The sequence below is a fragment of the Patiriisocius hiemis genome (assembly GCF_031846325.1).
GTDB lineage: Bacteria > Bacteroidota > Bacteroidia > Flavobacteriales > Flavobacteriaceae > Patiriisocius_A > Patiriisocius_A hiemis.
Map to the genome: position 1 here is coordinate 807399 of NZ_JAVRHZ010000001.1, position 57671 is coordinate 865069.

The 57671-nt window shown below is 33.0% G+C and carries 59 protein-coding genes (2 of these 59 cut by a window edge); 20 read left to right on the plus strand and 39 right to left on the minus strand.

Going from position 1 to position 57671, the window contains the following annotated elements:
- The 4 genes from RM538_RS03830 to RM538_RS03845 form a co-directional block, all read left to right on the plus strand.
- A protein-coding gene (locus tag RM538_RS03830; RefSeq protein WP_311332070.1) for an ABC transporter ATP-binding protein crosses the window boundary here: on the plus strand, positions 1-75 show its 3' portion. The gene continues 1677 nt to the left of window position 1, outside the view; 75 of the gene's 1752 nt are visible here — the last part of the coding sequence; its start codon lies beyond the left edge, outside the window; its stop codon occupies positions 73-75.
- Between the two features lie 64 nt (positions 76-139).
- A complete protein-coding gene (locus tag RM538_RS03835; protein WP_311332071.1) occupies positions 140-529 on the plus strand; it encodes a PUR family DNA/RNA-binding protein in 390 nt (129 codons plus the stop codon).
- 220 nt (positions 530-749) lie between these two features.
- Positions 750-3272, plus strand: a complete 2523-nt coding sequence (locus tag RM538_RS03840) for a M14 family metallopeptidase (protein WP_311332072.1) — start codon at positions 750-752, stop codon at positions 3270-3272.
- Entirely contained in the window at positions 3269-3631 is a 363-nt protein-coding gene (locus RM538_RS03845; RefSeq protein ID WP_311332073.1) for a hypothetical protein, read from the plus strand. The genes RM538_RS03840 and RM538_RS03845 overlap by 4 nt, the downstream gene beginning before the upstream one ends.
- Before the next feature lie 8 nt (positions 3632-3639).
- On the opposite strand, the gene RM538_RS03850 is transcribed toward RM538_RS03845, so the two are convergent.
- From RM538_RS03850 to RM538_RS03915, 14 genes are all read right to left on the minus strand, one after another.
- Positions 3640-5967, minus strand: coding sequence for a choice-of-anchor L domain-containing protein (locus RM538_RS03850; protein ID WP_311332074.1), 2328 nt, complete (start codon positions 5965-5967; stop codon positions 3640-3642).
- A 95-nt stretch (positions 5968-6062) separates the two neighbouring features.
- Positions 6063-6371: a hypothetical protein gene (locus tag RM538_RS03855; RefSeq protein ID WP_311332075.1), complete on the minus strand. Its 309-nt coding sequence runs from the start codon at positions 6369-6371 to the stop codon at positions 6063-6065.
- Between the two features lie 52 nt (positions 6372-6423).
- Positions 6424-8847, minus strand: coding sequence for a T9SS type B sorting domain-containing protein (locus RM538_RS03860; protein WP_311332076.1), 2424 nt, complete (start codon positions 8845-8847; stop codon positions 6424-6426).
- Positions 8848-8910: 63 nt separating this feature from the next.
- A complete protein-coding gene (locus RM538_RS03865; protein WP_311332077.1) occupies positions 8911-9750 on the minus strand; it encodes an ABC transporter permease in 840 nt (279 codons plus the stop codon).
- A gap of 5 nt (positions 9751-9755) precedes the next feature.
- Positions 9756-10652 carry an ABC transporter ATP-binding protein gene (locus RM538_RS03870; RefSeq protein ID WP_311332078.1) on the minus strand — a complete coding sequence of 299 codons (897 nt, stop codon included), beginning with the start codon at positions 10650-10652 and terminating at the stop codon, positions 9756-9758.
- A gap of 124 nt (positions 10653-10776) precedes the next feature.
- Positions 10777-11835 carry a nucleoid-associated protein gene (locus tag RM538_RS03875; RefSeq protein ID WP_311332079.1) on the minus strand — a complete coding sequence of 353 codons (1059 nt, stop codon included), beginning with the start codon at positions 11833-11835 and terminating at the stop codon, positions 10777-10779.
- A 55-nt stretch (positions 11836-11890) separates the two neighbouring features.
- The gene (locus RM538_RS03880; protein ID WP_311332159.1) at positions 11891-12403 is read right to left on the minus strand and encodes an IS1096 element passenger TnpR family protein; all 513 of its coding nucleotides are present in this window, start codon (positions 12401-12403) and stop codon (positions 11891-11893) included.
- 55 nt (positions 12404-12458) lie between these two features.
- Complete coding sequence (locus RM538_RS03885) at positions 12459-13490, minus strand: COX15/CtaA family protein (RefSeq protein WP_311332080.1); 1032 nt, start codon at positions 13488-13490, stop codon at positions 12459-12461.
- Entirely contained in the window at positions 13491-14921 is a 1431-nt protein-coding gene (locus RM538_RS03890; RefSeq protein WP_311332081.1) for a CCA tRNA nucleotidyltransferase, read from the minus strand.
- 46 nt (positions 14922-14967) lie between these two features.
- Entirely contained in the window at positions 14968-15528 is a 561-nt protein-coding gene (locus RM538_RS03895; protein WP_311332160.1) for an L-threonylcarbamoyladenylate synthase, read from the minus strand.
- Positions 15528-16751 (minus strand): POT-type proton-dependent oligopeptide transporter, encoded by a 1224-nt coding sequence (locus tag RM538_RS03900; protein ID WP_311332082.1) that lies wholly within the window; start codon positions 16749-16751, stop codon positions 15528-15530. Before RM538_RS03900 ends, RM538_RS03895 begins: the two co-directional genes overlap by 1 nt.
- Positions 16752-16755: 4 nt before the next feature.
- Entirely contained in the window at positions 16756-17679 is a 924-nt protein-coding gene (locus tag RM538_RS03905; protein ID WP_311332083.1) for a glycosyltransferase family 2 protein, read from the minus strand.
- Between the two features lie 4 nt (positions 17680-17683).
- A complete protein-coding gene (locus tag RM538_RS03910) occupies positions 17684-18493 on the minus strand; it encodes a glycosyltransferase family 2 protein (protein WP_311332084.1) in 810 nt (269 codons plus the stop codon).
- Positions 18486-19325 (minus strand): glycosyltransferase, encoded by an 840-nt coding sequence (locus tag RM538_RS03915; RefSeq protein ID WP_311332085.1) that lies wholly within the window; start codon positions 19323-19325, stop codon positions 18486-18488. The genes RM538_RS03910 and RM538_RS03915 overlap by 8 nt, the downstream gene beginning before the upstream one ends.
- A gap of 68 nt (positions 19326-19393) precedes the next feature.
- Between RM538_RS03915 and RM538_RS03920 the strand changes: the two genes are divergently transcribed.
- Both RM538_RS03920 and RM538_RS03925 read left to right on the plus strand, forming a co-directional pair.
- A complete protein-coding gene (locus RM538_RS03920) occupies positions 19394-20173 on the plus strand; it encodes a lipopolysaccharide kinase InaA family protein (protein WP_311332086.1) in 780 nt (259 codons plus the stop codon).
- Positions 20174-20236: 63 nt separating this feature from the next.
- Positions 20237-22708, plus strand: a complete 2472-nt coding sequence (locus RM538_RS03925) for a DUF5686 and carboxypeptidase regulatory-like domain-containing protein (RefSeq protein WP_311332087.1) — start codon at positions 20237-20239, stop codon at positions 22706-22708.
- Here RM538_RS03925 and RM538_RS03930 read toward each other — a convergent pair.
- Genes RM538_RS03930 through RM538_RS03940 form a run of 3 tightly spaced genes read right to left on the minus strand, consistent with a single transcriptional unit; the run spans position 22705 to position 24653 of the window.
- The gene (locus RM538_RS03930; RefSeq protein WP_311332088.1) at positions 22705-23394 is read right to left on the minus strand and encodes a DUF2490 domain-containing protein; all 690 of its coding nucleotides are present in this window, start codon (positions 23392-23394) and stop codon (positions 22705-22707) included. The two genes, RM538_RS03925 and RM538_RS03930, sit on opposite strands and share 4 nt — an antisense overlap.
- A complete protein-coding gene (locus tag RM538_RS03935; RefSeq protein ID WP_311332089.1) occupies positions 23384-23953 on the minus strand; it encodes a hypothetical protein in 570 nt (189 codons plus the stop codon). Before RM538_RS03935 ends, RM538_RS03930 begins: the two co-directional genes overlap by 11 nt.
- Positions 23954-24011: 58 nt before the next feature.
- On the minus strand, positions 24012-24653 hold the full coding sequence (locus tag RM538_RS03940) for a protein-L-isoaspartate(D-aspartate) O-methyltransferase (RefSeq protein ID WP_311332090.1): 642 nt from the start codon (positions 24651-24653) through the stop codon (positions 24012-24014).
- 151 nt (positions 24654-24804) lie between these two features.
- Between RM538_RS03940 and RM538_RS03945 the strand changes: the two genes are divergently transcribed.
- From RM538_RS03945 to miaA, 7 genes are all read left to right on the plus strand, one after another.
- A complete protein-coding gene (locus RM538_RS03945; RefSeq protein ID WP_311332091.1) occupies positions 24805-25779 on the plus strand; it encodes a Gfo/Idh/MocA family protein in 975 nt (324 codons plus the stop codon).
- Positions 25780-25822: 43 nt separating this feature from the next.
- Positions 25823-26710, plus strand: a complete 888-nt coding sequence (locus tag RM538_RS03950) for a 3-hydroxybutyryl-CoA dehydrogenase (protein WP_311332092.1) — start codon at positions 25823-25825, stop codon at positions 26708-26710.
- 67 nt (positions 26711-26777) lie between these two features.
- On the plus strand, positions 26778-28016 hold the full coding sequence (locus tag RM538_RS03955) for a DUF1015 domain-containing protein (protein ID WP_311332093.1): 1239 nt from the start codon (positions 26778-26780) through the stop codon (positions 28014-28016).
- 11 nt (positions 28017-28027) lie between these two features.
- Positions 28028-28681, plus strand: a complete 654-nt coding sequence (locus RM538_RS03960) for a YggS family pyridoxal phosphate-dependent enzyme (RefSeq protein WP_311332094.1) — start codon at positions 28028-28030, stop codon at positions 28679-28681.
- A gap of 22 nt (positions 28682-28703) precedes the next feature.
- Complete coding sequence (locus RM538_RS03965) at positions 28704-30083, plus strand: exonuclease domain-containing protein (RefSeq protein WP_311332095.1); 1380 nt, start codon at positions 28704-28706, stop codon at positions 30081-30083.
- Positions 30084-30118: 35 nt separating this feature from the next.
- Complete coding sequence (locus tag RM538_RS03970; protein ID WP_311332096.1) at positions 30119-30982, plus strand: ion transporter; 864 nt, start codon at positions 30119-30121, stop codon at positions 30980-30982.
- A complete protein-coding gene (gene miaA, locus RM538_RS03975) occupies positions 30982-31878 on the plus strand; it encodes a tRNA (adenosine(37)-N6)-dimethylallyltransferase MiaA (protein WP_311332097.1) in 897 nt (298 codons plus the stop codon). Before RM538_RS03970 ends, miaA begins: the two co-directional genes overlap by 1 nt.
- Here miaA and RM538_RS03980 read toward each other — a convergent pair.
- From RM538_RS03980 to RM538_RS04075, 20 genes are all read right to left on the minus strand, one after another.
- On the minus strand, positions 31875-32459 hold the full coding sequence (locus RM538_RS03980; RefSeq protein WP_311332098.1) for an acyloxyacyl hydrolase: 585 nt from the start codon (positions 32457-32459) through the stop codon (positions 31875-31877). The genes miaA and RM538_RS03980 overlap by 4 nt on opposite strands.
- A gap of 77 nt (positions 32460-32536) precedes the next feature.
- Complete coding sequence (locus tag RM538_RS03985) at positions 32537-33253, minus strand: response regulator transcription factor (RefSeq protein ID WP_311332099.1); 717 nt, start codon at positions 33251-33253, stop codon at positions 32537-32539.
- Between the two features lie 4 nt (positions 33254-33257).
- A complete protein-coding gene (locus RM538_RS03990) occupies positions 33258-34820 on the minus strand; it encodes a sensor histidine kinase (RefSeq protein ID WP_311332100.1) in 1563 nt (520 codons plus the stop codon).
- A 78-nt stretch (positions 34821-34898) separates the two neighbouring features.
- The gene (gene coaE, locus RM538_RS03995; RefSeq protein WP_311332101.1) at positions 34899-35483 is read right to left on the minus strand and encodes a dephospho-CoA kinase; all 585 of its coding nucleotides are present in this window, start codon (positions 35481-35483) and stop codon (positions 34899-34901) included.
- Complete coding sequence (locus tag RM538_RS04000) at positions 35480-36424, minus strand: CdaR family protein (RefSeq protein ID WP_311332102.1); 945 nt, start codon at positions 36422-36424, stop codon at positions 35480-35482. Before RM538_RS04000 ends, coaE begins: the two co-directional genes overlap by 4 nt.
- An 11-nt stretch (positions 36425-36435) precedes the next feature.
- The gene (locus tag RM538_RS04005; RefSeq protein WP_311332103.1) at positions 36436-37437 is read right to left on the minus strand and encodes a glycosyltransferase family 2 protein; all 1002 of its coding nucleotides are present in this window, start codon (positions 37435-37437) and stop codon (positions 36436-36438) included.
- 75 nt (positions 37438-37512) lie between these two features.
- Complete coding sequence (locus RM538_RS04010; RefSeq protein WP_311332104.1) at positions 37513-38331, minus strand: enoyl-ACP reductase FabI; 819 nt, start codon at positions 38329-38331, stop codon at positions 37513-37515.
- Between the two features lie 40 nt (positions 38332-38371).
- Positions 38372-40024: a DNA repair protein RecN gene (gene recN / locus RM538_RS04015; RefSeq protein WP_311332105.1), complete on the minus strand. Its 1653-nt coding sequence runs from the start codon at positions 40022-40024 to the stop codon at positions 38372-38374.
- 68 nt (positions 40025-40092) lie between these two features.
- Positions 40093-40986 (minus strand): type IX secretion system protein PorD, encoded by an 894-nt coding sequence (gene porD, locus RM538_RS04020; protein WP_311332106.1) that lies wholly within the window; start codon positions 40984-40986, stop codon positions 40093-40095.
- Complete coding sequence (gene coaBC, locus RM538_RS04025) at positions 40979-42190, minus strand: bifunctional phosphopantothenoylcysteine decarboxylase/phosphopantothenate--cysteine ligase CoaBC (RefSeq protein WP_311332107.1); 1212 nt, start codon at positions 42188-42190, stop codon at positions 40979-40981. Before coaBC ends, porD begins: the two co-directional genes overlap by 8 nt.
- 4 nt (positions 42191-42194) lie before the next feature.
- Positions 42195-42536, minus strand: a complete 342-nt coding sequence (locus tag RM538_RS04030; RefSeq protein WP_311332108.1) for a DNA-directed RNA polymerase subunit omega — start codon at positions 42534-42536, stop codon at positions 42195-42197.
- A gap of 14 nt (positions 42537-42550) precedes the next feature.
- Positions 42551-43366, minus strand: coding sequence for an outer membrane protein assembly factor BamD (locus RM538_RS04035; RefSeq protein ID WP_311332109.1), 816 nt, complete (start codon positions 43364-43366; stop codon positions 42551-42553).
- A 108-nt stretch (positions 43367-43474) separates the two neighbouring features.
- Positions 43475-44350 (minus strand): 4-hydroxy-tetrahydrodipicolinate synthase, encoded by an 876-nt coding sequence (gene dapA, locus RM538_RS04040; protein WP_311332110.1) that lies wholly within the window; start codon positions 44348-44350, stop codon positions 43475-43477.
- Positions 44350-44865 carry a DUF6913 domain-containing protein gene (locus RM538_RS04045; protein ID WP_311332111.1) on the minus strand — a complete coding sequence of 172 codons (516 nt, stop codon included), beginning with the start codon at positions 44863-44865 and terminating at the stop codon, positions 44350-44352. The genes dapA and RM538_RS04045 overlap by 1 nt, the downstream gene beginning before the upstream one ends.
- Before the next feature lie 53 nt (positions 44866-44918).
- Complete coding sequence (gene ligA / locus RM538_RS04050; RefSeq protein WP_311332112.1) at positions 44919-46913, minus strand: NAD-dependent DNA ligase LigA; 1995 nt, start codon at positions 46911-46913, stop codon at positions 44919-44921.
- 36 nt (positions 46914-46949) lie between these two features.
- Complete coding sequence (locus tag RM538_RS04055; RefSeq protein ID WP_311332113.1) at positions 46950-47408, minus strand: DUF2314 domain-containing protein; 459 nt, start codon at positions 47406-47408, stop codon at positions 46950-46952.
- A 69-nt stretch (positions 47409-47477) separates the two neighbouring features.
- Positions 47478-48179 (minus strand): aquaporin Z, encoded by a 702-nt coding sequence (aqpZ, locus tag RM538_RS04060; protein ID WP_311332114.1) that lies wholly within the window; start codon positions 48177-48179, stop codon positions 47478-47480.
- A gap of 102 nt (positions 48180-48281) precedes the next feature.
- The gene (locus RM538_RS04065) at positions 48282-48875 is read right to left on the minus strand and encodes an LOG family protein (RefSeq protein ID WP_311332115.1); all 594 of its coding nucleotides are present in this window, start codon (positions 48873-48875) and stop codon (positions 48282-48284) included.
- Position 48876: 1 nt separating this feature from the next.
- On the minus strand, positions 48877-49731 hold the full coding sequence (gene prmC / locus RM538_RS04070) for a peptide chain release factor N(5)-glutamine methyltransferase (RefSeq protein WP_311332116.1): 855 nt from the start codon (positions 49729-49731) through the stop codon (positions 48877-48879).
- A 1-nt stretch (position 49732) separates the two neighbouring features.
- Positions 49733-50218, minus strand: coding sequence for a GNAT family N-acetyltransferase (locus tag RM538_RS04075; protein ID WP_311332117.1), 486 nt, complete (start codon positions 50216-50218; stop codon positions 49733-49735).
- A gap of 40 nt (positions 50219-50258) precedes the next feature.
- On the opposite strand from RM538_RS04075, the gene ribD reads away from it, so the two are divergent.
- Genes ribD through RM538_RS04090 form a run of 3 tightly spaced genes read left to right on the plus strand, consistent with a single transcriptional unit; the run spans position 50259 to position 52788 of the window.
- Complete coding sequence (ribD, locus tag RM538_RS04080) at positions 50259-51308, plus strand: bifunctional diaminohydroxyphosphoribosylaminopyrimidine deaminase/5-amino-6-(5-phosphoribosylamino)uracil reductase RibD (protein WP_311332118.1); 1050 nt, start codon at positions 50259-50261, stop codon at positions 51306-51308.
- The gene (locus tag RM538_RS04085; RefSeq protein WP_311332119.1) at positions 51305-52180 is read left to right on the plus strand and encodes an EamA/RhaT family transporter; all 876 of its coding nucleotides are present in this window, start codon (positions 51305-51307) and stop codon (positions 52178-52180) included. Before ribD ends, RM538_RS04085 begins: the two co-directional genes overlap by 4 nt.
- On the plus strand, positions 52177-52788 hold the full coding sequence (locus RM538_RS04090; protein ID WP_311332120.1) for an IMPACT family protein: 612 nt from the start codon (positions 52177-52179) through the stop codon (positions 52786-52788). The genes RM538_RS04085 and RM538_RS04090 overlap by 4 nt, the downstream gene beginning before the upstream one ends.
- Positions 52789-52801: 13 nt before the next feature.
- On the opposite strand, the gene RM538_RS04095 is transcribed toward RM538_RS04090, so the two are convergent.
- Positions 52802-53200, minus strand: coding sequence for an acyl-CoA thioesterase (locus RM538_RS04095; RefSeq protein ID WP_311332121.1), 399 nt, complete (start codon positions 53198-53200; stop codon positions 52802-52804).
- 207 nt (positions 53201-53407) lie between these two features.
- On the opposite strand from RM538_RS04095, the gene dnaA reads away from it, so the two are divergent.
- The 4 genes from dnaA to RM538_RS04115 are packed head-to-tail and all read left to right on the plus strand — an operon-like array spanning position 53408 to position 57467.
- Positions 53408-54835, plus strand: coding sequence for a chromosomal replication initiator protein DnaA (gene dnaA / locus RM538_RS04100; RefSeq protein ID WP_311332122.1), 1428 nt, complete (start codon positions 53408-53410; stop codon positions 54833-54835).
- Between the two features lie 37 nt (positions 54836-54872).
- Complete coding sequence (locus tag RM538_RS04105) at positions 54873-55325, plus strand: low molecular weight protein-tyrosine-phosphatase (protein WP_311332123.1); 453 nt, start codon at positions 54873-54875, stop codon at positions 55323-55325.
- A gap of 44 nt (positions 55326-55369) precedes the next feature.
- Positions 55370-56752, plus strand: coding sequence for a PQQ-dependent sugar dehydrogenase (locus RM538_RS04110; RefSeq protein WP_311332124.1), 1383 nt, complete (start codon positions 55370-55372; stop codon positions 56750-56752).
- Position 56753: 1 nt separating this feature from the next.
- Entirely contained in the window at positions 56754-57467 is a 714-nt protein-coding gene (locus RM538_RS04115; RefSeq protein WP_311332125.1) for an SAM-dependent methyltransferase, read from the plus strand.
- A gap of 8 nt (positions 57468-57475) precedes the next feature.
- Here the strand turns inward: RM538_RS04115 and RM538_RS04120 are convergent, their stop codons facing one another.
- Positions 57476-57671 carry the 3' end of a peptidoglycan-binding protein LysM gene (locus tag RM538_RS04120; RefSeq protein ID WP_311332126.1) on the minus strand. Its footprint extends 455 nt past the window's final position, so only the last 196 of its 651 coding nucleotides appear in the window; its start codon lies off the right edge, out of view; its stop codon occupies positions 57476-57478.

Below are 57671 nucleotides of genomic sequence, written 5' to 3' on the forward strand. Positions count from 1 at the left end.
CATAATGAGCTAGTAAACCTAGAGGGGTATTATAAGGAATTATATGCAAAACAACTCTCCGAAAAAGAAATGTAAATTAATGTTGCCATATTTATATTTTTTTTAGATTTTTGGCTAAACGTAAATAAAATTATAGAACATGGGCGATCAATACGCAATGGAGAAAGAAGAAATACATAGTAAAGTAATGCGTGCGGGAAGACGCACCTATTTTTTTGATGTTAGAGCTACAAAAGCTGGAGATTATTACCTAACAATTACTGAAAGTAAGAAGTTCACAAACGATGATGGTTCTTTCCATTATAAAAAACATAAAATCTACTTGTACAAAGAAGATTTTATGGAGTTTAAAGACAACTTAGCTGAAATGATAGACTTTATTATTTCTGAAAAAGGTGAAGAAGTAATAAGCGAACGTCACCAAAAAGACTACCAAAAAGAAGATCATTCTAAAACTAATGAAACTGAAGCAAATACAGAAAGTACAGATACTTCAAATTTCACAGATGTAGAATTTGATGATATTTAGAATTATTCTTAAAAATTACATAGAAACGCCTTCAACTTTTGAAGGCGTTTTTTTTATGGCTATCTTTAGTTTCTAAAAAAGAACATACATACAAACTATCATCAAAAGACATATAAAATTAGTTTGCTTGGATGAATGCAGTCTAAACTTTCTTTAAGAAATAACTTTAAGTGTTAATCTGAAAATTCTGAACAGCTATTATATTATTTTACATTTTACTATGAAAAAAATCACTACCGCACTCCTTTTAATTACTATTGTTTTTACTACCTACGCGCAAGATTATCAAGTAAATCTTGATTATTACTTACCAAGTAATGTAACTTACAACGCAGCTATCCCTACTCCAGAAAGTGTTATTGGTCACGAAGTGGGTGATTGGCATATTACGCACGATAAATTAGTGCAATACATGCACGTACTAGCCGAAAGTAGCAATCGCATTACCATAGAAGATAGAGGAACTACATTTGAAGGAAGACCTCTTTCATTACTAACTATTACTTCGCCTTCTAATCACAATCAAATTGAAACTATAAAAAAGAATCATGTTGCACTTACTGAAAATGGTTCAGGAAGTTTAAACACTTCAAACATGCCCATTGTAGTTTATCAAGGATTCTCTATACATGGTAATGAATCAAGTGGTTCTAACGCTGCTTTAGTAACAGCATACTATCTTGCAGCAGCTCAAGGGTCTAAAGTAGATGAGTTATTGGCTAATACTGTTATTTTATTAGATCCCTCTCTTAATCCAGACGGCTTACAGCGTTTTGCCTATTGGGCTAACACCAATAAAGCAAAAAATATAAACCCAGATCCTAACGATAGAGAATATCGCGAGGTATGGCCAGGTGGTCGTACTAATCATTATTGGTTTGATATGAATAGAGACTGGTTACCAGTACAACTCCCAGAAAGTCGTGCTCGTATTGCAACTTTTCACGATTGGTATCCTAATATCTTAACAGATCATCACGAAATGGGAACCAATGCAAGTTTCTTTTTTCAACCGGGAATACCTTCAAGAACACACCCACTCACTCCACAAAAAAATCAAGACCTAACTGGTGATATTGCTAAGTTTCATGCAAAAGCATTTGACAAGTTAGGAAGCTTCTATTATACTGAAGAGAGTTTTGATGATTTTTACTATGGAAAAGGATCTACTTTTCCAGATATTAATGGGTCTATAGGTATTTTATTTGAGCAAGCATCCTCAAGAGGGCATGCACAAGAAAGTGCTAACGGAATATTAACGTTCCCGTTTACAATTCGCAATCAATTTACAGCTGCACTTTCAACTTTGGAGGCTGCTGCAAATATGCGTACACAGCTTTTAGATTATCAGCGTGATTTTTTTAGAAATGCAGCAAAAGAAGGAGCAAGCGGTGGTGCTATTGTTTTTGGAGACTCAAAAGATGCAGGAAAGGTGTATCACCTTGCCGAAATCTTACAACGACACAAAATTAAATTCCATGAGCTAAAACAAGATGTTACTCGCAATGGAAAAACCTACAAAAAAGGCTATAGTTATGTAGTACCAAAAAATCAAAAACAACACCGCCTTATTAATGCGATGTTTGAGAAGCGCACAAAATTTCAAGATAGCTTGTTTTATGATATTAGCGCTTGGTCATTCCCTCTAGCATTTAATATGGACCATGAAGAAAATGCAACACTTAGTATTGCCGGAAATGAAGTTACAGAGCTTACTCCAAACAAACCAGCAACAGTAGCTACCTCTAACTACGCTTATTTAATGGAATGGCATGAATATTATGCTCCAAAAGCTTTAAATGAAATATTACAAAAAGGACTTCGTGCAAAAGTAGGTATGAAACCGTTTACACTCAATGGTAAAAAATATGACTACGGAACAATTTTAATCCCAGTTCAGAATCAATCGTTAGATGCAACAGAACTTGCTACGTTTATAAATAAAGTTTCAAAAAACGCAAATATTCCAATAGATGCTGTAAATACTGGTTTAACAGAAGGTATTGATTTAGGTAGCAATCAATTTAGAGCTTTAGAAGCGCCTAAAGTAGCTATAGTAGTTGGTGATGGAATAACACCTTATGATGCTGGAGAGATTTGGCATGTATTTGACCAACGTTATGACATGCATTTAACCAAGTTAGATACACGAAGTTTTAGCCGTACGGATTTAAGTAAGTACACCGCGCTTATCTTACCAAATAGTTGGGGAAGCGCGCTAGATAAAAATGATGCTAAAAAAATTAAAACTTGGGTTCGTAATGGAGGCACACTTATAGGGTATAAAAATGCTGGACGTTGGTTTAATAGTAATGAGTTACTCAAAATGAAATTTAAAACCCGAAAAGATACTGCAACCAATATATCATTTGAGCAAGCTGGAAACTATAGAGGTGCTCAGGTAATAGGTGGAGCTATTTTTGAAACCAAGTTAGACCGCTCCCATCCTATTGCTTTTGGTTATAAAAACAAAACGCTCCCCGTTTTTAGAAACTCTACCATCTTTTTAGAACCAGACGTAAATAGCTATAATAACCCTATACTTTATTCCGAAAACCCTTTACTAAGTGGTTATATCTCTAAGCCTAACTTAAAAGACTTGGCAAATACTTCTGCATTTAAAGTTGGTGGACAAGGTAGGGGTACCGTTATTTACTTTACAGATAACCATAACTTTAGGGCCTTTTGGTATGGTACAAATAAACTATTAATGAATGCTATCTTTTTCGGGGATAAAATGTGATAAATACTAAAAAAATAAATATTAGCATTCAAAATGAACTTATAGAGTTAGAAGAAGGTACTTACAATATTCTTATAATTGGTGGCTGGAGAGTAAAATTAAATAGCTTTTTAATAACTCTTAGGAATATTGAAACTGGAAAAATAATATACCCGAGAAATACCATATGGAAATATCAAACTTATTTATTTAAAAAAAGAGCAAAAAGAATTAGAATACTTGATATAAAGGAATATGGAACTTATGAAATTAAGTTCAAAAATTCAGAAAGTGTTTTATTAAAAAAATCTAATTTATTTCTGTCTAGTTTTTTTCAGAAACCTGTTTCAGTAAGTGAAATTGAAATAGTCATTAAATAGAATGATATTTATCGCTTCAAAGTAAAATGACTTCTATATTCTCTACCTTCGAAAAAATGAGCAACAAACCAATAGTCATTTGAGGGTAAAGGATTTCCATTATATGTACCATTCCAACCAGAAGATGTTGGGCTTAATACTTTGAGTAATTTTCCATTACGATTAAAAATCTCTATACGTTGCACTTGTTGAGAAACTTCATTAAGACCACGTAGTTGCCAACGATCATTAAACCCATCTTGGTTAGGTGTAAAAAACTGCGGAAAATCTAATACATATACAGTTTCTGAAACTATGCCACAGCCATTTTTATCACGTACATATACAGTATAAACACCACCCAATACATTGGTAAATTCATTACTGTTTTGAAAACCTGTGTTTTCATATAACGAATATTCATAAGCACCTTGTCCGGTTGCTGTAACAACAATATTCTGACTCCCAAAAGTACCAGTTACCTCAACTTCAATAGTTGCTATTTCTGAGGGTAAAACTGATATAGTATTAGTTGCTGTACATGCGTATTCTATACCATTAATCTCTTGTGTAAAAGTAACATCTACACTATAGTCTCCAGGTTCGTTTAAATCTAGATAAGGTGTCGTATCTAACGTAGACCATTCATAGGTGTAGTCTTCTTCATTACCAAGAACTCCAGAAGTTATTCTAATATCTTCTGGAAAAGTATTTAAACAATAAAAAATAGGAGATGTTTCTTCAAACTGCGGTGTAGGGACAACAAAAAGATGTACCTGTGCAATACCTAAGCATCCTTCAACACCTTCGGCTCGTGCAAAAATAGTCTGATTTCTAGGTATAGTATTTTCAAAGGTTTCTAGTAATGGATTTTGCTCTAAGATAGCTTCAGTATAACTGTTATAATATGTAATGTTTGTTTCAAAACCAATATCTGTAGTAATCTGCGAGGTAACTTCAGAAGTATTAAACAAACCAAAATTTTCGTCAGCTTCAAAGGAGCAAACTACCAAATCATAAGGACCTAAAACTGTTGTTGTGGTTAGCAAAGTAACTTCTGAAATGCCAAAGCACCCAAAAGGATCTACTACTCGTGCAAATACAATTTCACTAGGTATATTATTAGTATAATTTGTAGGGTTAGGAATAGGACTCATTCCATTTTCGGCATCTGTTTCAGAAAAATAAAACCCTTGAACTTGTCTATCTGTATTACCATCTAGAATAGCTTCTGAAGCATCAAATAGGTTATAGGTTGCAATTCCTGTTTGATTCTCTTCACATTGAAATAAATTTACATCTGGCGGGGTAATTGGATTATTATACTCAATTACAACTTCGCCATTTGCAATACAACCTCCTCCATAATCTACAGCAACACTATATGTCCCTGCACTTAAAACAGTTAATGTTGCATTGGTTTGACCTTGGATAGGACTCCCATTTAAAAACCATCTATATCCATCTGGTACTACTCCACTAGGTGGTGTAGCATCAAGTATGTATTGTTCTCCGTCACAAACCGGGTTATTTGTTGCTAGTAAACGGTCTGGTCCTAAATCTGCCGAAATATTAAAACTATTTGCTTCTAAAAAAACAGCAGAGTCAAACCTAAAGTTTTCTTCGTCTGCCAATACTAATTTAATCTCATAAACTTGGTTAGGGATTACAGTAGTTTGTGCGGTAAGCACCTTAGTTTGTCCATTAAAATTAATAGGAGCATCTACACCGTTAAAGGTGTCAAAAAATTCTTCGTTAATAGCAGGACATCCACCAGGAATTTCTGGATGAACGGTTGTTACTAAAACTGGAGTTTGGGTTCCAGGAATTAAGGCAAGGTTAGTATATTGCCCACCTTGTGGCCTAATTAAAAATGCGAATGCATCACTAAATCTACAAGTATTGGGGTCGCCTTCCTGGTATTCTTCACTTGCAAATAGGTACCTAAACTCTATAGCATCTGCAACCGGAGTAAACTCAAACTCTATTATTGTAGCATTTATGGTATTTGTTATTCCAAGAGCAGCTTCTAGGTCGGCATCGCCAGCCCAGCCTGGAGCATCATCATCACTTAATGTATTATTGGGTCCAGGAACATTACTTAATTTACCTGTACTCAAAACAAGACCACTACTTAGCGGAAAATCACTTCCATTTGCGTTAAAAAAGCCATAACTAAGGCTTCCATCGGTAAAGTTTCCGCTTACAGTATTGGTAACTTGTATGTTTTGGATACAGCCGTTATTAATTAATACATCTTCAATAAGTTGTTGTGGTGTAAATGCAGTTTCTGAAACTTGGATATTTTGTCCAAATACAAAGGTTTGTACTAAAATAAAGGCAATAAGTAATTTCAATTTCAACACTTGAAAATTCTTAATTTAAAGACGTGCAAAAATACCCAAAAGTTATGGTGTTTTGAGTAGGTTTAACATTTTGAAAAGAAAAATTTTTAGAAGAGCTTTATTCCGAAGAAAACTACTATAACAAAGAGGAACCCAAGTACGGGGCCTAAAAAAGCACTTACCCATATCTTACCTGAAAAACTTACTTTTTTAAATAGTAACCAAAAACAAATATTCTGAAAAATAAACATGAAAACTGCATATATCCCTAAGGCAATCCATGCTCCCGGGTCTCTTAGAAATTGAAAGTTATAATAACCTTCGTCTATAAATCCTAAAAACAAAGTGATTAGAATAGAAATCACACCAAAAATTAAATATATTTTAGTTTCTGAAGATGTATGTATTGCTGTCATATTATAGAGATGCTATTTCTAAGACTGCGTTGCTTTTTTAATAAATAATTGGCTAATAGTTTATGTACACAAAACCAAGAAAGGGTTCTGGAAATTCTGGATCATTTAAGAAAAGTGCATAATAATACGTCCCTACCGGAACAACTCCTTCAATAATAGCAGCACCTCTATTTGGAATTGCATTCCAAAAACCATCCTCATTACCTCCTTCATAAATAAGATTTCCATTTCGACTAAAGATTTTTAGTTCAAAATCTTCAAAAATGTTTAGCAATCCCGTAATCTCAAATTCATCATTTACCCCATCATTATTAGGAGAAAATCCTTCTGGGATAAAAGGCTTACAATTTTCAGTAGCTATTGTAAATAAAGTAGTATCAAAACATATTTCATTTTCCAGACGTACCCATATAGTTTGTGGGTCTTGAGAGTTTTCATACCGTTCTGGGTCTAATATGGGGTCTATATTTTCTAAAGCATCTATCTCAGTTAAGAAATAGGTAACTGTCCCTTGTGTAGCAACCAAAATTAAATCATCCTGCTGCGTTAAATCAAAAAATGCAGTATCAAAGCCTTGGTCACATTCTACTAATTCTGGTAGGGCTCCAACGGGTGGTATAACCATAAAATGAACAGTTTCTTTAAACTCGTTATTAAACTCATTTAATTCTTGTACACTTTCCATTCCTGTCCCATCATCATCTACAACTAAAAGCAATGTAAAATTATCTGGAACCGAATCTGGAATAAAAAAAGAAACACTACCAGTCTCACTCCCTCCTTGTGGAATAATATTTTGGGTTTGTGATTGTGCTATTAAACTTCCATCAATATAAAATGCAATGGGTGTATTTGATGGTAATGGGGCTGTTCCATCTGTATTAAACACAGTATAGTTTATTACAAATGCTCTCCCTCTACAAGCATTTAGATTGTTGGTAATAGCAGTTGTAGCATCTGGAAGAGGACATATAATTACTTCTACAGAAAAAGATGTTATAACAAAACAGTCTGGGTTAGCAACACGAATCCATATAGATTGAGGGTTTTCAGTATTCTCAAAAGCTTCAGGGTTGGTAATTGGGTTTACTTGATTGTTTGCATCTGCCTCGGAGGTATAATATTCAATAATATTTTCAGAAGAAACACCCGAAGTGGCTTCGGTTAAATCGAACAACTCTGTTCCAAAAACATCACATAACTCTAAATCTTGTAAATTAGAAACATCTGGAAATACTAAAAGGTGTATCTCAACAATAAAATCGTTATTAGTCTCATTTATTTCATTAACAATTCCATTACCGTTACCAGTATCATCTACAACAGCACGTAGTTGAAAATCTGGTGGAACTGACTCTGGAATAGTAAGCTCAATGCTATTTGTTTCGGTAGCATCAATTGGTAAATCTTGTTGTGTTTCTGCTTGTCCAATAAGGGTATTATCTGCATAAAATGCTATTGGAGTTCCTTCTGGTAACGTATCGGTACTGTTTACATTAGATACGGTGTATTCAATTTCTAGTTCTCTATCCCCACACTCTGCACTACCATTGGTAACTAAAAAACCTATTGTAGCATCTGGTAATTCAATATTTAAAACCGTTATCACGTTATTTATCATAATAAAATCCTGGCCAGAAGTAAGTTTTATTTCAGCCTGTTGATCTCCAGGTTGGATATTATTTTCAATGCTATAAAAATCGATATCCATATTAAATAACTCGGTGGAGTTTGTAAAGGTATTTGTGCTGTTAAATGCGTTCTCTGGTGGATTTAATGGAGAATTGCTAATTATATTTCCGTTTACTTGTAAGGTTTCATCTACAGCTAGAGTGCTATCACCTTCCCATGCTAAAAAACCAATCTTTGCACCGGTGTTATCTAGTACATTTAAGTTATCAAGGTTAATAACAATTTCAGTATTAACTGCTGAAACACCTTCTAGACCATCAAAAACATTAAGTTGATTAAGGTTTAAATCTGCATCTTCAAAAATTACTGTAACAGCCCATCCACCAAAGTTGGTTGTATTTTGACAAAATGGAGCAATATCATTAGTAAGGTCTAAGTCTGAAAGTGTATAGAGTCCATTACCATTAGATTGTAAAATAGATGTTACGTCTGCAAATGCTGAAAAATAGAAAAGCTGATTATTAAGGGTTTCAATAAAAGTTCGTTCTGCAGCTACTGGAACTCCTTGAAGTGTCACATCAAAATCTCCATCTCCAGAGCCAGCCCAATATAAAAAAGCGGCTACAAGTGTTTGATCTGTGTTTAACTGGAAACTAGCACTACTTTCAGTAAGAATATCGCAAAGACCTGAACCCCCTGTATTTTCTTCTATGTTAAGTGTATTTCCAAAGGATAAATAATCGTATCTACCATTAAACTGCTGAAACAACTCAATTTCCTGTGCCTCTAAAAAAAATGGGCATAGCGTAACTAACAGAAGTAAAAACTGTGTGAGGTATTTCATTATGAGGAGTTAGAATTTAAATATAGGAATTATTTAATTGCTCCTCTTAAATTTAACGTATTACTACAAGTCTCTCTTTTTTAATAAAGCATAGGACCAGTATACAAATAGACAAGTCCAACCTATTACTATAAGAACAGTAGTTAACTCTACATCATAGTTTTTGTCAAAGTTCTCTCCTAATTGACTTGCTGCACTTTGTACTGCTCCAAAACGTGTAAAAGGTTCTACTATTAAATCTGACATAGCGTTGAGCGGTAGAAAATTATATACGCTATCAAATAAATCTATATCCCTTTTTACTTTAAGCCATTGAAATACAACTGCAATAAGTCCCTCAATAACTTGCCACAACCCTAAAAATCCAAGAGCAAAAGCAGAACGTTTTACCCAAATAGCAAGAAACATACAAAAGCTAAAGAAGCATATAAGCTTTAAAAAGTAAGCAAATAAATACTCCATATCACTAAAAATGATACCTATCTCAGTATAATCTGAGAAAAATAAGCCTAGTATTAAACTTACAAGAAATAGAAAAATGGTTGAGACTATAGAGAAAAGTATAACAGTAAGAAACTTAGACGCTAAAAACTCCCTTTTACTCAAGCCGTCAATTAAATTTTGTTTTAAAGTTTTGTAGCTATACTCGTTAGAGACAATAGATACAATAACAACTGCCAAAAATAATTTTAACCAAGCAGCAACCCATGTATTAAAGTGCCAAATAAAAGGAAAATTAAAAATCCCTTGATCTGCAACTCTAAACTTTACACCACCAAAATTAAACTCAATGGATACTATTAATGCGATAAAGCAAATAAGTGAGAAATAAACAATTGATATTATTTTTACAGACTTACTGTACTTAAGTTTATGAAGTTCTATATTAAGTAATCGTAGCATGGCGGTTAGTTATTTTTGGTAAGTTCAAGGAATTGTTCTTCTAAGCTCTCTTTACGTTTAACAAGGTGTGAAACAGAAATACCTTTTTCAAAAAGTAATCTATTTACCTCACTTGCATCCATAGGCTTATTTAGATAAGCAACTACCGTATCTACTTCTCTTTTTACAGTACCAAAAGAAGGGTTGTTTTGTAGTGCTTCTTCTAACGTCTCTAGATTATCACTCTTAAGTGTAATAAATCCATGACTAGCATTCATTGCATCCACACTACCACTATATAAGCTTACGCCCTTACGCAATATTACTACATGAGAACATACTTTTTCTACTTCGTCTAGTAAGTGTGATGCTAGTAAAATAGTAGTCCCTTCCGAGGCAATTTTTTTAATTATTTCTCGAATTTGATGAATCCCTTGTGGGTCTAGCCCGTTAGTTGGTTCATCAAGTATTAAAATTTCTGGATCATTAAGCAATGCAGATGCAATAGCCAATCGTTGTTTCATTCCTAAAGAATAGGTTTTAAACTTACTATTCTTTCGGTCTAACAATCCTACAATTTCAAGTTTTTCATCAATTTTATCTGTTGATACACCTTTAATTTTACAAACTAAAGCAAGGTTTTGCACCGCAGACATATATGGGTAAAAGTTAGGTCGTTCTATAATAGCACCTACCTTTTTGAGGGCATTATGTGTAGATTCTGTACCATTAAACCAACTAAACTCTCCAGAAGTTTTATTTACAACATTAAGTACAATACCTAGTGTTGTAGATTTCCCACTTCCATTAGGTCCAAGGATGCCATACACATTACCTTTTTCTATGGTAAATGACAAATCGTTGACTGCGGTAAGAGAACCAAATTTTTTTGTTAGATTAGTAATAGAGAGGATTTTTTCCACAATTGTAGTTTTGGTGATTAGCTAAAAGTAAGACGAACTAGATTAAAATATGTTACATAACAAAATAATCACAGCCTATGTTGCTGTTATCAGTCTTTGTTAGTACTGAAGCTGAGACTAGTATCTAACTTTTTTGTTCTTTATTAAAATATACTAGATAGTAGTACATCTGTTTTTCTTCATCCCAGCCTTTTTCTACAAAACGCTCTGCACTTTCTGGGTTGATGAAGTCCATTTTAATCTGAATATTAGTGTCGAGATTAATAGTGTTTTTAATCTTTTTTCTAGCAGCGGTAACCGCAGTATTGGCAATAGGAAAACTTGTTAAGTCTTCTATACTATACTTGGGTGCCTTTTCTACTTTGTAATGATTAAACTCTGGAATAAGGTCTGGATTATCTATTACTTCGTTTACAAAAGAAGACTCTTCAAATGTATCATTTTTGGCAAAATGATTTACAGCCCTATTCATAAACAATACTTCTTCTTTTTTATCTTCGGCGGGTAATACTACGTCTTTAGCAAAATCTTGACAGAACTTTAAATATTTTTTTGTGTAGAAGTTATCGTCTTCAAACGCATCTACTCCCAAGAAGTTTTCTAACCAATACTTTGTATCATACCTATTGCTATCTACTGAAAGTATTTTATATCCTTCTTCTTTTTTTGTATTAAAAATTAAAGCGCCTTTATCCAACTTGTTTAGATTTACACCTTGTTGAAGTAATGCTTCTAACTGATTTTCTTTTTCTGAAAATTGTAAAAAATCTTGTTTTAATTCTGATTTAAAAATACCTACTCCATCTACTTTCTCCCCATCAATCTGAAGGTTCTCTAAAAAAGCTATATAAACCTCACCACTTTTAATATGAGGATGCTGAGATTGATCAAAAAGATATTTGGTTATTTGTTTACTTACCTCGTGGGTATTTTCTGGAGATTCAAAAATTTTGGTAACAGCAGTAAATAATTCATGAAACTCTAAATCTGCCTCATGACTAAATTGGAAATAATTTTCTTCTTTATCTCTAAAGGGTTTCAGAAAAAATTCTTTCAGCAACGTACGTAACTCATCATCCATTTTAAAGGGCGTCTCAGAAAGCAACATACTTTCATTTCGGCTTTTATTACCTACTCTATGAATTGATAATGAAGCTATTTGAGTGCTGTATAGATTAATCATGGGCTGTTTTGTAAAAAATGTATGGTTTTATAAGTTAGGCTGTAGTATTTTTGAGCTAATTCCAGTTTTCATTAAAGTCTAAACTGTCGTAATCTTCTGGGTCAAGATCTACGTCATCATCGTTAGTTACACCTTCTTTATCTTCAATAATAAACTCTTTTTCTGGAGCTTCTTCTGGAATTTCACCATGGGCAAACATTAAGTTTGGATATGAAAAGCCATCTTGGGGTTCTGTAATTTCTGCTAATTCAACCATAAAAGTCCACATTGATAAAAAATCGTAGATGTATAGCAAGCGTGTTTGTTTTTCCCAAACAGTATCTTCAAGTATAGTCTCACTCATAACGCGTACAGGAGTGTCACCTTCACTCATATCAAACAAGGCTATTTCTTCTCCCTGCTCCCAGAGTTCATTGCTTACATAAAAAGATGCCATCTCTTGTCCACCAAAACCAAATGCCTGTGTAATAGCATTATGGAAGTCTTCTAAAGTGCTTGTTGCAGCAATTTCTATGTCTCTAAAAACATCCTCATGGGTATCTAGTATAACTCTAAATCTATAAATCATCATCAAAAAAAATTGGAAGGCAAAGGTACAAAAATTCTAGGCTTCATTTGCTATTTTATTGTCTTGCTACAAACTTTGGGCTATGCCTTTTCCAAGCTTCTAAAAGGATATAAAATTGAAATCCAAATAGTAAAGTAGCTATCACTAGATGTAAAGGTTGTGATAGGTACGGAAAATCAAAATAATACATAGCTATGCCTGTAAAAACCTCTAAAATAATAAGCCCAAAAACTATATTAATTTTTGAAAGCCAGAAGTTGTTCTTTCGGTTAAAATACCAAAGTGCAGCATTCACAATAAAAACAAGAATAGAAAAAGAACGATGTATATAAAAACTTAAGTCTGGGTTTTCTAACCATTGTGATTTTGCCTCATACCCTACAGCAGATACCTGTTCATCAACAAATTGACGTACTTGAGTCCCAATAACAACTTGAATTAAGGTTAGTATTAAGGCAAAAGCTAATAAGTTAATATACCCCTTTGTTACGGCATACGTTTTAGGAGTCTCTTTTGATGCATAAAGTAAATACAATAATACAGCTACAATGACTAGTGCCATCACCATATGTATTGTAATTTTAACTGGTGCTAATACAGAATATACAACTGTGGCACCCAACCAAGCTTGAAAAACAATAAACACTACACTTAACCAAGATAGATATACCAGTCGCTTTTTGAACTTCCATTTCCAGAAAGACAAGATTGCCATAATTAAAATAGCCAACCCAGATAACGCTCCTATTAACCTATTAATATATTCAATCCAGGTGTGCCAAACATTAAAAATAGCATAATCATGCTCTGTATATGATTCCCAGTTAGAAGGATTGTAATTTAAAGTGGTTGTAAAGTCGCTAGTAGCAACTTTTAAAGTTTCGTCTACGATTATAACATTTCCTTTTTCAAAAGCTGAATTTGGTTGCCATTCTAATTGCTCAGCTTCGGTAGGCGGGATGTAGTAACCAAAGCACTTGGGCCAGTCTGGGCAGCCCATACCAGAACCCGTCATACGTACCATAGCTCCTGCTATAATCACAAGATAGACAAGTATTAATGCTATTTTAACCCACTTTCTATACACCTAAATTTTGTTTTTAAGTTCTAAACCAATTTCTTTTCCTTTTTGAAGCATAAAATCCTTAGCCGCATCATATTCGTTAGGGATTTCACCTTCTAAAATTGCTTCTTTTATAGCATCTTTAATGATACCTATTTCTCTTGAAGGTTTTAATCCAAAGGTTTTCATAATTTCTTCCCCAGAAACTGGTGGTTGAAAATTACGAACGTGATCTCGTTCTTCTACCTCAACAATTTTCTCTCTAACTAATTGAAAATTATTATGGTATTTTTTAAACTTTTTGGGGTTTTTAGTAGTAATATCAGCTTCACAAAGTGTCATTAAATCTTCAACATAATCACCAGCATCAAAAATAAGTCTACGAACAGCACTATCTGTCACATCTTGAGCCAAAACAATAGGGCGCGACGACATTAATACCATTTTTTGGACAAACTTCATCTTGTCATTTAAGGGCATTTTTAATCGTTTAAAAAGCTTATAGACCATCTTTGCTCCAACAAACTCGTGTGCATGAAATGTCCAGCCTGCTTTTTTGTCAAATCGTTTTGTAGGCGCCTTACCAATGTCGTGTAACAATGCAGCCCAACGAAGCCAAAGATTATTAGTTGTTTTTGTAATATTATCTACCACTTCTAGCGTATGCCAGAAGTTATCTTTGTGACGTTGTCCTTCTTTTTCATCAATTCCTTGTAATGCGACTAATTCTGGAAATATAAATGGTAACAGTCCCGTCTTATGTAAAAGAGCAAACCCTTTTGATGGTTTGCTTGAGGCTAGTATTTTATGAATTTCATCCACAATGCGTTCTTTTGAAATAATCTTAATTCTAGAAGCATTCTCTGATATGGCAGCAAGTGAGTTTTCTTCTATTGTGAAATCTAATTGCGTAGCAAATCTAATAGCACGTAGCATGCGTAAGGGATCATCACTATAGGTTATAGAGGGATCTAATGGAGTTCTTATTACTTTGTTTTCTAGGTCTTCTACTCCATTAAAAGGGTCTAAAAGCACCCCAAAGGTTTCTTCATTTAGACTAAGAGCCAATGCATTTATTGTAAAATCCCTTCGGTTTTGGTCATCTTCAAGTGTACCATTTTCAACAGCAGGGTTTCTACTATCTTCAGTATAAGATTCTTTTCTAGCTCCTACAAACTCTAGCTCAATACCATTTGTTTTTAGCATGGCTGTACCGTAGTTTTTAAAAATTGAAACTTTTGGTTTTGCAGGGAGTAGGTTTGATACTTCTTTAGCTAAAGCTATACCACTACCAACCGCAACAACATCTATATCTTTAGCTTGACCTCTTTTTAATAAATAATCTCTTACGTATCCACCAATAACATAACTATCTAGTTCTAGGTTTGAAGCTGCTTTTGCTATCACCCTAAAAATAGATGGGTCTAATGCAGATGGATATGATTTAGTATTCAAAATATTTGAAAGAATAGATTGCTTATTAAAGAAAACAAAAACCGAATTACTTTCGTATTACAGTTACTTTACCATCTTTGGTTAGCTTAATAATAGCCGAAGGTTTTTCTGCTTTTTTTGACTGATGCAAATTTACGACATAGTCTACCCCTTCCAAAATTTGAGTACTTATTTCTTTAAAGCTTTTTGGGGTGGGTGCACCACTAATATTTGCGGATGTAGAAATAATAGGGCGACGAAATTTCCTTATAAGCTGTTTACAAAAGTCGTCTTTAGCAACTCTAATGGCTAAGGTATTATCTTTTGCTACTAGATTCTCTGCTACACGTATAGGATCGTCGTAGATTATAGTAGTAGGTTTTGCAGCATATTTTAATATATCGTAAGCAACCTCAGGAACTTCTTCTACAAACTCATTAAGCATTTTAAAATCATTTACCAGGCATAACAATGCTTTGCTATCATCACGCTGTTTTAATTTAAAAACGGCATCAATAGCCTCAGGGTTTGTAGCATCACAGCCTATACCCCATACTGTGTCTGTTGGGTATAATATAAGCCCTCCTTTTTTTAATGTTTCTAGTGCTTTAGTTATTTCGTTATGCATCATAATAAAAGTTTCTTCTTTTTAAGTATTAAAGCAATTAACATTGTAAGTGCAAAAAAAGCAAAAACAATAACACCTATAATTAAACTAAGAGAATCATTTTTATACATTATTTCGTCAAAAAACAAGGTGAAAATATAATTTAAAATCTTTGTTGGAATTAAAATAAGACTTATAACAATAGCCAGATATTTAGGGTTTGTATATTTAGTTATAATAGAATAAACAATTGGAGCAATAAAAAGTTCGGCTAATCCCAAAGAAAGCATTGAAGTTACTATAATTAAAAATAAAAATGGAGAATTAGCCTCAGGAATAAAAACAAGAAGAAGCAAGGAAACAACCCCAAAAAAGAACCCTAATGCAATTTTTAAAAAACTTGAATTATAAATATAGCTCCAAACAAAACAAAAAGTGATTCCTACAGCTATCGCAATGTAAGAAGAGAGTGAATTCCATAACCAAGAAGATAATACTTGGTTATTATGTTGTATATAACTTTGATTTATTTCATATATTGAATACGATGTAAATTCAAAAACTCCCCAAAAGAAAGCACTTAAAATTATTCCACCGAAAATATAAAGTGGATATTTAAAATTTGAGTAATCCAATTTTTTACTATTTTCTAGTTGGAAATTAAATTTATTGTTTAGCAATGAAAAAGCTAAAGCCACTAACATAAAACAACCAGCAAAAATAAATCCAACTGGATAGCCAAATTCTTCACCTATTAAACCCAAAAATAAAATTCCAAGAAATGCTCCCAAATTAATAACTACATAAAAAACTGTAAAACCTGCATCTAGTAGTTTTCTCTTTGACAAGTATGTTTTTCCAAATTGTGCAGTTAGATTAGGGCTAAAAAAACCATTCCCAAGAACTATTAAACCTAGACCTAAATAAAGCCCTAACTCAGAAGGAATACAAACTAAAAAAGTCCCAATCGCTTGAATTGCTGCACCAAGAACAATACTTTTCTGATTACCAATCAGTAAATCACCCAAAAGTCCACCCACTATATGACCAAATAAAAATAAACCGATAAAAATTCCATATACTCGAATAGCCTCTGTCCTATCCATACCAATAGTTTCGCTAATCATGTATAAAATTATTAAAGTTCTCAAACCATAATAAGACATCCTTTCAAACATTTTAGAGAAAAGGTACAAGATTGAGGATCTAGAGTGCTTAAACATACTTTTTGCAATTAATTCCATAGCGTTAATCAATTATCTTTTGATTGTGTTTAATAGATTTTGTTAGAGGAGCCTGTAACAATAATACCCAAAAAAGTGGCCAGTACTTTGGTTTAAAAATACTACTGAAAAAATAGCGGATTTGTAAATACGTTAGAAGAATGTAAAAAGAAACCACCCCATAGTGCTTCTTTATAACGTATAATAATGAGATTTTTAATTCGGTTTTAATTTTTATTGACTTTTCTGTACTAGCGCCATGGTAATGAATAAACTTCCCTTCTGGAACAAGATATGCTTCTTTATTTATGTTTAAAAGCCTTTTACAGATATCGGTTTCTTCATAATACAAGAATATATTAGTATCAAAACCACCTATTGTATTAAAGTATTCTGCTTTAAAGAACATAAAACTACCAGCAACAAATTGAGCTCGAATTGGTGTGTTGTATTCTTTTTTTCGTTTTGGATACTTATTAGCATTTATTTTTTCCAAAAGTTTTCTCCCAAAAAATTCCCTTGGTAAACTTGCAAAATGGTCTATAGTAGGCAGTAATTTATTATTCCTATTAAATGCTTGCGGGCCACACACACCCGCTTGTGGAGTTTTCTCCATAAACCTATAGAGTGAAGTAAAACAATCATTCTCTAACTCGACATCATTATTTACAAAAGCTATGTATTTACCTTTTGCCTTTTGCACTCCTAACATATTACCGCCTCCAAAACCTGTGTTAATCTTACTTCTTATTAAACAAATATCTATTTCATCCTGTAAAGTTTTTATATAAGCAGAAACCCTATCGTAACTATCTTGACTTGAAGCATTATCAACAATTATATATTGAAAACTTAAATTTTCTGGAGCATGTTGCAAAAGAGAATTAATACACTTCACAGTAAAATCTGCTGTATTATAATTTATAATTACAACGCTAATAGCAATCATAGAATTAATTTAAGTATTGGTCAACCCCTTTTTTAATATAGGTAAGTTTCTTACTCGTTGTTTCTTCTTCAATCAACTTATTTACCTCAATATGGCTCTTGTCTTGTTCTTTATGATAGATATGATACACAATCCCTTTATGTTTTAAACGCTTGCCTTTAATTCCATTATTAATGAGTCTTTGTATCATTTCACTATCATCTATGCCCCAACCTGTAAGTCCTTCGTTAAAGCCATTTACAGCTATAAAATCTTCTCTCCAAAAGGACATATTACAACCTCTTAACTTAGATGACCGCTCACTTTCTTTGCCATATCTATTGGCTAAAAAAGGGATTCTTAATGTTCTACCCCTTTTTTTAATTCCTTTTGAAAAAAAATGAAAATGGGTTTTCTTTTTTCTGAAAAGTTCAGGCAAATAATCTTTTTGAATATTTACTCTACTACCATATAAAAACGTTTTTTCCTCAGCTAAAGAAAGGTGGTCTTTAATAAAATCTTTATGCATGATGATATCACCGTCAATTTCAACTATATATGGATATTTTGCTTTGGCAATTGCCTTATTCATTATAGCCGGTTTCTGGTTTTTATTATCTGGATGCCAAATATGGTACAAGGGAACAGGGAAGTCTTTTTGAAATCTTTTTATTAGTTGTGCTGTTTCGTTACCAGAGCCATCGTCTGCTATAATAACCTCGTCTGGTAACTGTGTTTGACTTTTTACACTAAGTAATAACAATTCTAGTGCCTCAGGCCAATTATAGGTAGGCGTTACAAGTGAGCATTTTATTTTTGATTTTAAATTACCCATAAAACCCAAGTTTCTTTTTTAGTTGTTTACTATAAAATATAAAATAAGAAGACACTCTATTCATTAAGTTTCTATACCTCCATTTCGTAGTGTCTATAATTTCATTAGTTATCCAGTCTTCTTTTGTAGAAGTTATAGAGAAGTATTTAAAAAACATTTTTGCTGTAACATCTCCATAGCCAGTAAATTCATTTATTTTATTTTCATGATGTATTACCGAAGACCAAATACGTTTCCCTCTTATTTGTAAAACCCGTTTTTCTTTCTTCCACTTTCTATGTGCGACTGCATAGAAAGTTTTAGGTGTATCATTTTTTTCAATTAAAGACATAAACGGATTGTACAAATGCAGTTTTTTTCCGAGTAACACTTTAGGGGCTACTTGGAGCGTATATCCATCTACATAGTCTACAGCCAGAAAATCTTGACTATCAAAATTAGACTGTACTTCACCTACATATTCATTAGCTATACAATCATCATTATCTAGACCGCTTGTAATTATATAGTCTACATTATATTTTGCTATTTCGTTATGAATTCCTGGTAAAAAGGCATCCATCCCGTCCACAAATACTGGTTTAAAATTAGACAGTTGTTGCTCCAATTCCTGTATAACAAGCCTATACTTTTCTGATGTTGTAGTGTCAAAAAAAACAAGCCAAACAAAATTCTTGTTTGTTTGTGCAGCCACACTAGCAAAACAGTAATCTTTAAAAAGTTTAAATCTGTTTTCGTGCCACTCTTCTGTTAATACTGCAACATTTTGTTTATTGGTAGTCCAAGTTTCCTTTCTAAGATTAAATCTTGTGATTAAAAAATGTTGAAACATGAGTAGCGTTACTTTTGTAGCCTTATATTTGCTATAGCAAAGGTATTGTTTTTTAGCAAGTAAATTTTATGAGCAAAACACTCGTTGTACATCCGCAACAAGATACAATTACAAAAGCAGACGTTGAGAACCTCATAGCGTCTTTTCATACCCTAGAAGGTGGCATTAATAAACGTAATGTTATCAAGGTTACGCAAGTTAAAAACATACCTTTAAATATTAAATCTTTTAAAGTTCCGCACCTAATCAATAAAATAGCGTATGGTTTTTTTAGAGATTCAAAAGCTAAACGATCTTTTTACTATGCTCAAAAATTACTTGATAAAGATGTAAAGACTCCAGAGCCTATTGCCTTTATAGAAAACAGAAAAGGGGGACTGCTATACGATAGTTATTATGTAAGTAAGCATCTTAGTTATGATTTTACCATAAGAGAATTAGTAGATGATAATAACTTCCCAAATTATGAAGCTATCATGCGAGAATTTACTCGCTTTACGTTTTCACTTCATGAAAAAGGAATAAACTTCCTTGATCATTCGCCAGGAAATACACTTATTATAAAAAAAGACGTAGGACACGATTTTTATTTGGTTGATTTAAACCGAATGAATTTTGAAACTATGGGTTTTCACAAACGAATGAAAAACTTTGCAAGACTATCACCTAAAAATGCTATGCTAGAGTTATTATGTGACGAATATGCAAAACACTATACCTCACAATCAAAAGAAAAAATAAAACAAGTGATGTATTATTACTCGCATAAATTTTCTTCGAGTTTTAAAAGGCGTGAGCGTTTTAAGGAAAAATACTTTTTTTGGAGGAAGAAAAGGAAGAAAGCTTAATCTTTAAAATCCAAAAGAAACATTTTAACCCCTATCTTCGTCTTTAGTTGAAAACAACTACCAATGCAAAAAATTATTCTCTACTTTTTTCTCCTTTTTTCTAGCATACTAACTGCTCAAATTACGGGAACCGTTACAGACACAAAAGGCTCCCCACTACCCTATGTAAACATCTATTTAGAAGGAAGTTATCAAGGAACTACTTCTAATGAAGAAGGGAATTACACTTTAGAAATTGATACGTCAAATGAACAAACTGTTGTATTTCAGTTTTTAGGATACAAGACTGTTTCAAAAAAAATAAATAGTGAAACTACTGTTCTTAATGTTACTCTTAGAGAAGAACAAGTAAGCCTAGATGAAGTTGTTATAAATACTTCTGAAGACCCTGCGTATCGCATTATTCGTGAAACCATAGCAAAGCGTAAGGAAAATTTAGAGCGTATTTCTGCTTTTGAAGCCGATTTTTATTCCCGTGGTATTTGGCGTGTTAAAGATGCACCAGAAAAAATACTAGGTCAAGAAGTAGGAGATTTTGATGGCGCTTTAGACTCTACTAGAACAGGAATTGTCTACCTAAGTGAAACTATTAGTAAAATTGCGTATCAAGAACCTGATAATTTTAACGAGACTATTCTAGCAAGTAAAGTAAGTGGTGATGATAATGGCTTTAGTTTTAATAGCGCACTAGATGCAAACTTTTCGTTTTATGAAAATACTGTAGACCTCAATGCAGCTATTGTATCACCTATTGCCAGTAATGCGTTTAATTATTACAAGTACAAGCTAGATGGTGTTTTTTATGAAGGAAGTAAACTCATAAACAAAATAAACGTTCTACCTAAAAGACCTAACGATAGGGTCTGGAGTGGAACCATTTATATTGTTGAGGACGACTGGCAGTTATACGGAATAGAATTAACTACTAACGGAGACGCAATACAGGTTCCTTTTGTAAAAGATTTACTCTTTAAACAGAATTTCAGTTATGACAAAGAGTATAATTCTTGGGTAAAGATTTCACAAACTATCGACTTTGGTTTCGGCTTTCTAGGATTCAAAGGTGACGGAAGGTTTATTGCAGTCTATAGCAATTATAATTTTGAGCCAAGTTTCAGTAAAAACTCTTTTAGTAATGCAGTATTAACCTTTGCTGAGGAAGCCAATAAAAAAGATAGCCTATTTTGGAAAGATACACGCCCTGTTCCACTTACTACTGAAGAAATAAAAGATTACGTAAAGAAGGATAGTTTACAAACCCTTCGGAAATCTAAAAAATACTTAGACTCTATTGATGGGAAGAATAACAAGTTTAAACTATTGGACCCTATCACAGGATACACTTACGCAAACACTTATAAAAAATGGCGTATAAGCTATGACGGTCCTTTTCCAGCAATTAATTTTAATACAGTACAGGGGTGGAATGGCGGTGCTGGTTTAAACTATTTTAAGTGGTATGATGAAAATTCGACAAAATGGCTTTCTGTATATGCAAATGCAACCTACGGAATAGCAGAAGATAGACTACGTTTAACTGGAGGAATCACAAAAAACTTTAATAGAACCAATAGACTTAGACTTTCATTATATGGGGGTAGTAGTGTACAGCAGTTTAATGGTAGTCAGCCAATCTCTCCATTAATTAATAGTGTTTCTACACTTTTTTTTGAACGTAATTATGCTAAGTTTTATGAGCTAAATTATCTTAAAGCCAATTATAGTCAGGAATTGTTTAATGGCTTACGTTTGTTTGTAAATACTGGTTATGAAGAACGCAACCCACTTTTTAACAACACAGATTATGTTACCATCCCTAACGATGATGTAACTTATTCATCTAATAATCCGTTAAATCCTTTGGATACGGAGAATACAGCTTTACAAAAGCATTCAATTTTTAAAACAAGTGTAACAGCTGCTATCACTTTTGGACAAAAATATTATCTATATCCAGACGGAAAGTTTAATATTGGTAATGACGATTTCCCATCACTTAGCATCACTTTTGAAAATGGTCTAGGAGCGTCAAATAATGGTCTTAATTATAGCCAGATAAGAGCAAGTTTATATCAAAAAGTAACTATAGGAAATAAAGGAGATTTTAGATACCGTCTCAAAGGAGGTACATTTTTTAATGCTGATGACATCTCATTTGTAGATTTTCAGCATTTTAATGGAAATCAAACAAGAGTGGGTACAGCATCGCGATATACTAATGTATTTAACTTATTACCATACTATCAATTAAGCACTAATAAGTCCTATGTAGAAGCACATCTAGAACATGACTTTAGAGGCTGGATTCTGGGTAAAATTCCAGGAATTAATGCGCTTAATTTTAACTTAGTAGCTGGAGCACATGCACTTACTATTGATGGAAACAAGCCTTATACAGAATTATCTATAGGAATTGATAATCTAGGGATTGGTAGCTTTCGATTTTTAAGATTAGATTATGTTCGCTCCTTCTATAATGGTCAAAGTGAAGGAGCCTTTATTTTTGGGTTGAAGTTTTTAAACTTTATTGATTAATCAAGCTTTAAATACCAATTAATAGCAAACCAAAATCGATGACTAGAAACATCGTCAATAAAGTTTGAAACTCTATAATCTAGTCCCGCTTCTATTTTATTAGTATCAGTAAAAACATAGCCTAATACAGGGACTAGACGTATTTCTAAATCATTTTCTGCAGTTTCAAAAACACCTAAATACTCGTTATTAATTTTTAAGTACCATTCTTTTGGATCAACATCTTGCCCATTTAGCGAGAATTCACTCCCAAAACGATAGCGAGCTCTAAAGACAGGACTTTTAGAGTTTTCAAAGGTTTGGTCAACTCTAATTCTATGGCCCAACCTAACACCTTGCAAGCGTCTGGTAAATGTATATTGTTGTAAACTTCGCTGTATTATTTTGTCACCACTAACTCTAAATAGATATCCTACTCCTATACCTCCATTCACTCCCACTTTTCGTGACGTAATTGCAGTAAAATCTGTGAGGATATACTCATAATTTAATTCTGTTGGATTCTCAAAAAAACCAGCTGCTAGTTGTTGTCTAGATTCAATTTCAAAATTGAGTTGCCATACTTCAGTTATGTTTTTATTGAAATTAAGACTAGGCAATAACCCCCCTTGATAGTTGGACTGACTAAAAAAAGAAAAGGTGCTACATAATAAAACACCTAGTATAAGGTGTTTATTAATACTCAAGGTTATCTGTATTTCTTAAAATAATTCGCTTTTTGGATAGAAACTTTCCTGAGGCAGAAAAAAGATACTCATATTTTCTATACACTTTATCTTTTTTACCTCTGACGACTATTTCATAATTTTCGGTTACTTCTTTTCTTTTACTTTTATTGTTAAAAAATTCAAGTAGTACTGAAGTTTCACCAATGTATTGATGCTGAATTTTTACAATTCTGAATTTATCGAAATCCTCTAAAAACTTTTTTAAAACTGCAGATTTGGCTCTTGAAGTTAAGTTATCTATATGTGTAGTTATTTCTAAATCTTGTAATACACCATTAGTTTCAAACTCAATACTATACCTATCTCCTTTAAATTTAGTTTTAGCCTCTATAGAGTTTCCTTTATCACTCTCTTCTTTGTACCATTTAACTTTTTTATTAAAGTTAAATTGTTCTACAAACTCCCTGGCAGATTGTGGAACTTCTTCAAGTTTTAAACGATACTCCCTTTCAAATTTTTCTTGAGAGAAACTTGACTGTATAAAAAGTATCATAATAAGAAAAAGACTAAACTTCATTTAAAGAGGTTAATGTGATAAAATAGTATTCAAAAATTTAAAAGGTTAAGCGAGTTCTCTAATTTTTATCTTCTAATAAAGGTACAAATCTAAACTCTCCATACTCATTCTTCTCAAATTCAGTTTCGCTTTTGCGAGTAAAAACAGTCATTATTTGAACTGCATCACCTACAGGAATAACCAGATTAGCTCCAATTTTTAATTGAGCGAGTAGTGGTTTAGGGACATAAGGTGCTCCCGCAGTAACAATAATTCCATCAAAAGGCGCCTCAGCTTCAAGCCCAATGTATCCATCCCCAAAAATAAATCGTTTGGGTCTGTAGCCTAATTTGGGTAAAAACCGTTTTGTTTTTTTAAATAATTCGTTTTGTCTTTCAATAGTATATACCTGTGTTTCTAATTCTAGCAAAACTGCGGTTTGATATCCACTACCTGTCCCAATTTCCAGTACTTTATCACCCTTTGTAATTCCCAATAATTCGGTTTGTCTAGCAACAGTATAGGGCTGAGAGATGGTTTGGTCTGCAGCAATTGGAAATGCTTTATCCACATAGGCATGATCTATAAATCCAGAATCCATAAACAAATGCCTAGGTATTGTATTAATAGCTTCTAGTATCTGTTTGCTTTTTATTCCTTTTTTTTGAAGAGTTTCAACCAAACGCTTTCGCATTCCTCTGTGTGTAAAAGTATCTTTCACAAGCTAATTTCTTTTACTGCAAAATAGGTAAACGAAGTGTTTTTTTCAACTTTAAAATTTAAAATTATTGAACATAGTCATAGCTTTTAATTTGGTACGTAAAGGTGTACCTTTGTAGGAGTTCTTACTAAAGAATTTAAAAAAGTAAAATATGCTTAAAGCTGGGGTTTTAGGTGCCGGACACCTAGGAAAAATACATTTAAAATTATTACAGCAATCATCAAAATATGAATTGATTGGGTTTTTTGATAGAGATCAAGAAGCATCAAAAAAGATTGAAGAAGAGTTTGGCTACAAAAGCTTTCCCTCTATGGAAGCACTTATTGATGCTTGCGATATGGTTGATGTGGTAACACCAACAATTTATCATTTTGAATGTGCAGAAAAAGTAGTAAATGCTGGTAAGCATTTATTTATAGAAAAGCCCATTACACATACCGTTGAAGAAGCAAATACCCTAAGGGATCTTGCCAAACAAAAAGGGGTTCGTGGTCAAGTAGGGCAAGTAGAACGTTTCAATCCTGCTTTTATGGCGGTAAATCATATGATTGAAAACCCTATGTTTATCGAGGCCCACAGATTGGCTGAGTTTAACCCTAGAGGAACAGATGTTTCAGTAGTCCTAGACTTAATGATACATGATATCGATGCTATTTTAAGCGTAGTAAAATCTCAGGTTAAGAGTATTCATGCTAGCGGTGTTTCAGTAATAAGCGACACTCCAGATATTGCAAACGCCCGTATCGAATTTGAAAATGGTTGTGTTGCCAACCTTACAGCGAGTAGAATTTCAATGAAAAAAATGCGTAAAGCACGTTTCTTTCAGAAAGATGCTTATATCTCTGTGGACTTTTTAGAAAAAAAATGTGAAGTCGTAAAAATGAAGGATGCTCCTAAAGATCCAGACGACTTTGCAATGATATTAACTAATGCTGAAGGAGTTAAAAAACAGATTTATTTTGACAATCCTGATGTAAGTCCTAACAATGCTATTCTTGACGAACTAGAAAGTTTTGCTGAAGCGATTGAAAAGAACCAAACACCTGTTGTAAGTCTTACTCAAGGAACCGAAGCGCTTAGAGTGGCAATGAAAATTATAGAAAATTTTAAAAAACTAGATATTTAAATAAAGTATAACTAAAAAGATACCCGCTTTTGCGGGCAATATTATGAAAAATATAGCCGTAATTGGAGCAGGAACTATGGGAAATGGTATTGCTCACACCTTTGCTCAAAACGATTATAAAGTACAATTAATAGATATATCACAAGCATCTCTTGACAAAGGGATGGCTACCATTGCTAAAAATCTTGATAGAATGGTGGCTCGTGAAAAAATCACCGAAGCAGATAAGGAACAAACACTTGCAAATATTACTACATACACTAACCTCGAAGAAGGAGTAGAATACGCTAGTCTTGTTGTAGAAGCTGCAACCGAAAATGTAGATTTAAAATTAAAAATTTTTAAAGACCTAGATACCTTTTGTCCAGAAGATACTATTCTAGCAAGTAACACTTCTTCTATATCTATCACACAAATAGCAGCAGTAACTTCTAGACCCGAAATGATAATTGGGATGCACTTTATGAATCCTGTACCAATCATGAAACTAGTAGAAATCATTAAGGGGTACAATACTAGCCAAGAAACGTATGATGTAGTAGCAGATTTATCCAAAAAACTTAGCAAAGTTCCTGTAGAGGTAAATGATTACCCAGGCTTTGTTGCCAATCGCATTTTAATGCCAATGATTAATGAAGCTATTGAAACACTCTATAATGGTGTTGCAGGAGTTAAAGAAATTGATACCGTAATGATGTTGGGGATGGCACATCCAATGGGGCCTCTTGCATTAGCAGATTTTATAGGACTTGATGTTTGTTTATCTATATTAAATGTGATGTATGACGGTTTTAAAAACCCAAAATACGCACCTTGTCCCCTACTTGTAAATATGGTAATGGCTGGTAAGCTAGGTAGCAAGAGTGGAGAAGGTTTTTATGACTATAGTGAAAACAGGAAAGCAGAAACAGTATCAAAAATGTTTCAATAATTAATCTAGTTTTCAGTTACTAATTAGAGTGGTACCTCTCGCTATTTTCAAAATATAAAATGACTATATGCCCAGAATAATCCCTTTTAAAGCAGTTAGACCTACCCGAGACAAGGTAAGTCTTATTGCCGCTAGATCTTATGACAGCTATTCTGCTGCTCAGGTAGAAGCTAGATTAAGGGATAACCCATTTTCATTTTTACATATTATTAATCCTGGTTATAAATATGATAAGATAATTTCTGGAAAAGAGCGATACACCTTAGTAAAAAACAGATATCAAGAGTTTAAAGAAGACGAGATTTTTATTCAAGATGAAAAAGAGTCTTTCTATGTCTACAAAATTGTAAATAGAGATGGTTTAGTTTTTCATGGAATTGTTGGTGCTGCAAGTACACAAGATTATGAAAATGATACAATAAAGAAACATGAGGACACTATAGAATATCGCGAAGAGATTTTTAAAGAATACCTTGATACTGTAGGATTTAATGCAGAACCTGTGTTACTAACCTACCCAGATAATGATGAAATTGCAGCGTTTATTGCTGAAGTAATAAAAGAAAGAGCAGAATATGAATTTACAACTACATATCGTGACACTCATTATTTATGGAAGGTAGATGATTCTAGTATCCTAAAAAAAATAAGTGGTATTTTTTCAGAAATGGACACTCTCTATATTGCAGACGGGCACCATAGATCTTCATCATCTTGTTTATTGGCAAAGTATAAAAAATCAAAAAATGAAAACCATCAAGGAGATGAGCCATATAATTATTTTATGAGCTATTTAATTCCAGAAAGTGATTTAAAAATTTACGAGTTCAATAGGTTAGTAAAAGACTTAAATGGATTAAGTAAAGAGGAGTTTTTAATTGCACTAGATGCATCTTTCAGGATTGAAAACAGAGAGCAAGAATATTATAAGCCGTCTAAAAAGCACCATTTTAGCATGTACTTAGATGGTGATTTCTATTCCTTATACTTGAGGAAAGGAAGTTATGAGATTAATAACGCACTAGATGCCTTAGACACTCAAATTTTATATACTACAATCTTAGCTCCAATTTTGAATATTACTGATGTTAGAAACGACAAACGTCTAGACTATTCACATGGAAAAAAAGATTTAAGCTATGTAAAGAGTGTAGTTGATAAGGGTGAATTTCAAGTTGGATTTGGGTTACTCCCAATAACAACAGAAGAGCTAAAAAAAATAGCAGACGAAGGTTTAAAAATGCCTCCAAAGAGTACATACATTGAACCTAAACTTAGAAGTGGTGTTACTATTTACGAATTTTAGAAAGAAAGAACATGATTGCAGAAAAAATAAAAACATTTAAAAATACTATTCCCGATACTGTTACACTTGTGGCAGTTTCAAAAACTAAGCCAGCAAGTAAAATTTTAGAAGCATATAATACTGGACATCTTGTATTTGGAGAAAACAAAGTACAAGAAATGGAATCCAAGTGGCAGGAGCTTCCTAAAGATATAGAGTGGCACATGATTGGCCATGTACAACGAAACAAAGTTAAGTATATAGCTCCTTTTGTGAGCTTGGTTCATGCTGTAGATAGCCCAAGACTTTTAAAGGAAATTAATAAACAGGCTAAAAAAAATGAGCGAGTTATAAAGTGTTTACTCCAAATAAAGATTGCTGAAGAAGATAGTAAATACGGGTTAAGTAAAGAGGATGCATTTGCTTTATTAGCTTCAGAAAATTATAAAAATTTTGAACATGTAAAAATTGTTGGATTAATGGGGATGGCAACTTTTACAGATGACAAATTGCAAATTACTTCAGAATTTGAATCACTTAAAAAAACCTTTGAAGAGTTTAAAAAAGAAGACCCAAATATAGAAATCTTAAGTATGGGTATGAGTGGTGATTATACAATTGCCATAGAAAAAGGGAGTACAATGATACGTGTGGGAAGCGCTATTTTTGGAGAACGAAATTATTAAGAAAAGCATTTAAAAAGCATACTTGTACGCAATATTAGACATAGAAACCACAGGAGGTAAATACAACGAAGAGGGTATTACAGAAATTGCAATTTATCGTTTTGACGGATATCAAGTGGTAGATCAGTTTTCGAGCCTTATTAATCCAGAAAGACCCATTCAACCTTTTGTAGTTAATCTCACAGGCATAAGTAGTGATATGCTTCGTAATGCTCCAAAGTTTTATGAGGTAGCCAAACGTATAATTGAGATTACAGAGGGTGCTATCCTCGTAGCACACAATGCTAAGTTTGATAATAGAATTCTTACTACAGAGTTTGATAGACTGGGATATCAATTTGAGAAAGAAACTATTTGTACAGTAGAACTAGCAAAAAAATTAATTCCTGATCAAGAGTCATACAGTTTAGGGAAGCTGGTTAGATCGCTTGGTATTCCATTAAGTAACAGGCACAGAGCACAAGGAGATGCAAAAGCAACTGTTGCATTATTTAAAATGTTATTGGCAAAAGACACGAAGAAAGAAATTGTGTCAAAAATGGTGCGAAAAGACCCAAAAAGACAGCTAGAGCCTAAACTACTAGACCTCATTGAAACTGCTCCAAGATTGACTGGTGTTTACTACATGCATAATAAATCTGGTGAAATTATATACATAGGAAAAAGTAAAAACATTCAAAAAAGACTTACTCAGCACTTTACAAGCGACAATAAAAAATCTAAAAGAATTCAACTTGAAGTACATTCAGTTACATATGAGCTAACAGGAAATGAACTTATTGCTTTGTTAAAAGAAAGTGCAGAGATTAAAACAAACAAACCAAAATATAATAGAGCCCTACGTAAAACTTTTTATAATAACCAATTAGTATCTTTTGTTGACCAAGATGGATATATAAACCTTAAGATAGAAAAAGCAAACACCCAAAATAAACCTATAATAACATTTACAAACTACCAACAAGCAAAGTCTTCCCTTTTTAAGATAACTGAAAAGTATGCTCTTTGCCAAAAACTCACGGGACTTTATAAAACAAAATCAAGTTGTTTTTTATACACAATTAAAGAATGTTATGGTGCGTGTATAAATGAAGAGTCTAAAGAAACATATAATGCAAGGGTTAAAGACTTTCTAGATAAAAATAGCTATGCCAATCAAAACATGTTGATAATAGATAAGGGTAGAGATATTGATGAACGCTCTGTTATCTATATCGAAAATGGAGCGTATAAAGGTTTCGGTTTTTATAATTTAAACTTTCAGATTACAAATCCTGAGGTGCTAAAAAGTATTATAATTCATTCAAAAAATGATAGAGACTCGCAACACATCATTCAGTCATATATTAAAAAGAAGAAAGTTCTTAAAATAATCAACTTAGAGAAGAATACTGTAAATTGAGTTAATCTTACTATTTTTACTATAAATACCCACTTTTGGAAGCAACTACAAATAGTACATGGAGAAAAAAATTACATGAAATTATCTACGAAGCAGATACTCCTTCAGGTAAACTATTCGACATTATATTACTAGTCTTAATTATTTTGAGTGTTATTTTTGTAATGCTCGAGAGTGTTAGTTCTATAGATTTAAAATATCACAATCTATTGTATATAGGTGAGTGGATAATAACTATTTTCTTTACGTTAGAGTATATTGCAAGAATTATAACTGTTAAAAAACCATTCAGTTATATTTTTAGTTTCTACGGAATTATAGACTTTTTATCTACAGTACCTCTATACCTTTCATTTATATTGGCAGGAAGCAATTATCTATTAACTGTAAGAGCGTTACGTCTTCTTAGAGTTTTTAGAATTTTAAAAATTACTCGATATGTAGGTGAATCAAACAAACTAATGAAGGCTTTAAGAGATAGCCGTCCTAAAATTTTGGTTTTCCTTTTTGCAGTCCTTATTATGTGTATAATATTTGGTACCCTTATTTATCTTATTGAAGGAGAACAAAGTGGTTTTAAAAGTATTCCTGTAAGTGTATATTGGTGTATTGTAACATTAACTACTGTTGGGTTTGGTGATATTGCACCGGTAACGCCTTTAGGCCAGTTTCTAGCTGCACTTATTATGATTACTGGTTATGGAATAATAGCTGTACCTACAGGAATTGTAAGTGCAGAGTATACTAGAAATACCAAGCCTATTAAAATAGAGGATGAAGAATACGTGCATGTGAATACACAAATTTGTCAATCTTGCGGTACTGCTAAGCATAGAGATGATGCAAAATTTTGTCATAAATGTGGTGAAGCGTTACACCAAGCTGAAAATTTAGGCTAATGAAAAAACCTACGCTCATTTGCGTTGTTGGCCCAACAGCTATTGGTAAGACATCACTTGCAATATCACTAGCCAACCATTTTTCTACTGATATCCTCTCTGCAGATTCCCGTCAATTTTATAAAGAAATGTCTATTGGCACAGCGGCACCTTCTTCTCAAGAACTTGAAGCTGCTAAGCATCATTTTATTCAACATAAAAGTATAACTGAAACATATACCGTAGGAGCTTTTGAAAAAGACGCACTTTTAAAACTAGATAAACTTTATAGCAAAAAAGACTACGCTATACTTGTAGGCGGCTCTGGTTTATATATAGATGCAGTTACAAAAGGACTAGATACCTTTCCAAAAATAGCTCCAAACATTAGGGAAAAACTAAATATTGCTTTTAAAGAAAAGGGAATTAAATTTTTACAAAGTGAATTAAAAGAAGTAGATCCAACTTATTATAATAAAGTAGATACACAAAACCCACATAGGTTAATAAGAGCATTAGAAGTGTATAAAAGTTCTGGTGAGCCCTATTCCTCTTTTCTTAATCAACCGAAACCAGAAAGGCCCTTTCAAACAATATATATAGGGCTAACAGCAGATAGGGAAAATGTTTATGATCGAATCAATAAACGGGTAGATACTATGATTGCAAATGGGTTACTTAAAGAAGTTGAAAGTTTAGCTCCTTATAAAAACCACAATGCACTACAAACAGTAGGTTACAGGGAGTTATTTCCTTTTTTTGATGGGAAAATTTCTTTAGATGAAGCTATTTCAGAAATAAAAAAGAATACTAGACGATTTGCTAAGAGGCAATATACTTGGTTTAATAAAAATAGTGAGATAAAGTGGTTTGATTATAGAACTCCAGTTTTAGAAATAATTGATGCAATAGTCTAAAAACTTTTAAAAAGACCAACATTCATTAATACAGAGTTAATACCTTCATTAGGAAGTTCTCTATCTAAATTACTTAAGTGTCTCCACCCCAGTTTATATTCAAGAGAAATATTAGTAAGTAAATTATAAGTAAAACCAAGAGCGATGTTGTCTGAAAAAATAAAACCAGGCACTTGTTTTGCAGGTCCTTTTTTAATATAGTGTGGCCCTACTCCAAGCAAACCAAAGACTGAGATTTTTTTATTGGATAAATAAAGTCGTCCAAGTAAGGACAAATTAAGACCATACTCAAAAGAATTAGTAGCTGTAGGGGAATTGTTTTTTTTCCTAAAGCTCACAATATTGAACTGAGGAGTAAAAACACCTTCAAGTTCAAACTTTTGTTTTTTCAGAATTGTTCTATGGTAATTTATTTGAATAAGGTGTACATCATAGTCCAGATCAATATTTGCATTTAAAAAATCAAGCCCATAACTAGTTCCTAAACCATAAGAGAATCCAAGCTTATGCTTACTGCTGAACTCTTTATTATGCTGGGCAAAAATAAAACTGGGGAGTAATAGAAATAAGATTAATTTCACGACATCAAGATATAGCATAAAAACAAAAAACACCCTAGAAAAAGGGTGTTTTATGACACTTTAGTTTATTCTTAAAATTAGTTATCAACTTCATCTCTAACTACCAAACGGAATCCTTCTCCATGTATATTGATTATTTCTACACCGTCATCTTTACCAAGATATTTACGAAGTTTAGCAATATATACATCCATACTTCTAGAAGTAAAGTAGTTATCATCTCTCCATATTTTAGTTAATGCTAATTCACGAGGCATTAAATCATTTTTATGAAGTGCTAATAGTCTTAACAACTCATTTTCTTTAGGAGATAATTTTACTGGATCTTCTTTTTTATAGGTTAAAAAACGAAGTTTTGAGTTTAGGAAAAAGTTTCCAATCTCGAACTCAAATTGTTTACTGTCTGCTATTGAATCTGTAGCCTTACGTTGAATTATAGCTTTTATTTTCATAAGCAATACCTCACTATCAAAAGGTTTGTTTAAGTAGTCGTCTGCTCCTACTTTATAGCCTTTTAATACATCCTCTTTCATTGCTTTTGCAGTTAAGAAAATAATTGGCACATCTTCATTCTTTTCACGAATCTCTTTGGCTAATGTAAAACCATCTTTATATGGCATCATTACATCAAGAATACAAAGATCAAAGTCGTCTTTTTTAAACTTTTCAAAACCTTCCATACCATTTTTGGCATGTGTTACGTCGTAATCATTCATGGCAAGGTAGTCTTTGAGTACCGTACCAAAGTTTGGATCGTCTTCTACTAGAAGAATTTTTTTGTTTTCAGTTTCCATAATTTTAAGATATTAAGTGTAATTTAAGTGTAAATGTACTACCCTTGCCTTTTTCACTCTCAACGTAGATTTCTGCATCATGATCGTCGAGAATTCTTTTTACATAGGCAAGGCCAAGACCATGACCTTTAACGTTATGTACGTCTCCGGTATGTTCTCTATAAAATTTTTCAAATATTTTTTTCTGAACAGATTTTGTCATTCCCATTCCTTGATCTCTAATTTTTAAAACAATGCTGTTTTTTACATTTTCTGTAAAAACATCAATCTTTGGCTCATCTTCAGAATACTTTATAGCATTGTCTAACAAATTTACAATTACATTGGTTAAATGCGATTCATTACCAAGTATTGAAGATTTTAATGCTCCAAAATGAGTTTTTACATACCCATTTCTATCTTCAACAATTAGACTAATGTGTGAGATTGCATCTTCTACTACATTGTGTAATTTAATACGTTCTTTCTGTAAATCTAATTCGTTTTTCTCTAGTTTAGAGATACGTAATACATTTTCTACTTGAGCATGCATACGTCTATTTTCGTCTTTAATCATTTTTAGATATCGCTCTAAAAACTCTTTATTATCTTTAACCTTAGGGTTTTTTAATGCATCAAGTGCTAAATTAATTGTAGCAATAGGTGTTTTAAACTCATGGGTCATGTTGTTTATAAAATCACTTTTAATTTGTGAAATCTGCCTTTGCTTAAAAATTTGGGATAATGCATTTGCAAATGTAAGTACAATCACGCCTGTAAAAACAAGCGACAAAACTGCCATCCCTAAAATTTCATTTAATACAACCTTCCCTTTTCCTGGAAAACTCACCAATAAATCATACGTAGTATTTGCTTCTTCATTAACAAACAATGGTACTTCGTAGGTAGTCTTAGGATTTGGTTTAAACTTACTAGAACGTACTTTTGTTGCTAAACCTTTACTATATACTGCAAACTCAAAATTAGAGTTCAAGTTATACTCATTAAGCGCGTGAGTAAGATATTCAGAAATTTCTTCTTTTGAAACTCTACGATGAATAGGCTGTTTTGCCGAAAGAATTTTATATTGCCTTTCAAATTGACTTAATTCGTAATCTTTTAACCTTGAAAAAGATTCATTAATGGTTTTAGTACTACCAGAACCGTCTACTCCATCATTTATTTTAGTGCTTGTTTGTCTATTAGTTATTTTTTTAAACTGAATGCTATCTAATTCTACATCCTGAAAGTTTGAAGAAAGTTTATAGTCCTCGGCTAAAATTCCGTCCGAAAAAATTACTGTTTCATTATCATCATTATTTCGAAAACTATATACCAGTTCACTTAAGCTTGCATTGGTGGGAGTATCTAAGCTATCAATCAACCTACTATATACATTGTAATAGTCCTCTGCTTCTCTAATCTGAATTTTTTTTGCAACTGAAACTAAAATCTGACGGATGTTAATAGATAATTGGTCTTCTTTTGTTTTGTATGAGTTTGATATCCAGTACCCTTGAACAAAAATAATCCCAAGTAAGGATAATGACATTAGAGCAATTAAGAGTGCAAAAAGCTTTTTGTTCATAAGCCCAAAAATAAGATTTTAACATTTAGGGGGTGTTCCTTTTAACCTAATGTTAACAAAATGAAAGATAGCTAAAAGCTAGAGGGTTTCTAAAAACTTTTCGTGCATTTTTAACACATTTTCTTGTGTTTTTTCTAAGTCAATATTTTCAATTACCAATCGTGTTAAACTTCTTTTTTTAGTATCACTCCATTGGTTTTTCATACGTGCTTTTACTTCTTCTTTTGTAACTCCATCTCGCTGCATTACACGTTCTATTCTTATATGCTCTGGAGCTGTTACCAAAATGGTAGCATCACAGCTTTTGTACCCTCCATTTTCAAATAGGATAGCTGCTTCTTTAATACAATACACACTTTCTTGTTTTAGACACCACTTTTTAAAATGTTTAGCAACTTTAGGATGAATTATATTATTAAGCTTTTCAAGTTTTTCAGAATCATTAAAGACAATATTTGCTATATATTTAGAGTCTAAAACATCATTTATATAAGAATCTTCTCCAAAAACTGTAGTAATTTTTTTTCTAATAACTTTAGAAGTGTTGGTAAGCTTCTTTGCTTCAATATCTGCAATATACACAGGCACTCCTAATGTGCTAAACATTTTGGAAACAGTAGTCTTACCACTACCTATACCTCCTGTAAGTCCTACTATCTTCATTTAAAAATAAGGTAATTAATTTTGTTATGGCTCAACTCTATATTCGATATTCCTTCTGGCGATTTTGCAATCTCAGGAATAAGAAAACTTTGATTTTTATCTGCAGTATTAAAGTCACAAATAATACTAAAATCACTTTTAGAAATGCTGTTAAAGTTACTCATGGAGACCACAAACGAGATTTTAATATTCTCAGGAATCAATTTTATTTTTTTATCAGGAGGAGCATTTCTAATATCTATTGGTACAGTAATATTATGAGCAGTAAATTCTTCAACTGTTGCAGCTACAACTACTTTATAAGTTTCTAACTTAAGGTTAGGATTAGGATTAATAAGTAATACTTCTTCAGAAAAAGAACTATTTACATTATTTAGTTTAAACGGTTTAGTCTTTATACTATCTATTGTGGTTAAAAGCTCATTAGGTCCTACTACAATTACTTTATTAGGAGTTATTGTAACCTCTTGTATTGTTTTAAAACCCTTTTTAAAACTAACTTGATTATCGAGAGCTACTGGAACTTCTTTTGAAACTAATGCGTTTAATAAAACATCAATTGAGCTAACCGAAAGGTTTTTTACTTCCAAATTCTTTCCTATTTGATTTTGGATAATTTGTTTTAACTCACTTTGGTCAATAGAAACTAACGAATCTTCATCAGAAAGATAGTCTGTTATAGAAATCTCTACCGATGGATTTTTTAAACTAAGCATTAAAAACTCAAACCCATTGGTTGTAGCATCAAAAGAGAGTTTACTAATATTATTTTCTGAAAGTTGAGAAGAAACAGGAATGTTTGTATATCTAACCTGAGTAATTAATGAAACTGTTTGCTCTTGAGAAAATTTAGTAAGCAACCATAAAACTACGGCCAATAATAAAAAGAAAAAGAATGACTTTAACTTTGTAGCTCTATAATTTCTCTTTGCTTTTTGCATACAGGAATATACTATTTAAAAAACAAATGAGGAAACTGTTCTTGTGGATTTCTTCCCATCCAAGTTATATGTAGTGTTGAATAAAAATACGCTAACCCATAGCCAAAAAATTGAACAAAAACAGCGATTATAGATAAAAAACCAATCACAACACTCTTATTTTTAATTGCAGAATCGATAAAAAGAAGTAGTATATAGCTTAAAAGAGGTATTAAAAAAAGAATGCTACAAAACAGGCCTAACAAGATAGACCCTAGAGTAAAAAAAACAAATAGCGTAGGTAACCAAAAAGTAATTTTTGCTGCATCTGGGTGCCATTTATTTAAAATAGGACGAACCAAGCCAAACTTTTTTACTTGGGTGTAAAATTTTTTCCACGAGATTCTGCGTTTATGATATACATAGGCATTAGGCAAAAACGTAGTAGTGTAGCCTTTCTTTTTTATTCGTTGTGACAAATCTGGATCCTCTCCCGGATGTATTATGCCAAATCCTCCTGTTGCCTCAAAGGCTTCCTTTGAAATACCCATGTTAAAACTACGGGGTTCAAACTCCTGAATACTTTTTTTATTCCCTCGAATTCCACCAGTAGTAAAAAAAGAAGTCATTGTATAATTAATAGCTTTTTGCAGCTTACTAAAACCTTCATCTGCCGCATCGGCTCCGCCATAACAATGGTAAAAAGTATTAGTTAGGTAGGTTTTTACTGTTGTTAAATAATGCGGTGGAATAATACAATCACTATCTAGAATTATAAAATAATTGCCCTTTGCCCTTTGCATACCATAGTTTCTAGAAGAACCAGGGCCAGAATTCTCTTTAAAAAAGTAGTTAATGTTTAGTGAATTAGAGAATTGTTTAACAACAGTCTCAGAAGTTTCAGTAGAACCGTCTTCTACAATTACAACTTCAAAACCATCATCATATTCCAGCATTGCTAAACTTTCCAAAAGCTCTTTAGTTTCCTCCGGTCTGTTATAAACAGGTATAATAAATGAAAAGGTTAACTGCATAAAACAAAGGTAGTAAAACAAATACCCTATTTACTAAAGGCAAATAGGGCATCATTTATTGTTTATTATTATTTATTACTTATCTGTTGAAAAGCCATCTATTACTTCTTGGCTTACTCCCACATTAGAAAAACCACCATCATTATATAAGTTTTGCAATGTAACTCGCTTAGTTAAATCACTAAAAAGCGTTACAGTATAATTTGCACAATCTAGTGCTGTAGCGTTTCCTAAAGGAGACATTTTTTCAGCATAATTAATAAACCCATCAAATCCCTTTACCCCCTGTCCTGCGGTAGTTGGTGTTGGTGATTGTGAGATTGTATTTACACGTACTTTTTTCTCTTTTCCAAAGAAGTAACCAAAACTACGTGCAATAGACTCAAGATAAGCTTTATTATCTGCCATATCATTATAATCTGGGAACACTCTTTGTGCTGCCATATATGTTAAGGCAACAATACTTCCCCACTCACTCATTGCATCATTTTTATATAATGTTTGCATTGTTTTATGAAAAGAAACGGCAGAAACGTCCCAACCTTTCTGTGTCCAATCATAGTTTTGATCTGTATATGCTTTTCCTTTACGAACGTTAACACTCATCCCAATAGAGTGTAATACAAAATCTAATTTACCTCCTAAAATTTCTACAGATTTAGTGACTAAGTTTTCTAAATCCTCAAGATTAGTTGCATCAGCAGGAATAATTTCGGAGCCTGTTTTCTCAGCTAAAGCATTAATCTGTCCCATTCTCATGGCGATAGGTGCATTTGTAAGTACAAACTTCCCTCCTTCTTCGTGAACTCTTTCTGCTGTTTTCCAAGCAATTGAATTTTCATCCAATGCACCAAAAATAATTCCTCTTTTCCCTTTTAGTAAATTATAAGACATAGTTCTAGTTTGTTAGTGTTTTTAGAGTGTAAATATACGGTTAATTAAGTAATTCTCTAGCATTAGCAAGGGTTGCATCTGTTATGTTTTTACCGCCAATCATTTGTGCAATTTCAACGAGTCGCTCGTCAAAAGTTAACTCTTTTAAATAAGTTACTGTGCTTTGAGCGGTATCTTCTTTATAAACTTTTATATGGTGTTCACCTTTAGAAGCTATTTGAGGTAAATGTGTAATACTTAGCAATTGCATTGTATTACCCATTACTGCCATGATATCTGCAATTTTTAAAGCAACTTCACCAGAAACACCGGTATCAATTTCATCAAATATAATAGTGGGTAATTTTTTATATGATGAGAGAACTGCTTTTACAGCAAGCATTATTCTACTCATTTCCCCTCCAGAGGCTACCTTTTTAAGAGAGCCTAATGTACCTCCTTTATTTGCTGAAAATAATAATGTAAGTACGTCTGTACCATTTTTTCTGAAGGTTTCTGAAGGTGTTATATCAAATTGAAATTGGGCATTGGGCAACCCTAAAGAAGTTAAAATTGTTTCTAATTCTTGCTTCAGCTTAGGGGTTGCTTCTTTTCTTGCTTTACTTATTTTCTCACCAATAGTTTGAGTTTCTTTTTTTACTTTCTCTAAAGTATTTTTAATTGTTTCAATTTCATCATCAATATGAAGAGTGACATCAATTTTTGAAGCTAAGTCGTCTCGTAAATGTATCAATTCTTCAATAGTGGCAAGATTGTGCTTTTGCTGAAGTTTATATACTGTTTGTAGCTTTTCATTAGCGGCATACAATTGTTGAGGGTCTGCTTCAATTGTACCAACTTCTTCTTCGAGGGTGGTTTCTAAATCTTCAAGTTCAATCACCACACTATTAAATCGTTCCCAGAGTTCCGCATAACTAGCTTTAAAATTCTTCAATTTTGATAATAAGCTACGTATTTCTTTTATAGTTTCAAGCGAGCCTATTTGCTCTTGCCCTAATACACTAATGACTTGTGATAATGAAGCTTCAATTTCTTCAGCATTGTTTAACGTTTCATATGTCTCTTCTAGCTCTTTAAGATTTAAACCATCAAGCTGAGCCTCATCTAATTCTTTATGTAAAAAGGTATTGTAGTCAAGTTCTTTGGTGGCTTCAGACTTTGTGGTTTGTAATTGCGAAAGTTTTTCAGAAAGTGAAGTATATTCATTTAACTTTTCAGAATATCCAATTAATAAGCTTTGATTTCTTGCTAAAGCATCAATAACATCTAGCTGGTAGGCTTCAGATGTAATTGAAAGTGTTTCGTGTTGACTATGGATATCTACCAAGTGTATTCCTAATGCTTGCATTTGTGCAAGACTTACTGGCGTGTCATTAATAAAAGCTCTAGATTTTCCACTTGGTAAAATTTCCCTTCGCAAAATAGTATGCGACTCGTAATCCAAATCATTTTCTTCAAAAAGACTTTGTAAATTATATGTGTTTATAGAAAACTCACCTTCAATTGTACATTTTTTAGAGCTGTCTTTTACACTAGAAAGGTCTGCTCGTTTTCCTAAAAGTAAAGAGAGAGCTCCTAATAAAATAGATTTACCAGCACCTGTTTCTCCAGTAATAATAGTCATTCCGGGTTTAAGATTTACCTGGATGTCTTCTATTAAAGCATAGTTTTTTATGGAAAGAGAAGTTATCACAAAGACGTTATAAAATTCTTGTAAAAGATAATCGCCTTTTTAAAGTAATGCAAGTAAAAAACTAGTATTTAAAATTTAATTTCTTGCCAGTTACTTCTTTTGGTTGGCGACATACGGTTTAGGTTGTTTACCAGCGCAGTAATATTTACTTGAGGTCCTCCAGAAAAGATAGATTGAATTTCGTCTGCCTTAGTATCAAAAAAGGTTCGTAATAAAAATGAATTTGGACGTCTATCATTTATCCTTTTAAGTGTTGCTATAGAAGAAATAACAGCCATTTTAGAGTTTTTAGGGTTATTCTCCATAGTATCTAGTCCTAAACGGTGGTATTGATACATTGCTTGATGAAACTCTCTATAAACGTTAGATAATAACATATCGTTGTATCTAAATCGTGATTGTTGTCCGTCTGAAGCTTTCCAACCTAAAAAATTAGAACTAGCAGCTGTATTTATTATTTGTTTTGCAATTTCAAAATATGGGTCTCCACCACCCTCTTCATAGGTAGCTGCATCTAAACCAATAATAGTATATACATGATATGCTAAAACAGAAATTAGATTAGAGTCAAAATTATTTATATTGAAGTTTAAATTCTGAAATTCTACATAGTCAAAAGAGAAATTACGGTCATTGTAATTATAAATTGGGCTATCGTATGTAGAATTAAAAATAGGTCTAGAAGCTTGAACCTGTAGTGTAGCAGTAAATAAATCATTACTATACTCTGAAACAATAATAGAAAAATTACAATCTATACGCTCTTGGTTTTTAAAGTTAGCGTTTGTCCATTTTGTATTGTTTAAAAACTCTGTTATTTGTTGCTCTAGCGTTCTAAAGACTTGCTGATTAGGTTGCCCTGTTTGCTGTGCATCTATTGCCACAGAGGCATTTAATTCTTGTGCGTGTACTGTAAATACACTTAAAACTATACAAGTAAGGGTAAGTAATAAATTACGCATCTAATTGTTTTATAATGTGTTGTAAAATATCTTTTGCGACTTCTGCTTTAGGTTTAACACTAAAAGGGTACTCTTTATTGTCTTTATCTATTAAAGTTACTTTATTAGTATCTCCTTTAAATCCTGCACCTTTGTCGTTTAGCGAATTTAATACAATTAAATCTAAATTCTTTTTTTTGAGCTTTGATTTTGCATTTTCAATCTCGTTATTAGTCTCTAATGCAAAGCCAACCAAAAATTGATGTGCTTTCTTTTCTCCTAAGGAAGCAAGTATATCTTGCGTTTTCTCTAGCTCTAAAGTTAAAAGTCCTGTGTGCTTTTTAATTTTTTGAGAAGCTACAGATTTAGGCCTATAATCTGCTACAGCAGCACTTAAAATTGCAATATCAATGGTTTCGTATTCCTTATGAGTAGCTTCATACATTTCTTGAGCAGAAGTTACTTGTATAAGTTTTACTGAAGCATTTTTTAATTGAACATTACTTGGCCCACTAACTAAAGTAACCTTAGCACCTAAATTTGCTGCTGCATCTGCAATTTCGTAGCCCATTTTTCCACTAGAATGATTCCCAATAAATCTAACTGGGTCAATCGCTTCATAAGTGGGTCCTGCAGTAATTAATATTTTTTTTCCTCTTAACGGTAATTGATTAGCAATTTCATTTTCAATAAATGAAACTATTGCTTCTGGTTCTGCCATTCGTCCTTTACCAACTAAACCACTTGCCAATTCTCCATGGTCTGCTGGAATTTGAATATTTCCAAAGCTTTCTAGTTTTTCAAAAGATGCAAGTGTAGAAGGATGCTTATACATATCCAAATCCATTGCAGGAGCATAAAAAACAGTACACTTTGCAGAAAGATAAGTAGCCACCAAAAGATTATCACTACTTCCATTTGCCATTTTTGAAAGCGTATTGGCAGTAGCTGGAGCAATCACAAATAAATCTGCCCAAAGTCCTAACTCAACATGGTTATTCCATTGGGCATTATCATCATCTTCATTAGTGAATGAAGAAAAAACTTCGTTTTTAGAGAGTGTAGAGAGTGTAAGTGGTGTTACAAAATCTTTTGCCGAAGGTGTCATTACAACCTTAACCTCAGCTCCTTTTTTTATAAATTCTCGTACTATAAATGCAGATTTATAAGCGGCAATACCGGCAGTAACACCCAGCAAAACTTTTTTACCACTTAAAACTGACATTGTATTATGCTAAATCTTGATCCTCTTGATCTTGTGTATTGCGGTAGTAGATTTTTTCATCTAACCATTCTTGTACAGCAAGGGCATGTGGCTTAGGTAGTTTTTCATAAAACTTAGAAACCTCAATCTGTTCTTTGTTTTCAAAAATTTCTTCTAAACTATCATTGTAAGTTGCAAACTCATCTAACTTTTCTAAAAGCTCTTTTTTAATGTCGCCATTAATTTGATTAGCTCTTTTTGAAATGATAGAAATTGCTTCGTAAATATTGTTAGTAGGTGCATCTACTAAGTTTTTATCAATAGTAGTAGTATTGATAGGTGCATCGCTATTTTTAATATCGCTCATAATTCCTGTATTATCTAACTTGTAGGTTCTTTTTCTTGTAATCTTTTGTTTATATCTGAAATAATTTCATCTGCATCATCCTTCAAATCACTTTCACTATAGTATTTCATAAAGCTATTGTAATACTCTTTTGCATCAACAAGACGCTCATCTACTAAAGATGGAATACTATTTATAGCAAACTGATATGCCGCGTTAAATCTTCCGAAGAATGCTTCTTTTCTATATTTAGACCCTGGATGATCTGTGATAAAATTATCAAATGACTCGATTGCTGGTTTATAACTTCCAAAAGTTTGTGCTGTTTTAAGCATTTGCTTAGCAATCTCAAGGTCTTTAACTTCTAGTTTATCTCTTAATTCGGCTACTAGAGTATTTGCTTCTTGTCTTTTACTTGAATTTGGAAATTTATTTATAAAATCTTGCAGCTTTTCGAGTCCTTTTACTGTTTCTTCTTGATCTAAAGAATACCTTGGTGAAAGCTCGTAATAACTCTTAGCAGATTTAAACGTGGCTATTTCAATGCTATCGCTTTGTGGGTAAGACAAAGCAAAACGCTCAAACTGATAACCCGCTAGAAAATGATCTCCAAGCTCGTAAAAAGTATTTGCATAAATATACATAAGACGTTGTGCCTGAGGCTTCCCTCTGTAAGCTGGCACTATTTGTTCCATTAACTTTAATGCTTTCTTGTACTTACCAGCATTGTAAAGCGAATCTGCTGCTGCATATTTTTTACCTGCATCATCGCTCTTTAATAACTTCTGGTATTCGCTACAAGAAGTTAAAAAAATACTAGCGCAAAAAAGGAGTAATAGACTTGTTCTCATATAGTTAAAAAACATCGTGCAAAAGTAATTTAATTAAGTGTGATAACAAAACTTATTTCTTAAGTTCTACAGTAAAGACTAAGCTAAGATTAGATTGTTTCAAATAAATTACAAACTATCTACATACTGGTCAATCTTAGTTTGTAATTCCTTGCTAACATTTACTAACGGTAATCTAAGTGTATCATTGCATATCCCAAGTTTCTTAAAAACAGCCTTAATACCTGCAGGGTTTCCTTCAGCAAAAATATAATCTATTGCTGGGGCTATCTTGTAATGAATTTTATAGGCATCTTCAACTTTCTTTTCTAGTCCTAAACTAATCATAGAAGAAAACTCTTTAGGGAACCCTTCTCCAATAACAGAAATTACACCAGCTCCTCCTGCCAAGGTCATTGGTAAAGCAATCATATCATCTCCAGAGATAACTAAAAAATCATCCGGACACCCATCTATTAAACGCATGGCTTGTACAATATCTCCCGCTGCTTCTTTGATTGCAACTATGTTGTCAAAGTCATGTGCCAATCTAATAACAGTTTCTGGAAGCATATTGCTGGCTGTTCTACCTGGTACGTTGTACAACACAATAGGCTTAGAGCTTGCTTTTGCAACTGCAGCAAAGTGTTGATAAATGCCTTCCTGTGTTGGTTTATTATACATTGGTGAAACTGATAAAACAGCAGTAAATGCACTTAGGTCTCTTGAAGAAATCTCTTCAACTATAGCCTGTGTATTGTTACCTCCAATCCCTAATACTAATGGAAGTCTTCCAGCGTTAGCTTCAACAATAGTTGCTATTACTAGTTCTTTTTCTTTTTTACTTAGGGTAGCACTTTCAGCAGTAGTACCTAATACAACCAAATAATTGATACCATTCTCAACATTGTAATTTACTACCTGCTTTAAGCCTTCAACATCAATACTTTTATCTTCTAAAAAGGGAGTGATAAGTGCAACACCGGTACCTATTAATTCTTTCATTATATCTTTTTTAAAATAATTAAATATTTTATTAACTCTGTTTTAAAATCAGCTATGTTTTCTATGTCTACACCAATAATTAAATCATACAAATCTGGATTACAATTTTTTAATCCAACTTTAAACTTTGCGTTACTGCTGGCTACCATATAATCCAGATAGGGATTCGAGTTTTTATAATATCCTACCAAAACATCAAAAGAGGTGTTTAAAAACTCCTTCGCGTTTTGATTTTGTAAAATACCATTCCACGTAAAGTCTTTATTGTAGACCTGATTTTGTTTTAATGATGGTAGTTTCTTTTTTGATTCCAAAAACGAAAAAACCTTTATGTCCTTTGGTTGAATAGTAAGTTCTTTGTAAAATTCATAAAACAAATCCCCTTGTTTAAAATGAACTTCATGAATTAAAAACCCAATAGTTTTAAGAGGTGTGTTTAATTGTGAATCATCTCTTTTTTCAAGATGTTTTTCTGTCTGTTTTTCTAAAGATCGTTGCTTTATTTTTTTAAACATACCGTTCTGGTAATTTCACACAAAAATATGGTTTTTACAAAGTAATTGGAAGTTTACGATAGCATTTCTAAAAAATCCTCTTCACTAATAATAGGCACGCCCAACCCTTCTGCTTTGGTACGCTTACTTGGGCCCATATTATCTCCAGCAACCACATAACTAGTTTTACCAGAGATAGAACTTGAAACTTTTCCGCCATTATCTTCAATTAGCTTTTTAAGTTCGGTTCTAGAAACTTTTGTAAAAACACCAGAAACAACAAAGATAGAACCTGCAAGTTTATCAGTTTGGTTTGCTAGTTTTTCAGCAGAAATTGCTAGCTGTACACCATGTTCTTTTAAACGTTGAATGGTTGCTCTATTTTCTTCTGAATCGAAAAAAGCTACCACGCTTTCTGCAATCCTGTCGCCAATTTCATCAACAGCAACAAGGCTTTCCTCTGAAGCATTCATCAAAGCATCTATGCTCTTGTAATGCTTAGCCAACTTTTTTGCAACTGTTTCTCCTACATATCGAATGCCTAAAGCAAAAAGTACTCTTTCAAACTCAATATTTTTTGAAGCCTCAACTCCAGCGACTAAATTTTCGGCACTTTTTTGAGCCATTCGGTCTAAGGGTAATAAATCTTCTACTGTAATTTGATATAAGTCTGCGTAATTAGTAATAAGGCCTTTATTTACCATAAGTGCAACGGTCTCTCCTCCTAGTCCTTCAATGTCCATGGCTTTTCGGGAAATATAATGTTGTATCCTACCTATAATTTGCGGTGGACATCCCATTGCATTAGGGCAATAATGCTGTGCTTCGCCTTCAGTACGTATAAGTTCTGTTTCACACTCTGGGCATGTATTTCTATACTCAGTTGGTGTAGAGTTTACATTTCTTTTAGTAAAATCTACACTTATAATTTTTGGAATAATCTCACCTCCTTTTTCAACAAAAACGGTATCCCCTTCTCTAACATCTAATTTTTCTATTTGGTCCGCATTATGAAGCGAAGCTCGCTTAACAATAGTTCCTGCAAGTTCAACAGGCTTTAAGTTTGCCACAGGTGTAATAGCACCTGTTCTACCAACTTGGTAGGTAATCTCGTTAAGAATAGTGGATACTTGTTCTGCTTTAAACTTATACGCCATTGCCCAACGTGGTGCCTTAGCAGTATATCCTAGTTCTTCTTGTTGTTGAAGACTATTTACCTTTATTACAACACCATCTGTCTCGTAGGGAAGTTCATGCCTATGTACATCCCAATAGTTCACAAATTCTAATACCTCATCAATGCTATTTGCTAGTTTTGCTACAGAAGGCACTTTAAATCCCCAGTTTCTTGCTTTTTCTAGACTTTCAAATTGAGTTTTAATAGGTAAGCGTTCCCCTTTAAGGCTATACAAAAGACATTCTAAAGGTCGTTTCGCGACTTCACTACTATCTTGAAGTTTCAAACTTCCCGAAGCTGTATTTCTTGGATTTCTATAAGGCTCTTCACCCGCTTGAATTCGTTCTTCATTCATCTTTGCAAAGCCTTCAAAAGGAAGAATAATTTCTCCTCTAATTTCAAACTTTGGAGGGTAATCCCCTTTTAAATGAAGCGGAACTGACTTTATAGTCTTTACATTAGTGGTAACATTATCGCCTTGAAATCCATCTCCCCTTGTAACAGCTCGCACTAGTTTTCCATCTTCATAAGTTAGACTCATCGAGGCACCATCGTACTTTAATTCGCAAGTATAAGAAACCTCTCCATCTACTAATTTTTTAATCCGTTTTTCCCAATCCTCAAGGTCTTCTTTAGAGTATGAATTATCTAGCGAGTACATACGATAGGTATGTTTAACTGTTTCAAAGTTTTTTGTCACCTCTCCTCCTACACGTAACGTTGGTGAATTTGCATCATAAAACTCTGGATGTGCCGCTTCTAGCGCTTGCAACTCTTTTAATTTTATATCAAAATCGTAATCTGAAATTGTAGGAGTGTCTAGTACGTAATACTTATAATTATGTTCGCGTAATTCAGCTCGAAGAGATTGTATTTTTTGTTTAGGATTCATTAATTTTTTTGTGGAATTGAAGAGGTTATACAGACATTATTTTTCATCAAGCATCTTTGTAAGGTAATTACCAAAAATATATTCATCTTCATGAAGTATTGAAATGTCTTCAGCTTTATTAATATCAAAACTTAGGGTATCTAAATAACTAATATTTTTAAAGTAATATGGGATATTACTAACAACTCCTACTGAGTTTTTATCCTGAATTTCAAGTATTTCAAGCCAGATATGCTCTATAGATTCATTTTCAGAAACCTTGACTTTAACAAAGAAAATAGTAAGGCTGTCCTTATTGGCTCTAAATTTTGATTTGAAAACCCCTAGACAATCCTTAGTAACCGTTTTAGAATCTCTTAAGGCTTTATCATTTCTATCCAAAGCTACAACATTATCTTTGTCCCATTCTAAAACATCGTTAGTAGTATCATAATTACTCTTAGTACTAGTATTACAGGAAATAAGAATAAATAACAAAAAGAGAGCTCGTATCATATAACAAATATAAAAACAAAACCCCACAAGAAATATACTTGTGGGGTTAATATAAAAGCCACAATTTTTTTAATCGTCTAAGAAAATATTTCTAACAAGTGCTGCACAAACACCTCCTGCAACAGGAGCAACTATAAACAACCATAATTGTTCTAATGCTATACCACCAGCAAATAAAGCAGGTCCTAAACTCCTTGCAGGATTTACAGAAGTTCCCGTAATTGGTATTGCCACCATATGAATTAATGCCAAAGAAATACCAATAGCTAAACCAGCCATTATAGGAGATGCGTTTTTTGCGGTAGTTCCAAAAATCACGAGTAAAAATAAAAAGGTAAATGCAAACTCTGCAATTAATGCAGATTGCATATTATATTCTCCTAAATATCCTGTACCCCATCCGTTACTGCCTAGACCCCATTCTGGCATGGCAAATCCCGCACTACCGGTTGCAATTAAATACAATAAACCTGCGGCACCTATTGCGCCAATACATTGCGCTATTATATAGCCAATGGTATCTTTCATAGATAATTTGCCGGCAACTAACATTGCTATTGAGATAGCTGGGTTTATGTGGCATCCAGAAATAGGCCCTATGGTATATGCCATTACTACTACTGATAGACCAAAAGCAAGTGAAATTCCTAATAACCCAATTCCATCTGGACCGGACGTAGAAATACTGGCAATTGTTGCTGCTCCACAACCAAATAAAACCAAAGCAAAAGTCCCTAGTCCCTCTGCGAAAAATTTTTTTGAAGAATTCATAAGATGATTTAATTTATAGTTAATAAGCTGAAATGTAATAATTTAAACAAATTTATTGACTATAAATCTTAGTGTTTTCTACTAACTAATTGATAAATCGGTTTAAGATCTATCCTCATTTAACCAGTTGGGTTGTTTTGGGCTTTTAAATTGTTCCATTTTAACTAAAAGCTCTTTAGATGTAGTAGCTACTTGTAGTAATTGGTAATTATCCATAGATACAAAACCTCGTTTTACCATGGTTTCGAGAAGTGCAAGCAAGGGGTCATAAAAACCATTTACATTTAATAAGCCAATAGGCTTGTTATGAAGTCCTAGTTGTAACCAGGTAATAATTTCGAACAATTCTTCAAGTGTACCAAAGCCTCCCGGTAAAGCAATAAAACCATCGCTTATTTCTTGCATTTTTAGTTTACGCTCGTGCATACTTTGAGTTGTAATTAGTTGTGTTAGTCCTAAGTGCACAACTTCTTTCTTTTTTAGAAACTCTGGGATAATACCTATAACCTCTCCTTTAGCATCCAGAACAGTTTGAGCAATAGTCCCCATCACTCCTATTTTTGCAGCGCCATAGACAAGCGTTTGTTTGTTTTCAACAAGTACCTGAGCTAACTCCTTAGCAGCTTTTGTTATTTGCAGGTCATTACCATCACTACTACCGCAAAAAACACATATTTTAGGTAAACCTTTTCCCATCTTATTTTAATTTACACCGAATCATCCTCGGTTTTCCAAACATATCCTTTTTACAAATTACTCCTGAAAATCCTATAGATTCAATAAGCTGCATCAACTCTTCACTAAGATACTCATTAATCTCAAAATATAGTAATCCATTGGATGTCAAATGCTTTTTTGCCAGATATGTAATTTTTTCATAAAAAATAAATGGATTGTCATCTTCTACAAAAAGCGCAGAAGATGGTTCATACTCAGTTACGTTGGCTTGCATCATTTTCTTTTCGAGTTCTCTAACATAAGGTGGGTTAGATACAATAATATCATACTTATCTGGCAGACTATTAGTAGCTAAGACATCTATTTGATGAAATGAAACTTCAACTTTATTATTTTTTGCATTACCAGCTGCAATTGTTAAGGCTTCTTTTGAAAAGTCAATTGCAGAAACTGAGGCAGTAGTCAAGTTTTTTGCTAAAGAAATAGCAATACAACCCGAACCTGTACCAATATCCAGTATTTTTAATTCTGAATGCTGAATGTTGATTTCTGAATTAAGAATCCAATCTACTAGCTCTTCGGTTTCGGGTCTAGGGATTAGAGTTGCTGGGGTCACTTTAAAAGGAATGCCATAAAACTCGGTTACTCCTACGATATATTGTATAGGTTCGTTTTGTTTAAGGCGTTGTAAGCCATTTTCAAATTGTTGATGTTGTATTTCAGTTAAGGTTGCATTTGTATCTAGACTTAACTGAAAACGTGTCTTGTTTAAAAACACTTCCGCTAGGATATAAAAAAAAGAAAGAATTTCTTCAGTTGGATATCTTGAAGAGAGTTGTGAAACAAAGTATTTTTTGTAATTAGTAATTTTCAAACTACAAATCTTTAAGCATGTGTACTGGGCAGGAAAAATGTCCTGTATCACCCATAGGACCATCTATGTAACTAAAGCCCACTCGTTCATAAAGTTTTTGTGCTGCTTTCATGTAGGGCATTGTCTCCAAATAACATTTTTCGAAACCAAATTTCTTTGCCTTTTCTAAACATTGTTGCATCATTTGTGAACCAATACCTCTTCCTCTAGCTTCAGCTAAATAGTACATTTTTTGTAACTCACATACATTTCCATCGTAATTATCTAGTTGTGCAATACCAGCACCACCAATTAATCTTCCATCCTCTTCTACAACCATATATATAGCCCGCTCTTTATCATAAGTTTCATACATACAATCTAAAGCCTTATCTGCATAAGCAGTACCTACTTTTGGGACTCCATGTTCGATAAGAACTGTTCTAATTACCTCGGCAATTTCTTGGTTATCCTTTTTTTCTATAGGACGAATAATTGGTGTACTCATCTAGTTTTTAACTCGTATTTTTGCAACTTAATTTTATAGTGTGAAGATACACGAAAAATACATGTCTCGTTGCATTGAACTTGCCAAAAATGGACTTGGAAGTACTTACCCTAATCCATTAGTAGGTGCTGTAATAGTTTATAATAATGCTATTATTGGCGAAGGATGGCATTATAAAGCAGGCCAACCCCATGCAGAAGTTAATGCCATTAATTCGGTAAAGGATGCATCGGTTTTGAAAGAAGCCACTATGTATGTTTCGTTAGAACCTTGTAGTCATTTTGGAAAAACTCCTCCTTGTGCTGATTTGCTTATTGAAAAAGGTTTTAAAAAAGTAGTAATAGGAAGTACAGACCCTAATCCAAAAGTTTCAGGCAAGGGAATAAAAAAACTTATAGAATCGGGCTGTGATGTTGTAGTAGGTATCCTCTCAAATGCTTGTGACAAACTTAATAAGCGCTTTTTTACATTTCATACTAAAAAGCGTCCATATATAATTCTAAAATGGGCACAAACCTTAGATGGATTTATAGCTCCTCGACCTGAACATCGTTCAAAAAAAGAACCTGTTTGGATTACTACACAAGAGACAAGGCAATGGGTACATAAAACAAGAAGTGAAGAACAAGCAATTTTAGTGGGCACAAAAACAGTTCTCGAAGATAATCCAAGTCTAACCACAAGAGATTGGCATGGAGCATCTCCAGTTCGAGTAATTATAGATAGAGAATTAAAGGTTCCCGAAAGTGCTTCGGTTTTAGACGGAAAGGTAAAAACGATTGTTATTACAGAGATAGAAAAAAAATCTACAGATAGTATAATTTATGAAGTGATTGATTTCAGCATGAAAACTAGCCAGCAAATTTGTGCTATTTTACACAAATACAACTTACAATCTGTCATAGTTGAAGGTGGTGCAAACACTCTTCAATATTTTATAAATGATAATTTTTGGGATGAAGCTCATGTTTATATAGGAAGTACTACTTTTGGCGATGGCATTTTAGCTCCAAAGTTAAAGGGCTTTGAAAATAAGGTTATACAGATGAATAATGATGTTTTAAAAATTTATAAAAACAAAGCACAATGATCGCTTTACTATTAAGTGTTCTTTCTTCTACTTTAATATTTGTTGTTTTTAAACTGTATAGCAAGTACAACATAAATACACTTCACGCAATTGTTGTAAATTACGTAGTTGCCTCTACTTGTGGTATAGTTGCCTTTAACAAGCCAGTTGCCGTTTCAGAAGTTATAGCATTTGATTGGTTTTATTATGCCATTGCATTAGGGATTCTTTTTATTGTTGTTTTTAACCTTATGGCAATTACAACCCAAAAGAATGGGCTCTCAGTTGTCTCGGTTGCTACTAAAATGAGTTTTATAGTTCCTATTATTTTTGGGCTTTGGTATTATAAAGAAAGCCTTGGAAGCTTTAAACTAGCTGGGATACTATTTGCTGTTGTTGCAGTATACCTCGCTTCTATAAAATCTAAAGAGGGTATCACTATTAAAAAAGAAAACCTAATTTTTCCATTACTAGTATTTATAGGTAGTGGGATAATAGATACCAGCATAAAGTATATAGAAGACGCATTTGTAGCAGTTAATGATGTGCCTATATTTTCGGCAACTCTATTTGCTTCGGCGGCATGTATAGGTTTCGTTGTATTAGCAATTCAAGCTATAAGAGGAAAGTTTGTTTTTCAGTTTAAAAATATTTTAGGGGGGATTGCTTTAGGAATACCTAATTATTTCTCGATTTACTTTTTGGTACAAGCTTTACGGAGTAATTTGCTGGAAAGTTCAGGTATTTTTACTGTAAACAATGTAGCAATAGTGATGCTATCAACACTAGTTGGGATTTTATTATTTAAAGAGAAATTGCTTAAAAAGAACTGGATAGGCATCGCCCTTGCTATTGCAAGTATCATTCTTGTTGCTATTGAAAACTATATATGAGTCAAGAAAAAGACACTTATAAAACTATTACCACTAAGTCTCCAGAAGTTTTGTTTAAAGACAGAGGTAGTAAATTTTATGGCTACGCTTTTCCAATTACTACTGAAGATGAAGCCAAAAGCTGTATCGAAACACTAAAAAAAGAACATTACAATGCAAGACATTGGTGCTATGCCTGGCAATTAGGAAAACACTACGAATCCTACAGAGTAAATGATGATGGAGAACCCTCAAATAGTGCAGGAATGCCTATTTATGGACAATTACAATCTTTTGATGTTACTAATGTACTTGTTGTGGTAGTACGCTACTTTGGAGGAACAAAACTTGGTGTTGGTGGATTAATACAAGCTTACAAAACTGGAGCACAATTAGCACTCTCAAAATCTAATATAGTTACGCGAACTATTAACGAAGAATTTTTACTACATTTTGAGTATCCAGAAATGAATACAGTAATGCGTATTATTAAGGATGAAAATATTAAAGTACTCACCCAAAAAATGGAACTCAATTGCATCTTTAAAATTAGTGTTAGAAAGAAAGATGCAGAGCGTATTTTTTCACTCTTTGAAAACACCTATAAAGTGATAATAAAAAGGGTTTAATTTTTTGGTTTAATTATTCTTTTAATTTATTCAACAAATAGTCTGGAGCCTTTCTGATTTTTTGAGTTGTACTATCAATAAAAACTAAATCTGTAGAGGCAGTAACAAGTAGTTGATTTTGTTCATTATGTATTTCGTAGTAAAATTCAATTTTAAAAGTAGGGACAGATTTTAAATTAGTAGTAATGGTAATAACATCGTCATAATACGCTGGTTTTTTGTAATTTACATTTAAATTAACAACAGGTAAGTGTATATTATTTGCTTCCATCCATTTGTATGAAAAGCCCAGTTCTCTGAGCCATTCGGTTCTACCCTGCTCTAAAAATTGCGCATAATTTCCGTAGTAAACAATTCCCATTTGGTCTGTTTCACCATACCTAATTCTAAGTTTTGTCGTATTTTCTTTCACAATAAATTGGGAATTAAAAGGTTAAATTATTTGTAGATTTGAAAGTAACATAACATGCAAAAAAAAAACTACAATTTCAATAGCAAAACTATTTTTTTTTTCAATTAATTGTTCACATATTTGTAACGTTAAGAAAATGTTAGGAACATTCCTTTTCTAGCTTTTTTAACCGTCTGTAATTAACTAACTAATAATTTAAAACTAAGCATGAGTAAAACTGCCGAAACGGTATGGAATAATTGTCTGTCTTTTATTGAAGATAATATCACTTCGCAGGCCTACAAAACTTGGTTTGAACCCATTAAAGCAGTAAAGCTTTCAGAAAACGCGTTAAGCATACAAGTCCCTAGTAAATTTTTCTATGAATGGTTGGAGGAGCACTATGTAAAACTGCTTAAAGTCGCACTTACTAAAGAGCTTGGGCAAACAGCAAAACTGGTGTACATTATAAAGATGGAAAACACCTATGGAAACAAGCAACCCTTTACTGAAAAAATACCGAGTTCAAACAGATCGCAAGTAAAGTCACAAGAAGTTGATGTCCCAATTAAAAACAAAAGTCCAGAATTAAAAAACCCTTTTGTAATCCCAGGGATTCGAAATGTAAAGATAGAGTCACAGCTTAACCCTAGCTATAATTTTGAAAATTTCTTAGAAGGAGAATCAAACAGGTTAGCACGTTCTGCAGGAATGGCAGTCGCAAATAAGCCAGGAGGTACTTCTTTTAACCCATTACTTATTTTTGGTGGTGTAGGTCTTGGAAAAACACATTTAGCACATGCTATAGGTGTTGAAATTAAAGATAAATATCCAGAAAAAACGGTTTTATATATTTCTGCTGAAAAATTTACGCAACAATATATAGAGTCTGTTAAGAAAAATAACAGAAACGACTTTATACACTTCTATCAAATTATAGACGTGTTGATTGTCGATGACATACAGCTTCTTTCCGGAAAAGCAGGAACACAAGATGTTTTCTTCCATATATTTAATCACTTGCATCAAAATGGAAAGCAAGTAATTCTTACAAGTGATAAAGCACCAGTAGATATGATAGATATAGAACAACGTCTATTATCACGTTTTAAATGGGGCTTATCTGCAGAGTTAAATCATCCAGATTACGATACACGTGTTGCAATAATAAAAAACAAGCTGTATAGAGATGGTGTAGAAATGCCAGAAGATATTGTTGAGTTTTTAGCAAACAATATAAAAACCAACATTAGAGAGCTAGAAGGTGCTATTATTTCATTAATTGCGCACTCTTCTTTCAATAAAAAAGATATTACCATAGATCTTGCAAAAAAGATTGTTGACAACTACGTTAAGCACACTAAGCGAGAAGTATCTATAGATTACATACAAAAAGTAGTAAGTGAATACTTCCAGATGGACGTAGAGACCCTGCAGTCTAAGACTAGAAAAAGACATATTGTACAAGCAAGGCAGTTGGCAATGTTTTTTGCCAAAAAGTTCACTAAGGCATCTTTGGCTTCTATTGGTTCACAAATAGGACAACGTGATCATGCTACGGTATTACATGCTTGTAAAACAGTAGATAATTTATCAAGTACCGACAAGCAATTTAGAAAGTATGTTGAAGACCTCAATAAAAAATTAACATTATAACTATTTAATCCCGCCTTGAGCGGGATTTTTTATACCTATGAAAACAAAAGTATTAATGGTTTGCCTTGGCAATATTTGCCGTTCTCCCTTGGCAGAAGGAATTTTAAAATCTAAAGTTGATTTAAAAAAAATAGATGTTTCATCGGCTGGAACTGGAGGGTGGCATGTTGGAGATTTACCAGACCCTAGAAGTATTGCAATAGCCAAAAAAAATGGAATTGATATTACAGATCAACGTGGAAAACAATTTTCTACATATGATTTTGAAATTTATGATTACATTTTTGTAATGGATAACTCTAACTACAACGATGTCATCAAGCTTGCCACCTCTGAAGATGAAAAACAAAAAGTACAACTCATACTGGAAGAAATCTTTCCTGGTGAGAAAGTAGATGTGCCAGACCCATACTACGGAGGAGATCAAGGCTTCGAAAATGTTTACAAAATGCTAGACGAGGCTTGTGAAAAAATTGCAAAGCGCCTCTAACCAGAAAAATAGCTAGTTTTTTGTTACATTAGTAAAAAAAAGCCATGAAAAGAGTTATTACAACGCTATTACTTATTTTTTCGGTAAGTGTAGCTACAAGTCAATTTATAGAATTAGACCTTATTCAAGATGGATTTAACAATCCTGTAAATCTACAAAATGCAGGAGACGAACGCCTTTTTGTTGTTGAACAAGGAGGTCGTATTAAAATAATGCAACCCAATGGAGGTGTTAATCCAGATTTATTCTTAGATATTTCTACACAAATTTCTAGTGGTGGAGAACGCGGACTTTTAGGACTTGCTTTTCATCCTGACTATTCTAATAATGGGTTCTTCTATGTGTATTACACAAAACCAAATGGAGATTCTCAAATTTCAAGATTTTCAGTAGATCCAAATAATCCAGATCTTGCAGACCCTAACTCCGAACTACCATTCTTAGATTTTGATCAACCATTCTCAAATCATAATGGAGGTTGCCTTGCTTTTGGTCCAGATGGCTTCTTGTATATTTCTTCTGGAGATGGTGGTAGTGGTGGAGACCCTGGAAATAGAGCACAAAACACATCGCTCTTACTTGGAAAGTTATTACGAATAGATGTAGACAACCCTTCTGGAACTAACAATTATAGTATACCATCTGACAACCCTTTTGCCGGTAGTAGTAGTGATGCACAAGAAATCTGGGCTTACGGGCTACGTAATCCTTGGAAATTTTCATTTGATAGTGCCAATGGAGATATCTGGATTGGAGATGTAGGGCAGGGTGAAGTTGAAGAAATTGATAGAGCAGCTATTACCGATGCAGGATTAAATTATGGCTGGAGATGTTATGAAGGATCACAACCATTTAATACGACTGGTTGTCCAACAGTAGCTGACTTAACATTTCCAATTGCAGAATACTCTTCTGCTAGTAACACAGCTAATTGTTCAATAACTGGAGGGAATGTATATAGAGGAACAGAATATCCGGATTTTGTAGGGTTATACTTTTTCTCAGATGTATGTAGCGGCCTTATAGGTACAGTAGATCAAAATGGAAACTTAATAGAGCATGGAACCTTTGGAGGGTCATGGGTTTCCTTTGGAGAAGATGTTAATAATGAATTATATATTGTAAGTATTACTGGCGGTATTTCAAGAGTAAGACAACCTGAAGAACTTGGAGTGGAAGAAAATGATTTAGAAGCTTTTGAAATGTTTCCTAATCCAGCTTCAGAAAGTGTAACACTAAAACTTCAAAACAACAAAATAGACACCATTACTATTGTTGATATTAAGGGAAGCTTGGTTTTTTCTGAAAGTAACCTTAACCTATCTCAAAAAAAAATTAGTACAAATAAACTAAATGCCGGTTTCTACTTAGTTAATGTAAAAACAGTTACAGGACATAACATTGTAAAAAAACTTGTGGTAAAATAATATGGAAGAATCTAGAGGAAATTTATATTTAATCCCCTGTACATTAGGAGACACCTCTCCTCTAGAAGTATTACCATTATTAGTTAAAAAAGCAATTGAGCATATTAACCATTATGTTGTTGAACATGAAAAAACAGCAAGGCGCTTTATTAAAAATGTAGATCCAAAAAAATCACAACCAGATTTAGAGTTTCAGCTTATTAATAAGTTTACCAATGAGTTAGAGATTCCGCAAATGCTAACTCCCTGTTTTGAAGGGAAAGATGTTGGAGTTATAAGTGATGCTGGATGCCCAGGTATTGCAGACCCCGGTGCAATGCTCGTTGCTGAAGCACACAGAAACAACATAAAAGTAGTCCCTCTCGTAGGCCCCTCATCTATACTCTTAGCTATGATGGCAAGTGGGTTTAATGGTCAAAACTTTGCATTTAATGGATATCTCCCGATTGATAAGCGTGAGCGAAAAACTGAAATAAAAAAGTTAGAAAAGCTTTCACTAGATAAAGACCAATCTCAACTTTTTATTGAAACGCCTTACAGAAACAACCAAATGTTAGAAAGTTTAATGGCAAGCTTACATGATGACACCCAAGTATGTGTTGCTTGTGATATTACCTTACCTACAGAATATATAAAAACACTACCCGTTAAACTTTGGAAAAAAACAAAAGTGGATCTCAATAAGAGACCCACTTTATTTATAATACAGAGATAATATTTTATTTATAAAAGCACTTTTGCTTTTCTATTTGGTATTATGTGTGATGTATCGTAACCAGAAAACTTACGCAAATAATGTTTTATAGAAGTACCAAAGGCATCGCTAAAAGCAATTGCTCCACCACTCCTTAAATATTTCTTTACATTTCCAGCACCTGCAAGATGTGCAGCAGCTAAAATCCCTGATTCAGTAATTTTT

Excerpts from the sequence above, each read along its gene's own strand:
- RM538_RS03835 (WP_311332071.1), top strand. The coding sequence starts at position 140 with ATGGGCGATCAATACGCAATGGAGAAAGAAGAAATACATAGTAAAGTA.
- RM538_RS03840 (WP_311332072.1), top strand. The coding sequence starts at position 750 with ATGAAAAAAATCACTACCGCACTCCTTTTAATTACTATTGTTTTTACT.
- RM538_RS03855 (WP_311332075.1), bottom strand. The coding sequence starts at position 6,371 with ATGACAGCAATACATACATCTTCAGAAACTAAAATATATTTAATTTTT.
- RM538_RS03860 (WP_311332076.1), bottom strand. The coding sequence starts at position 8,847 with ATGAAATACCTCACACAGTTTTTACTTCTGTTAGTTACGCTATGCCCA.
- RM538_RS03865 (WP_311332077.1), bottom strand. The coding sequence starts at position 9,750 with ATGCTACGATTACTTAATATAGAACTTCATAAACTTAAGTACAGTAAG.
- RM538_RS03875 (WP_311332079.1), bottom strand. The coding sequence starts at position 11,835 with ATGATTAATCTATACAGCACTCAAATAGCTTCATTATCAATTCATAGA.
- RM538_RS03880 (WP_311332159.1), bottom strand. The coding sequence starts at position 12,403 with ATGATTTATAGATTTAGAGTTATACTAGATACCCATGAGGATGTTTTT.
- RM538_RS03895 (WP_311332160.1), bottom strand. The coding sequence starts at position 15,528 with ATGCATAACGAAATAACTAAAGCACTAGAAACATTAAAAAAAGGAGGG.
- RM538_RS03900 (WP_311332082.1), bottom strand. The coding sequence starts at position 16,751 with ATGGAATTAATTGCAAAAAGTATGTTTAAGCACTCTAGATCCTCAATC.
- RM538_RS03905 (WP_311332083.1), bottom strand. The coding sequence starts at position 17,679 with ATGATTGCTATTAGCGTTGTAATTATAAATTATAATACAGCAGATTTT.
- RM538_RS03910 (WP_311332084.1), bottom strand. The coding sequence starts at position 18,493 with ATGGGTAATTTAAAATCAAAAATAAAATGCTCACTTGTAACGCCTACC.
- RM538_RS03915 (WP_311332085.1), bottom strand. The coding sequence starts at position 19,325 with ATGTTTCAACATTTTTTAATCACAAGATTTAATCTTAGAAAGGAAACT.
- RM538_RS03920 (WP_311332086.1), top strand. The coding sequence starts at position 19,394 with ATGAGCAAAACACTCGTTGTACATCCGCAACAAGATACAATTACAAAA.
- RM538_RS03925 (WP_311332087.1), top strand. The coding sequence starts at position 20,237 with ATGCAAAAAATTATTCTCTACTTTTTTCTCCTTTTTTCTAGCATACTA.
- RM538_RS03935 (WP_311332089.1), bottom strand. The coding sequence starts at position 23,953 with ATGAAGTTTAGTCTTTTTCTTATTATGATACTTTTTATACAGTCAAGT.
- RM538_RS03945 (WP_311332091.1), top strand. The coding sequence starts at position 24,805 with ATGCTTAAAGCTGGGGTTTTAGGTGCCGGACACCTAGGAAAAATACAT.
- RM538_RS03950 (WP_311332092.1), top strand. The coding sequence starts at position 25,823 with ATGAAAAATATAGCCGTAATTGGAGCAGGAACTATGGGAAATGGTATT.
- RM538_RS03955 (WP_311332093.1), top strand. The coding sequence starts at position 26,778 with ATGCCCAGAATAATCCCTTTTAAAGCAGTTAGACCTACCCGAGACAAG.
- RM538_RS03960 (WP_311332094.1), top strand. The coding sequence starts at position 28,028 with ATGATTGCAGAAAAAATAAAAACATTTAAAAATACTATTCCCGATACT.
- miaA (WP_311332097.1), top strand. The coding sequence starts at position 30,982 with ATGAAAAAACCTACGCTCATTTGCGTTGTTGGCCCAACAGCTATTGGT.
- RM538_RS03985 (WP_311332099.1), bottom strand. The coding sequence starts at position 33,253 with ATGGAAACTGAAAACAAAAAAATTCTTCTAGTAGAAGACGATCCAAAC.
- RM538_RS03990 (WP_311332100.1), bottom strand. The coding sequence starts at position 34,820 with ATGAACAAAAAGCTTTTTGCACTCTTAATTGCTCTAATGTCATTATCC.
- coaE (WP_311332101.1), bottom strand. The coding sequence starts at position 35,483 with ATGAAGATAGTAGGACTTACAGGAGGTATAGGTAGTGGTAAGACTACT.
- RM538_RS04000 (WP_311332102.1), bottom strand. The coding sequence starts at position 36,424 with ATGCAAAAAGCAAAGAGAAATTATAGAGCTACAAAGTTAAAGTCATTC.
- RM538_RS04005 (WP_311332103.1), bottom strand. The coding sequence starts at position 37,437 with ATGCAGTTAACCTTTTCATTTATTATACCTGTTTATAACAGACCGGAG.
- RM538_RS04010 (WP_311332104.1), bottom strand. The coding sequence starts at position 38,331 with ATGTCTTATAATTTACTAAAAGGGAAAAGAGGAATTATTTTTGGTGCA.
- porD (WP_311332106.1), bottom strand. The coding sequence starts at position 40,986 with ATGCGTAATTTATTACTTACCCTTACTTGTATAGTTTTAAGTGTATTT.
- coaBC (WP_311332107.1), bottom strand. The coding sequence starts at position 42,190 with ATGTCAGTTTTAAGTGGTAAAAAAGTTTTGCTGGGTGTTACTGCCGGT.
- RM538_RS04030 (WP_311332108.1), bottom strand. The coding sequence starts at position 42,536 with ATGAGCGATATTAAAAATAGCGATGCACCTATCAATACTACTACTATT.
- RM538_RS04035 (WP_311332109.1), bottom strand. The coding sequence starts at position 43,366 with ATGAGAACAAGTCTATTACTCCTTTTTTGCGCTAGTATTTTTTTAACT.
- dapA (WP_311332110.1), bottom strand. The coding sequence starts at position 44,350 with ATGAAAGAATTAATAGGTACCGGTGTTGCACTTATCACTCCCTTTTTA.
- RM538_RS04045 (WP_311332111.1), bottom strand. The coding sequence starts at position 44,865 with ATGTTTAAAAAAATAAAGCAACGATCTTTAGAAAAACAGACAGAAAAA.
- ligA (WP_311332112.1), bottom strand. The coding sequence starts at position 46,913 with ATGAATCCTAAACAAAAAATACAATCTCTTCGAGCTGAATTACGCGAA.
- RM538_RS04055 (WP_311332113.1), bottom strand. The coding sequence starts at position 47,408 with ATGATACGAGCTCTCTTTTTGTTATTTATTCTTATTTCCTGTAATACT.
- aqpZ (WP_311332114.1), bottom strand. The coding sequence starts at position 48,179 with ATGAATTCTTCAAAAAAATTTTTCGCAGAGGGACTAGGGACTTTTGCT.
- RM538_RS04065 (WP_311332115.1), bottom strand. The coding sequence starts at position 48,875 with ATGGGAAAAGGTTTACCTAAAATATGTGTTTTTTGCGGTAGTAGTGAT.
- RM538_RS04075 (WP_311332117.1), bottom strand. The coding sequence starts at position 50,218 with ATGAGTACACCAATTATTCGTCCTATAGAAAAAAAGGATAACCAAGAA.
- RM538_RS04085 (WP_311332119.1), top strand. The coding sequence starts at position 51,305 with ATGATCGCTTTACTATTAAGTGTTCTTTCTTCTACTTTAATATTTGTT.
- RM538_RS04090 (WP_311332120.1), top strand. The coding sequence starts at position 52,177 with ATGAGTCAAGAAAAAGACACTTATAAAACTATTACCACTAAGTCTCCA.
- dnaA (WP_311332122.1), top strand. The coding sequence starts at position 53,408 with ATGAGTAAAACTGCCGAAACGGTATGGAATAATTGTCTGTCTTTTATT.
- RM538_RS04105 (WP_311332123.1), top strand. The coding sequence starts at position 54,873 with ATGAAAACAAAAGTATTAATGGTTTGCCTTGGCAATATTTGCCGTTCT.
- RM538_RS04110 (WP_311332124.1), top strand. The coding sequence starts at position 55,370 with ATGAAAAGAGTTATTACAACGCTATTACTTATTTTTTCGGTAAGTGTA.
- RM538_RS04115 (WP_311332125.1), top strand. The coding sequence starts at position 56,754 with ATGGAAGAATCTAGAGGAAATTTATATTTAATCCCCTGTACATTAGGA.